The sequence below is a fragment of the Oligoflexia bacterium genome, from assembly GCA_034439615.1.
Taxonomy (GTDB): Bacteria; Bdellovibrionota; Bdellovibrionia; order JABDDW01; family JABDDW01; genus JAWXAT01.
The window spans coordinates 1-54,330 of the sequence record JAWXAT010000046.1; the positions used below are offsets into that span (position 1 = coordinate 1).

At 38.9% G+C, this 54,330-nt stretch carries 57 protein-coding genes, 2 tRNA genes and 2 pseudogenes; 30 read left to right on the forward strand and 31 right to left on the reverse strand.

Annotation, left to right across the window (positions count from 1 at the left end):
* Positions 1 to 64: 64 nt before the first annotated feature.
* A complete protein-coding gene (gene murJ, locus SGI74_10515) occupies positions 65 to 1,675 on the reverse strand; it encodes a murein biosynthesis integral membrane protein MurJ (GenBank protein MDZ4677926.1) in 1,611 nt (536 codons plus the stop codon).
* A 91-nt stretch (positions 1,676 to 1,766) separates the two neighbouring features.
* Between murJ and rpsT the strand changes: the two genes are divergently transcribed.
* Positions 1,767 to 2,033 carry a 30S ribosomal protein S20 gene (rpsT, locus tag SGI74_10520; protein MDZ4677927.1) on the forward strand — a complete coding sequence of 89 codons (267 nt, stop codon included), beginning with the start codon at positions 1,767 to 1,769 and terminating at the stop codon, positions 2,031 to 2,033.
* Here the strand turns inward: rpsT and SGI74_10525 are convergent.
* Entirely contained in the window at positions 2,004 to 2,396 is a 393-nt protein-coding gene (locus SGI74_10525; protein ID MDZ4677928.1) for a PilZ domain-containing protein, read from the reverse strand. The two genes, rpsT and SGI74_10525, sit on opposite strands and share 30 nt — an antisense overlap.
* A 284-nt stretch (positions 2,397 to 2,680) precedes the next feature.
* Here SGI74_10525 and SGI74_10530 point away from each other — a divergent pair, with 284 nt between their 5' ends.
* On the forward strand, positions 2,681 to 3,922 hold the full coding sequence (locus SGI74_10530) for a hypothetical protein (protein MDZ4677929.1): 1,242 nt from the start codon (positions 2,681 to 2,683) through the stop codon (positions 3,920 to 3,922).
* Here the strand turns inward: SGI74_10530 and holA are convergent.
* The 3 genes from holA to leuS are packed head-to-tail and all read right to left on the reverse strand — an operon-like array spanning position 3,919 to position 8,079.
* Entirely contained in the window at positions 3,919 to 4,956 is a 1,038-nt protein-coding gene (holA, locus tag SGI74_10535) for a DNA polymerase III subunit delta (GenBank protein ID MDZ4677930.1), read from the reverse strand. The genes SGI74_10530 and holA overlap by 4 nt on opposite strands.
* Positions 4,956 to 5,579 (reverse strand): LPS assembly lipoprotein LptE, encoded by a 624-nt coding sequence (gene lptE / locus SGI74_10540; GenBank protein ID MDZ4677931.1) that lies wholly within the window; start codon positions 5,577 to 5,579, stop codon positions 4,956 to 4,958. Before lptE ends, holA begins: the two co-directional genes overlap by 1 nt.
* Positions 5,580 to 5,601: 22 nt before the next feature.
* Positions 5,602 to 8,079, reverse strand: coding sequence for a leucine--tRNA ligase (leuS, locus tag SGI74_10545; protein MDZ4677932.1), 2,478 nt, complete (start codon positions 8,077 to 8,079; stop codon positions 5,602 to 5,604).
* Between the two features lie 75 nt (positions 8,080 to 8,154).
* Here leuS and SGI74_10550 point away from each other — a divergent pair, with 75 nt between their 5' ends.
* From SGI74_10550 to SGI74_10600, 11 genes and pseudogenes are all read left to right on the forward strand, one after another.
* Positions 8,155 to 9,282: an alanine--glyoxylate aminotransferase family protein gene (locus SGI74_10550; protein ID MDZ4677933.1), complete on the forward strand. Its 1,128-nt coding sequence runs from the start codon at positions 8,155 to 8,157 to the stop codon at positions 9,280 to 9,282.
* 85 nt (positions 9,283 to 9,367) lie between these two features.
* Positions 9,368 to 10,663 (forward strand): adenylosuccinate synthase, encoded by a 1,296-nt coding sequence (locus tag SGI74_10555; protein MDZ4677934.1) that lies wholly within the window; start codon positions 9,368 to 9,370, stop codon positions 10,661 to 10,663.
* A gap of 107 nt (positions 10,664 to 10,770) precedes the next feature.
* A tRNA-Lys gene (locus SGI74_10560) sits at positions 10,771 to 10,847 on the forward strand.
* A gap of 32 nt (positions 10,848 to 10,879) precedes the next feature.
* On the forward strand, positions 10,880 to 11,164 hold the full coding sequence (locus tag SGI74_10565) for a hypothetical protein (protein ID MDZ4677935.1): 285 nt from the start codon (positions 10,880 to 10,882) through the stop codon (positions 11,162 to 11,164).
* Positions 11,142 to 11,217, forward strand: a tRNA-Glu gene (locus tag SGI74_10570). The genes SGI74_10565 and SGI74_10570 overlap by 23 nt, the downstream gene beginning before the upstream one ends.
* Positions 11,218 to 11,697: 480 nt before the next feature.
* Complete coding sequence (locus SGI74_10575) at positions 11,698 to 11,979, forward strand: helix-turn-helix transcriptional regulator (GenBank protein MDZ4677936.1); 282 nt, start codon at positions 11,698 to 11,700, stop codon at positions 11,977 to 11,979.
* A 69-nt stretch (positions 11,980 to 12,048) separates the two neighbouring features.
* Positions 12,049 to 12,366 (forward strand): type II toxin-antitoxin system RelE/ParE family toxin, encoded by a 318-nt coding sequence (locus tag SGI74_10580; protein MDZ4677937.1) that lies wholly within the window; start codon positions 12,049 to 12,051, stop codon positions 12,364 to 12,366.
* Positions 12,353 to 12,649 (forward strand): hypothetical protein, encoded by a 297-nt coding sequence (locus SGI74_10585; protein MDZ4677938.1) that lies wholly within the window; start codon positions 12,353 to 12,355, stop codon positions 12,647 to 12,649. Before SGI74_10580 ends, SGI74_10585 begins: the two co-directional genes overlap by 14 nt.
* Positions 12,650 to 12,774: 125 nt before the next feature.
* The gene (locus tag SGI74_10590; GenBank protein ID MDZ4677939.1) at positions 12,775 to 13,101 is read left to right on the forward strand and encodes a hypothetical protein; all 327 of its coding nucleotides are present in this window, start codon (positions 12,775 to 12,777) and stop codon (positions 13,099 to 13,101) included.
* Between the two features lie 147 nt (positions 13,102 to 13,248).
* On the forward strand, positions 13,249 to 14,028 hold the full coding sequence (locus SGI74_10595; protein ID MDZ4677940.1) for a hypothetical protein: 780 nt from the start codon (positions 13,249 to 13,251) through the stop codon (positions 14,026 to 14,028).
* Positions 14,029 to 14,109: 81 nt separating this feature from the next.
* Positions 14,110 to 15,437, forward strand: a pseudogene (locus SGI74_10600) (IS1380 family transposase).
* 215 nt (positions 15,438 to 15,652) lie between these two features.
* Here SGI74_10600 and SGI74_10605 read toward each other — a convergent pair.
* Complete coding sequence (locus SGI74_10605) at positions 15,653 to 16,432, reverse strand: hypothetical protein (protein ID MDZ4677941.1); 780 nt, start codon at positions 16,430 to 16,432, stop codon at positions 15,653 to 15,655.
* On the reverse strand, positions 16,375 to 16,953 hold the full coding sequence (locus SGI74_10610; protein MDZ4677942.1) for an SEC-C metal-binding domain-containing protein: 579 nt from the start codon (positions 16,951 to 16,953) through the stop codon (positions 16,375 to 16,377). Before SGI74_10610 ends, SGI74_10605 begins: the two co-directional genes overlap by 58 nt.
* Before the next feature lie 187 nt (positions 16,954 to 17,140).
* On the opposite strand from SGI74_10610, the gene SGI74_10615 reads away from it, so the two are divergent.
* Positions 17,141 to 17,488, forward strand: coding sequence for a hypothetical protein (locus SGI74_10615; GenBank protein MDZ4677943.1), 348 nt, complete (start codon positions 17,141 to 17,143; stop codon positions 17,486 to 17,488).
* A gap of 2 nt (positions 17,489 to 17,490) precedes the next feature.
* Positions 17,491 to 18,075 (forward strand): hypothetical protein, encoded by a 585-nt coding sequence (locus SGI74_10620; GenBank protein MDZ4677944.1) that lies wholly within the window; start codon positions 17,491 to 17,493, stop codon positions 18,073 to 18,075.
* A gap of 48 nt (positions 18,076 to 18,123) precedes the next feature.
* Here SGI74_10620 and SGI74_10625 read toward each other — a convergent pair whose 3' ends face one another.
* Positions 18,124 to 18,306 (reverse strand): hypothetical protein, encoded by a 183-nt coding sequence (locus tag SGI74_10625; protein MDZ4677945.1) that lies wholly within the window; start codon positions 18,304 to 18,306, stop codon positions 18,124 to 18,126.
* A 1,189-nt stretch (positions 18,307 to 19,495) separates the two neighbouring features.
* Here SGI74_10625 and SGI74_10630 point away from each other — a divergent pair.
* Together SGI74_10630 and SGI74_10635 are read left to right on the forward strand one after the other, a co-directional pair.
* Complete coding sequence (locus SGI74_10630; protein MDZ4677946.1) at positions 19,496 to 20,206, forward strand: hypothetical protein; 711 nt, start codon at positions 19,496 to 19,498, stop codon at positions 20,204 to 20,206.
* Positions 20,207 to 20,488: 282 nt separating this feature from the next.
* Positions 20,489 to 20,785, forward strand: coding sequence for an MscL family protein (locus tag SGI74_10635; protein MDZ4677947.1), 297 nt, complete (start codon positions 20,489 to 20,491; stop codon positions 20,783 to 20,785).
* 1 nt (position 20,786) lies between these two features.
* Here the strand turns inward: SGI74_10635 and SGI74_10640 are convergent, their stop codons facing one another.
* Together SGI74_10640 and SGI74_10645 are read right to left on the reverse strand one after the other, a co-directional pair.
* Positions 20,787 to 21,521, reverse strand: coding sequence for an FkbM family methyltransferase (locus SGI74_10640; protein MDZ4677948.1), 735 nt, complete (start codon positions 21,519 to 21,521; stop codon positions 20,787 to 20,789).
* A 72-nt stretch (positions 21,522 to 21,593) separates the two neighbouring features.
* The gene (locus SGI74_10645) at positions 21,594 to 22,157 is read right to left on the reverse strand and encodes a hypothetical protein (protein MDZ4677949.1); all 564 of its coding nucleotides are present in this window, start codon (positions 22,155 to 22,157) and stop codon (positions 21,594 to 21,596) included.
* A gap of 143 nt (positions 22,158 to 22,300) precedes the next feature.
* Here SGI74_10645 and SGI74_10650 point away from each other — a divergent pair, with 143 nt between their 5' ends.
* The 3 genes from SGI74_10650 (at position 22,301) to SGI74_10660 (ending at position 24,920) form a co-directional block, all read left to right on the forward strand.
* The gene (locus tag SGI74_10650; protein ID MDZ4677950.1) at positions 22,301 to 23,734 is read left to right on the forward strand and encodes a lipocalin-like domain-containing protein; all 1,434 of its coding nucleotides are present in this window, start codon (positions 22,301 to 22,303) and stop codon (positions 23,732 to 23,734) included.
* A 24-nt stretch (positions 23,735 to 23,758) separates the two neighbouring features.
* Positions 23,759 to 24,415 carry a carbonic anhydrase gene (locus SGI74_10655; GenBank protein ID MDZ4677951.1) on the forward strand — a complete coding sequence of 219 codons (657 nt, stop codon included), beginning with the start codon at positions 23,759 to 23,761 and terminating at the stop codon, positions 24,413 to 24,415.
* A gap of 61 nt (positions 24,416 to 24,476) precedes the next feature.
* The gene (locus tag SGI74_10660; protein MDZ4677952.1) at positions 24,477 to 24,920 is read left to right on the forward strand and encodes a DoxX family protein; all 444 of its coding nucleotides are present in this window, start codon (positions 24,477 to 24,479) and stop codon (positions 24,918 to 24,920) included.
* A 63-nt stretch (positions 24,921 to 24,983) separates the two neighbouring features.
* Here the strand turns inward: SGI74_10660 and ahpC are convergent, their stop codons facing one another.
* A complete protein-coding gene (gene ahpC, locus SGI74_10665) occupies positions 24,984 to 25,550 on the reverse strand; it encodes an alkyl hydroperoxide reductase subunit C (protein ID MDZ4677953.1) in 567 nt (188 codons plus the stop codon).
* Between the two features lie 12 nt (positions 25,551 to 25,562).
* Positions 25,563 to 26,117 (reverse strand): flagellar protein FlaR, encoded by a 555-nt coding sequence (locus SGI74_10670; GenBank protein MDZ4677954.1) that lies wholly within the window; start codon positions 26,115 to 26,117, stop codon positions 25,563 to 25,565.
* Positions 26,118 to 26,242: 125 nt separating this feature from the next.
* Between SGI74_10670 and SGI74_10675 the strand changes: the two genes are divergently transcribed.
* The 3 genes from SGI74_10675 (at position 26,243) to SGI74_10685 (ending at position 28,432) form a co-directional block, all read left to right on the forward strand.
* Positions 26,243 to 26,962, forward strand: a complete 720-nt coding sequence (locus SGI74_10675; protein ID MDZ4677955.1) for a GNAT family protein — start codon at positions 26,243 to 26,245, stop codon at positions 26,960 to 26,962.
* 70 nt (positions 26,963 to 27,032) lie between these two features.
* Entirely contained in the window at positions 27,033 to 27,956 is a 924-nt protein-coding gene (locus tag SGI74_10680) for a TIGR01212 family radical SAM protein (GenBank protein ID MDZ4677956.1), read from the forward strand.
* 59 nt (positions 27,957 to 28,015) lie between these two features.
* On the forward strand, positions 28,016 to 28,432 hold the full coding sequence (locus SGI74_10685) for a hypothetical protein (GenBank protein ID MDZ4677957.1): 417 nt from the start codon (positions 28,016 to 28,018) through the stop codon (positions 28,430 to 28,432).
* 49 nt (positions 28,433 to 28,481) lie between these two features.
* On the opposite strand, the gene SGI74_10690 is transcribed toward SGI74_10685, so the two are convergent.
* A complete protein-coding gene (locus SGI74_10690; GenBank protein ID MDZ4677958.1) occupies positions 28,482 to 29,522 on the reverse strand; it encodes a bifunctional methionine sulfoxide reductase B/A protein in 1,041 nt (346 codons plus the stop codon).
* 240 nt (positions 29,523 to 29,762) lie between these two features.
* Between SGI74_10690 and SGI74_10695 the strand changes: the two genes are divergently transcribed.
* Positions 29,763 to 30,131 carry a peroxiredoxin-like family protein gene (locus tag SGI74_10695; GenBank protein ID MDZ4677959.1) on the forward strand — a complete coding sequence of 123 codons (369 nt, stop codon included), beginning with the start codon at positions 29,763 to 29,765 and terminating at the stop codon, positions 30,129 to 30,131.
* A gap of 55 nt (positions 30,132 to 30,186) precedes the next feature.
* On the opposite strand, the gene SGI74_10700 is transcribed toward SGI74_10695, so the two are convergent.
* A complete protein-coding gene (locus tag SGI74_10700; GenBank protein MDZ4677960.1) occupies positions 30,187 to 30,945 on the reverse strand; it encodes a hypothetical protein in 759 nt (252 codons plus the stop codon).
* A 180-nt stretch (positions 30,946 to 31,125) separates the two neighbouring features.
* Here SGI74_10700 and SGI74_10705 point away from each other — a divergent pair, with 180 nt between their 5' ends.
* On the forward strand, positions 31,126 to 31,734 hold the full coding sequence (locus SGI74_10705; protein ID MDZ4677961.1) for a hypothetical protein: 609 nt from the start codon (positions 31,126 to 31,128) through the stop codon (positions 31,732 to 31,734).
* The gene (locus SGI74_10710) at positions 31,734 to 33,308 is read left to right on the forward strand and encodes a matrixin family metalloprotease (GenBank protein ID MDZ4677962.1); all 1,575 of its coding nucleotides are present in this window, start codon (positions 31,734 to 31,736) and stop codon (positions 33,306 to 33,308) included. Before SGI74_10705 ends, SGI74_10710 begins: the two co-directional genes overlap by 1 nt.
* A gap of 85 nt (positions 33,309 to 33,393) precedes the next feature.
* Here SGI74_10710 and SGI74_10715 read toward each other — a convergent pair.
* Positions 33,394 to 35,124: pseudogene (locus SGI74_10715) on the reverse strand (rhomboid family intramembrane serine protease).
* A gap of 37 nt (positions 35,125 to 35,161) precedes the next feature.
* On the opposite strand from SGI74_10715, the gene SGI74_10720 reads away from it, so the two are divergent.
* On the forward strand, positions 35,162 to 35,632 hold the full coding sequence (locus SGI74_10720; protein ID MDZ4677963.1) for a response regulator: 471 nt from the start codon (positions 35,162 to 35,164) through the stop codon (positions 35,630 to 35,632).
* A gap of 18 nt (positions 35,633 to 35,650) precedes the next feature.
* Here SGI74_10720 and SGI74_10725 read toward each other — a convergent pair whose 3' ends face one another.
* From SGI74_10725 to SGI74_10740, 4 genes are all read right to left on the reverse strand, one after another.
* Positions 35,651 to 36,883 carry a DNA polymerase gene (locus tag SGI74_10725; GenBank protein ID MDZ4677964.1) on the reverse strand — a complete coding sequence of 411 codons (1,233 nt, stop codon included), beginning with the start codon at positions 36,881 to 36,883 and terminating at the stop codon, positions 35,651 to 35,653.
* Between the two features lie 83 nt (positions 36,884 to 36,966).
* Positions 36,967 to 37,527 carry a tetratricopeptide repeat protein gene (locus SGI74_10730; protein ID MDZ4677965.1) on the reverse strand — a complete coding sequence of 187 codons (561 nt, stop codon included), beginning with the start codon at positions 37,525 to 37,527 and terminating at the stop codon, positions 36,967 to 36,969.
* Positions 37,484 to 37,999, reverse strand: a complete 516-nt coding sequence (locus SGI74_10735) for a hypothetical protein (protein ID MDZ4677966.1) — start codon at positions 37,997 to 37,999, stop codon at positions 37,484 to 37,486. The genes SGI74_10730 and SGI74_10735 overlap by 44 nt, the downstream gene beginning before the upstream one ends.
* The gene (locus SGI74_10740) at positions 37,999 to 38,523 is read right to left on the reverse strand and encodes a hypothetical protein (GenBank protein MDZ4677967.1); all 525 of its coding nucleotides are present in this window, start codon (positions 38,521 to 38,523) and stop codon (positions 37,999 to 38,001) included. Before SGI74_10740 ends, SGI74_10735 begins: the two co-directional genes overlap by 1 nt.
* 233 nt (positions 38,524 to 38,756) lie before the next feature.
* Between SGI74_10740 and SGI74_10745 the strand changes: the two genes are divergently transcribed.
* From SGI74_10745 to SGI74_10755, 3 genes are all read left to right on the forward strand, one after another.
* A complete protein-coding gene (locus tag SGI74_10745) occupies positions 38,757 to 39,128 on the forward strand; it encodes a hypothetical protein (protein MDZ4677968.1) in 372 nt (123 codons plus the stop codon).
* 72 nt (positions 39,129 to 39,200) lie between these two features.
* Positions 39,201 to 41,270, forward strand: coding sequence for a gliding motility protein (locus SGI74_10750; protein ID MDZ4677969.1), 2,070 nt, complete (start codon positions 39,201 to 39,203; stop codon positions 41,268 to 41,270).
* A 148-nt stretch (positions 41,271 to 41,418) separates the two neighbouring features.
* Entirely contained in the window at positions 41,419 to 41,757 is a 339-nt protein-coding gene (locus SGI74_10755) for a hypothetical protein (protein MDZ4677970.1), read from the forward strand.
* A gap of 68 nt (positions 41,758 to 41,825) precedes the next feature.
* Here the strand turns inward: SGI74_10755 and SGI74_10760 are convergent, their stop codons facing one another.
* From SGI74_10760 to SGI74_10815, 12 genes are all read right to left on the reverse strand, one after another.
* Positions 41,826 to 42,449 carry a hypothetical protein gene (locus tag SGI74_10760; protein ID MDZ4677971.1) on the reverse strand — a complete coding sequence of 208 codons (624 nt, stop codon included), beginning with the start codon at positions 42,447 to 42,449 and terminating at the stop codon, positions 41,826 to 41,828.
* Between the two features lie 92 nt (positions 42,450 to 42,541).
* On the reverse strand, positions 42,542 to 43,684 hold the full coding sequence (locus SGI74_10765; protein MDZ4677972.1) for a hypothetical protein: 1,143 nt from the start codon (positions 43,682 to 43,684) through the stop codon (positions 42,542 to 42,544).
* The gene (locus tag SGI74_10770) at positions 43,681 to 45,108 is read right to left on the reverse strand and encodes a hypothetical protein (GenBank protein ID MDZ4677973.1); all 1,428 of its coding nucleotides are present in this window, start codon (positions 45,106 to 45,108) and stop codon (positions 43,681 to 43,683) included. The genes SGI74_10765 and SGI74_10770 overlap by 4 nt, the downstream gene beginning before the upstream one ends.
* Positions 45,105 to 45,815 (reverse strand): outer membrane beta-barrel domain-containing protein, encoded by a 711-nt coding sequence (locus tag SGI74_10775; GenBank protein ID MDZ4677974.1) that lies wholly within the window; start codon positions 45,813 to 45,815, stop codon positions 45,105 to 45,107. The genes SGI74_10770 and SGI74_10775 overlap by 4 nt, the downstream gene beginning before the upstream one ends.
* Entirely contained in the window at positions 45,815 to 47,323 is a 1,509-nt protein-coding gene (locus SGI74_10780; GenBank protein MDZ4677975.1) for a hypothetical protein, read from the reverse strand. Before SGI74_10780 ends, SGI74_10775 begins: the two co-directional genes overlap by 1 nt.
* 16 nt (positions 47,324 to 47,339) lie before the next feature.
* Complete coding sequence (locus SGI74_10785; GenBank protein MDZ4677976.1) at positions 47,340 to 48,509, reverse strand: AgmX/PglI C-terminal domain-containing protein; 1,170 nt, start codon at positions 48,507 to 48,509, stop codon at positions 47,340 to 47,342.
* A 14-nt stretch (positions 48,510 to 48,523) separates the two neighbouring features.
* Complete coding sequence (locus tag SGI74_10790; protein MDZ4677977.1) at positions 48,524 to 48,850, reverse strand: hypothetical protein; 327 nt, start codon at positions 48,848 to 48,850, stop codon at positions 48,524 to 48,526.
* Positions 48,847 to 51,777 (reverse strand): hypothetical protein, encoded by a 2,931-nt coding sequence (locus tag SGI74_10795; GenBank protein ID MDZ4677978.1) that lies wholly within the window; start codon positions 51,775 to 51,777, stop codon positions 48,847 to 48,849. The genes SGI74_10790 and SGI74_10795 overlap by 4 nt, the downstream gene beginning before the upstream one ends.
* The gene (locus SGI74_10800) at positions 51,774 to 52,277 is read right to left on the reverse strand and encodes a biopolymer transporter ExbD (protein ID MDZ4677979.1); all 504 of its coding nucleotides are present in this window, start codon (positions 52,275 to 52,277) and stop codon (positions 51,774 to 51,776) included. Before SGI74_10800 ends, SGI74_10795 begins: the two co-directional genes overlap by 4 nt.
* 10 nt (positions 52,278 to 52,287) lie before the next feature.
* Positions 52,288 to 52,746 carry a biopolymer transporter ExbD gene (locus SGI74_10805; GenBank protein MDZ4677980.1) on the reverse strand — a complete coding sequence of 153 codons (459 nt, stop codon included), beginning with the start codon at positions 52,744 to 52,746 and terminating at the stop codon, positions 52,288 to 52,290.
* Positions 52,747 to 52,772: 26 nt separating this feature from the next.
* Entirely contained in the window at positions 52,773 to 53,456 is a 684-nt protein-coding gene (locus SGI74_10810; GenBank protein MDZ4677981.1) for a MotA/TolQ/ExbB proton channel family protein, read from the reverse strand.
* A gap of 378 nt (positions 53,457 to 53,834) precedes the next feature.
* Positions 53,835 to 54,330: HNH endonuclease (locus SGI74_10815; protein MDZ4677982.1), on the reverse strand; the 496-nt coding region annotated here is incomplete at its 5' end.

Here is a 54,330-nt window from a genome sequence, read left to right on the forward strand (position 1 = left end):
CCTCCCCCCCTACAGAATTAACAAAGCGCCCCGGAGATCCTGATTCTTCTCAGGATCTCCTTTTTTATTTCCGTTTAAATTTTGATTTAATGCGCTTTTGAAATTCGCCTAATGTTTCGGTGAGTTCTGGGACCTTCAACAACCACGAAGTTAGAAAATAAGCTAAAGCCGAAGCAGTTACTGTAACCAAAAGACAAACCACTCGAGCCCAATGATCTGGCCCCAATATTAAAGAAAGTGGTCCATAAATAAGCGAAACACCCATGAGTACAAGGCTTGCGAGAATAAACTTAGAAACTGCAATAGTCAAAGTACGCCAATCAAGTGAAACCACAAGTTTTTGATAAGCGATAATAAGAATCAAAAAATTTATAGCCCCACTTATTGTCGAACTTGCTGCTAAGCCAGTTACGCCATACATCTTCGTAAACACTGACGCAATAAACACATGACAAGTTAAAGCAATCGCCGCAGCTAATGCTGGAAGCCATGTGTTTTTCATGGCGTAAAATGCAGGAGCAAAAACACGCACACATGTGGCAAATATTACTCCGATTCCATAAACTTTAAGAACTGAACCAGTCATAAGTGTGTCGTGTGCCGTAAATTTTCCGTGTTCATAAAGTGAATAAATAATTTCATGGGAAAGCATAAATAGCCCCGCTGCACACGGTATGGCCATGAAAAGACTTAAGCGCACTGCGTGCATGCTGGCTTTTCCCATACCGTCAACATCACCTCGAGACCAAAATGCAGATAGTGCTGGTAGAGTGACAGTTCCAAGGCTTACTGCAAAAATTGAAAGTGGAAGTTCTAAAAGTCTATCAGCATAAAAAATCCAAGAATTACTACCTTCCTCAAGGCTACTGGCAAAATATGTATTAATTAAAACCCCAAGTTGCATTACCGAAAGGCCCAAAATACTTGGACCCATTGCGCGAAGGACTCGATTTACAGCAGGGTTTCCCCACCACTTTCTAAATCGCGGAAAAAACCCTGAGCGCTTGAGTGCTGGTATTAATAAACCAAGTTGTAAAAAACCTCCCACAACAGTTGCCCAAGCAAGAACATCACTTGAAATCTCAAATCGGTCTCGAAAAAATATGACTCCTGTTAAAAGAGAAATATTCCAAAGTGCGGGTGCCACGGCCGGAAGCCAAAAGATCTTAAGTGTGTTTAGAATCCCCATGGCAAACGCGTAAAAACTTACAAGCATGATGTAACAAAACATAATGCGCGCTTGATGAATGGTGAGTTCTAATTTTCCTGGAATTGCTAAGAACTCATCACTACCACTGAGCAATGTCACCGTGGGGCTTGCGAAATAAGTGCCCAAGATTGTAAGGATCGAAAGCACAACAAATAAGAGTGTAAAAACAGAGGAGACGAGCTCTCGCGCACCTTTTTTATCATCATTTTTAAGAAAATCTGTGAGCACAGGAATGAAGCTCACAGTAAGTGCTCCTTCACCAAAAATACGACGAAATAGATTGGGGAGTCTAAAAGCTACAAAAAATGCGTCAGTAGCAGTTCTTGAGAAGTAATGGGCAATTACAAGCTCGCGCATGAGCCCCAACACTCGACTGGTCATGGTTCCCAGGGCTACCCAAAAAGCAGAAACCGCTACTTGTTTTCGCTCACTATCTTGTAAATCCTTCAGAGATTGATCTTGCAAAGCGGCCCCTCTTGACTATGCATGTAATTAATGTAACAACATGTCCGACTCCGAAGTCAAATCCATTGCTTAGCCCAGGAGGCAAAATTACATGGCAACCCATATTTCAGCTGAAAAACGTGCCCGTCAAACCAAACGTCGTACTGTTCGAAATGACACGATTTCATCATCGCTTAAAACCTTTGAGAAAAAAGTAAGAGCCGCTTACGAAGCGAAAGATGGAAAAGCTGCTATTGAAGCACTCAAAAATTTTGCTGCACAATTTGATAAAGCTGCAAGCAAAGGGATTGTTCACGTAAAGAAAGCTGCACGCAAAGTAGGCAGACTTTCAAAGCTCGTCAGCAGTCTCAAGTCTTGAATTTTTGAGCGAAACTTCCTCTGAGGTTTTGTCAGCAATATAATCTCTGATCATTCGCTTGTTTTCGAACGTCAAGTTATTGAATTGCACTCCATAGGCAGGACCTCTTTTTTCATTGGCTGGCTTGATGTAAACAACAACGCCAGTCACTGAAACAAAACCTTTTTTTGGAATATAAAAATTAACTACGATGTGATCCGCATTTTTAATCGGACCATTTGATTCTACGAGCATCCCACCTTCGCCCACTTCAATTCCATGAACAATATTGTACTCAGCATGCGCGAGTAAGCCTACGGAATGTCTAAAAAGGCGCCTTGGAAATCTTCGATGTGGAGTGCCATTGAGTATATCTGCACTCATAAATATCCCCCACAGTTTTGAAAACTGCTGACCAAGATTACAAAAGTAATTAGGTAAATCAGAATGACACTATAACGCTTAAAGCCCTTCATGAAGTACTCCCACCACTTTATCGGTGAAATCACATGAAGACTTGAAATGACCTAAGACTTAAGTCTTGTGCATTTTGAACATCACCTAAAAACGTCACTGGTTCCAATAAAAACAGAACTTTTGTAATGGTCGATTGCTCAGAGCCCATTATTTCTTGATGTGAGCGTGGCACCTAGGTTGCTCTTATTATCATGAGTATGGATGTACGTAGCTGGAATGTAATTTTAATATTGTTGTGTGGCCTATTTTCGTCAGCATCAAATGCTGATAGCAGAAATGCCATTTCAAGTGGATTAGCTTTAGGCTCAGTAATTCAAACCAAATACACTGATACTGACGGAAATCCTGGCCAAATCAACACTTCAATTTCAGAAGTTTCTGAACTCACCTATAAAAGTGATTCAGCACTGAAAGCACTGTTTACTTCAGATAATTCAAATCACCCTTCGACAGAACCAATTATACTCTTAGTACCTCAAGCCCTTCACCAAGACGCAGTAGCACTTCAAGATCGACTCGCATCAATGCAAATAAGAAGTGAGATTGAAGATGTACCAGATTCTTTGCACGATGCATGGATTCGCCGTGAAAATGAAATGGCTCAACATTTTCAGTTAGAACAACAAAGTACAAACCGGAAATTATTAACTAAAGAGCATAACTCAAATTTTAAATTTGAAAACATTATCGTTAAACCTGACAGAAAAACGCGCTGGCTTGCTTCAATTCAAACTTTAAGTACCGCAGGTATTGCATCAGCGGCTGTATATGTGACCATTGGTATTACACAGTGGCAAGCGATTAGTCTTATAATGACTTCGACTCTCATCACTGCTGTATATAAATTTGGATCAGAAACACTTGATCGATTATTCACAGGTGCTTGGAGGCAAGATTCCACTTTAACCAAAACTCAAACATCTAAAAGTCATAAACGTCGACTTGTCTTTAATTTAGTTGTTACTGAATTTGCACGCATAGTATCAGATGTGACATTTGGTACTCATCATGTTCCGTCTTTTGCCGGTCAAATTGATATTGCGACCAACACTGCAAGTGGTGCTATGAGTGGAGTCCCCTTAGAGGCTGCAAAAACCAAACACTTTGCAGATGTTGAAAAACAATACGCAAAAAAATGGATTGGCTTCTTCGCATTTTACTTAAGCATTCCTTATTCGATTTTAAACCAAATGAATATCCATCTTGGATCAGTTCAAGTCAGTCACTACATCACACTACACGGCACCACAGGTGCTGCCGTTGCGACCCTTTTAGCTGCAACTTATTTAATTAAAAAATACCCAGAACGCGTGAACCGCTTAGCTACAGCTGCTGAAAATTTGCTCGATAAGGCAATTGTAAAGTATGACACGCTATTTAATAAGCCTGCTAAATGCCAAGATATACTTCGATCAATTCTTACATCCAATTAATAGCTGACTTTGGGGGAGGTAGATTCTGGCGTCGCTTGACGACAAGCCTGAAGTACAAGATTCTCAAGCCATAGATGACTGGAAAGTGGATTTGATTTAAGCGCGCGATCTGTATCTAAAAGCACATCGTAAATTTGAATAAGCTGTTTAAAATCTTGTTTGCGTGCTTGGTCGATATATTCTTTTACAAAAAAACCATGAACTCCCACACGACTTGCAATTTGAGCCTGACTTAAACCTTCGCGCAGCGCCTCTTGGCAAAGCATTAAAATTCTAAAATGCCTGATGATCATGGCCAAAACACCAACTTCATTTTGACCACTATCGAGGAGATGCGCTAAGTGGGTGAAAGAATTTGCGCAATCACCATTACCCATGCAGTTAACAAGTTCAAACACTGTATGCACACGTATACGACTCACCGTTGCACGAATATCATCCACTTCGATACGACTTCGCTCGCCGACATACTGAGCGGCTTTACATAATTCATTATTGATATCAGTTAAATTTGAGCCAACAGATTCTTTAAGTAGCTCAGCTGCTTCTGGCGATAATTCCTTGGAATATTTTTTTGCAATATAGGTGATCCATGGGTTGAGCTGATTCTCAAATGGCTTTTGAAACTTTACCATTACACCTTTTGATTCAAAAAGTTTAAAAAACTTTTTTCGCATATCAGCTTTTGAAGCCACTAGCACAAGGCAAGTGCTCTCAACCGGTTTTTCAACCAAAACTGTTAATCTTTCGAGTTCTGAAGCAGAGAGATCTTGAGCCTGTTTTACGATGACTAAGCGCCTTTGAGACATCATGGGGAGTGTTTCAACAGCGTCACAAATGCTCTCAACATCTGCATCACTGGCATAAAAAACAGAATAATTAAAATCAGCAGCACCACCTGTTAAAACTTTTTCTTTAATTTTTTCTAATGACTCATCAACCATGAATGTTTCTTCACCATGAAGAAAATAAAGTGAGGCAATCTGACCTCGGTCTAATTGTTGTGCTAAAAGTTTTGAATCAACTGAACTCATTAAAAATTCTCCGTCAATCGATCGTGCGCTTCTGACATCATATCTTTAGCAATACGTGAGACTGTTGATTGCCTTGAATTTTGATTATAAATAGCATCTGAAGCATTTAACCCTGGTGTACCAATCAGTGGCCCTAAATAAGCCCCTTGGCCATTAAAGGTTCCTTCCCATAAAATAGAATTATCAGAAACTTTTTTTGCGACAACTTTTACCGTCACTACAGTAGAATATTCTTTACTCAAGATTGTATTCACAGGCAATGGATTACTTCTGCCTCGCGAATCTTTCGTATCAGGTGCAACAATTGCAGGTTGCTCAGTTTCACGTGATTGAGCAGAAACAGGCAAGCCCGGTGTAAAACTCACACTCATAACTACACCTTCAAGAATAACTTGCGCATCATTTTTTGGGGTAATTTTAGCAATCTTACTACGCTCAAATTCTGTACGTAGACTTTCAGTGAAATAAGATTCAATTCCAACTTCGTGTGTTTTATTTATAAACATTGGTACCGATACACGATCATAACCACCCGGCATGGCACGGCGAGCATTTCCAAATTGGTAGCTTGAGCAAGCAGTCATTGTTATTAAAATTGAAATTAAAAAACTAACATGTTTCAAGCTCACCCTCCATTTGCACATATTAAACTACAATATTAACAAGTTTATTTGGAACAACAATCACACGCTTGGGCTGAGCTCCACTCAGTGCATCTTTGATTTTGGTATTAGCCATCGCTAAGTTTTTAAGCTCATCATCACTTGTACCATCAGCACACTGCATGCGATCTTTTATTTTTCCGTTAATTTGAAATACTATTTCTCGCTCTGATACCTTAGCGAATTCTTCATTGAACCCTGGCCATGATTCATTAAGCGTGAATCCTTTATGCCCCAGTGCTTCCCACAATTCATCACTCATATGTGGAGCAAATGGAGAAATCATCAGTACTAAAGTTTCAATACTCTTTTTAAACACCCCTAAGGTTTGGGTATCAGCCTTAGCCAAATCAATGAGATAAAGATAATTCACAAATTCCATCATAAAACTAATAGCCGTATTGTAACTAAAATCTCTTTCAATATCGCAGCTCACATTTTTTACAGTTTTATGCAAAAGATGTTGAAGCTTTTTTGCCTCTGCACTTGTTACTGAATCTGGATACTTAATACCTTGCAGCTGCTGATTCGAATTTAAAGACAAGCGATAAACTCGACTTAAAAATCTAAAACAGCCCTCTACACCTTGATCATTCCATTCTAAATCTTTTTCAATTGGACCTGCAAAGAGAACAAATAATCTTGCGGTATCGGCTCCTAGTTTTGCCACCAAATCATCAGGGTCAACGACATTGCCTTTTGATTTACTCATTTTAGCGCCGTCTTTATAAACCATGCCTTGGCAGATAAGTTGTTTCACGGGTTCATCGCCCTGAACCCATCCCCAATCACGCATAAGTTTATGAAAAAACCGAATATATATTAAATGAAGTGTTGCATGTTCGACTCCGCCCACATAGTGATCAATGGATAACCACTTATCGCAATCAGCTTTATTTACTGCACTCTCACCGTGTTTTACTGAACAGTAACGTGCATAATACCAGCTTGATTCAATAAATGTCGACATGGTGTCAGCTTCACGTTTTGCATCGCCACCACACTTTGGACATTTAACATTTTGCCATTGAGGATCTTGGGCTAAGGGTGATCCTCCGGTGCCTTTGAATTCAACATTTTCTGGCAATCGAATCGGCAATTCACTTTCGGGCACTTCGACGATTCCATCTTTTGCACAATGAATAATGGGGATAGGTGTGCCCCAATAACGTTGGCGACTAATGCCCCAATCCCTGAGCCTAAAATTTATTTTTGATGTACCTACTTTTTTGGCAGTTAAAATTTGAATGATTTTTTTCTTAGCATCTTTCGTAGTGAGGCCCGAAATTTCATCTGAATTGATCGAAAAACCGTCATCAGTGAATGGCAACTCGGTATCGTCATCTTTTTCTTTTGTTTTTTGTACGACTTTTTTAATGGGCAAATTATACTTTTGAGCAAATGCAAAATCACGAATGTCATGTGCAGGGACAGCCATCAAAGCACCTGTACCGTAATCAGTAAGTACAAAGTTTGCGATCCAGATGGGGATTTTTTCTCCACTCAACGGATGTATTGCATAGCTCCCAGTAAAAACACCTAACTTTTCTGCTGTCTCAGAAGACCGTTCATCTTTATCTGTGTTTTTCATTTTATCGATAAACGCTTTTACATCTTTTTCTTGTACAGTATTTTTTGCAAGCTCACTCACAAGAGCATGTTCAGGAGCCAAAATGATGGATGTCGCTCCCATTAAAGTATCGGGCCTTGTAGTGAACACACGAATTTTTGAAGTCTGTTTTTCAATAGTAAAATCTATTTCAGCGCCTTCTGATTTTCCGATCCAATTGGTTTGCATGATACGCACGCGATCAGGCCATTCATTAAGGCCTTTTATTCCTTCAAGTAATTCGTCAGCATATTTTGTGATTCTTAAAAACCATTGATTCATTTCTTTGATTTCAACTTTTGAATCACAGCGCCAGCATTGACCATCACCCACTTCTTCATTGGCAAGTACAGTTTGACAACTGGGGCACCAATTCAAAGGTCTTTTTTCACGATAAGCGAGTCCCTCGCGCAGCATGCGCAAGAACATCATTTGCTCCCAACGATAATAATCTGAGTCGCACGTTGTTACTTCTCGGCGCCAATCATAGCTAACACCCAAAAGATTAATTTGGGCTTTCATATTGGCAATGTTTTCGTATGTCCATTTACGTGGGTGAACTTTATTTTGAATAGCAGCATTTTCGGCAGGCAAACCAAAAGCATCCCAACCCATGGGATGTAATACATTATACCCCTTCATTCTAAAAAAGCGGGCCATCACATCACCGATTGAATAATTACGAACATGCCCCATGTGAATGCGCCCTGAGGGATAGGGAAACATTTCTAAAACATATTTTTTAGGTAAGTCAGGGTTAAACTCGACATCAAATAGCTTAGCTTCCTGCCATTTTTTTCGCCATTTTGGTTCTATTTCTGTAGGAACATATTCAAAGCCTGTGCGCGTCACATAAATCCTTTTGACGAATGTTGACCTCATAGATCAACACGTTTAATCTTGGTTTCTATGATGAAATATTACTTAATGGCCCCCGGGCCGTCAATGATCCCTGAACGTATTCTTCTTGAGATGGCTCAACCTAGCATCCATCATCGTACAAAGCAGTTTGAATCGATCTTAGATGACGTTAGAAAACAGCTCAAGCTCGTTTTTCAGACCACCCAAGAGGTAATTCCACTTACCTGTTCGGGTACTGGGGGCATGGAGGCCGTAATCGCTAATTGTTTTTCTCCGGGCGATAAAGTTTTAGTCATTCGCGCTGGGAAGTTTGGTGAGCGCTGGTCTGAACAGTGTACTCGCTACGGATTAAACGTCATCAATTACGATGTTCAGTGGGGAGATGTTAGCGATCTCAATATACTTAAAGGTTTGCTTGAAAAAAATACGGATACAAAAGGTGTTTTATGTCAGGCATGTGAAACATCGACTGGAACATTTCAGCCCATTGAAAAAATCGGAAACCTTATAAAAACCATGCCCAACACCCTTTTCATGGTTGATGCCATCACAGCACTAGGCATCACTGATATTAAAACCGATGCATGGGGCATCGATGCCATAGTTACAGGGTCACAAAAAGCATTTATGTTGCCACCAGGACTTGCCATGGTGTGTTTGAGCATAAAAGCATGGGCGTTTGCTGAGAAAGCAAAGCTACCTCGATTTTATTTTGATTTGCGCGAAGAATTAAAAGCTTTAAAGAAAAATCAAACCCATTTTACTCCAGCTGTATCGCTTATTCGAGGGCTTAATGTGGCACTTGAAATGATGCTTACTGAAGGTCTTGATAAACTTTTTGCACGGCATCGAAGACTCGCAGAAGCCACGCGTGAATCAATGAAGGCCATAGGCTTAAGCATTTTATCAAAGGCACCGTCTGATAGCATCACAGCCATAGTTTCGCCTCAAGGTATAGACTCAGATAAAATTGTTCAGCGCCTATCAGATCACTACAATATTTCAATTGTAGGTGGGCAAGACCGCCTTAAAGGCAAAATTTTTAGGCTTGGGCACATGGGATATTGCGGCGATTTTGATGTCATCAGCATGGTTGCCGCCACAGAAATGGCGCTTAAAGATTTAGGCTTAAATATTGATGTGGGCACAGCCACTGCTGTAGCAACAAAAATTCTTCATAAAAATCTCAAATAATTCTTAATCACAATAAATATTGAATTTGACGATCATAACAGATAAACATCCCACTGCTAAACATCTTGGGAGAAGGGATTCATAAGTGTCTGGAATCGTCGTCGTGGGCGCCCAATGGGGCGATGAGGGTAAAGGTAAGGTTGTTGACGTTTTCTCAAGCCAAGCAGATGTTGTTGTACGCTATCAAGGCGGAAACAATGCCGGTCATACTCTCGTTGTAAATGGTCAAAAAACAGTACTTCATCTTATTCCATCAGGAATTTTACATAAACGCTGCACATGTGTAATTGCCAGCGGAGTCGTACTCGATGCCGAAGTATTAATAGGTGAAATCAAAGCTCTTAAAGAAAAAGGAATTTTAAAAGCATCAAAGCAACTTTTGATCTCTGATGGCGCCACCTTGATTATGCCCTATCATAAAATTATTGATCAAAGCCGTGAAGAGCGTTTAGGAAATGAAAAAATTGGAACCACCGGCCGAGGCATTGGCCCCGCCTACGAAGATCGAGCTTCAAGAAAGGCCATCCTTTTTAGAGATCTCTTTGATTCTGATGTCTTACGCCAAAAACTCAATGTTGCGCTTGAAGAGAAAAACTTCCTTATTGAAAACTATTTTAAAAAGCCAGCACTCGATATTGAAGAACTTCACGCTAAGTTCACAGCCCTTGGAAAACAACTTGAAGAACATAGACTCGCTGACCCTAGCCTTCTCACGGCAACAGCTTTAAAAAAGAAGAAAAAAGTCCTCTTTGAAGGTGCTCAAGGTACTCTTTTAGATCTACTTCACGGGACATACCCTTATGTTACATCTAGTAGCACCGTTGCTGGCTCTGCTTGCACGGGCGTTGGCTTAGGCCCCTCCCATATGAGTAAGGTTATTGGAATTACAAAAGCCTACACAACTCGCGTAGGAACAGGGCCATTTCCCACTGAACTTCATGATGAAACAGGTGAATTACTTCAAAAAAAGGGCAATGAATTTGGAGCAACCACAGGGCGAAGACGTCGCTGCGGGTGGCTTGATCTTGTTGCGCTAAAATACGCCATTCGAGTCAATGGCCTGACTTCTTTGGCATTGATGAAAATCGACGTTCTCACAGGCTTTGATGAACTAAACGTTGCGGTGGCGTATAAACTTAATGGCAAAACCATTCATGAGATTCCCACCTCTGCAGCAGAACTTGAGCAGGTGAAACCGGTGTATAAAAAGTTCCCGGGATGGTCGCAAAGCCTTGATGGAGTGAGAAAAAAATCAAAACTTCCAAAGGCTGCACAAAACTATATTAAATTTATCGAAAAGTTTGTAGGTGTAGGTTGCGATATTATTTCAACCGGGCCTGACAGAGCAGAGACAATTTGGGTGAAGCCCCTATTTAAGTAAATGAAGTTAGTTTCGGTAGTTAGCCAAATTCGTTTGAGTTCTATGTTGACACTCATTCGTTCCTACCGGTAAAAAGACGGTTTGAGTTTTCGACAGAGAAAGTTTGTGGGCCGCTAGCTCAGTTGGTTAGAGCATCTCCCTTTTAAGGAGAGGGTCGGTGGTTCGAGTCCACCGCGGCTCACCATTTTTTAAGGCAAGATGCGGATAAAAGGTGTCATGGCAGAAAAGAAAATAAAACTGGATTACTCCGGTTCAAAAGGATGGCTGATTTTTTGGGTCATCGTTTTCTTTCCTGTAGCGTTAGTACTCTTGGTGACGGGTGCTCGCTTTGACCTCGAAGGACACACATATTTTATTCGCTACGAAGGTTCAAAAAACTGGTTATGTTTTTGGACCATCGCATTTTTTCCAATCGTGTTCATGCTGCTTCTTCTCAACGGAGTAACATTGATCGTCGATAATAATAGTTTGTCCACGGGTTCCCATCGTCTAGAGGCCTAGGACACTACCCTTTCACGGTAGATACCGGGGTTCGAATCCCCGTGGGAACGCCAATTTATTTGGGCACTTTTGATCATTAAAATCCTAAGTGCCCGATTTTTCACAACGAGTTTTCAATCACTTAGTTCACATTCTCCGGCTTCTTCATTACTCGAAATGTCGCCACATTACTCTCGTTGGCTATTTCACGGCTACGATTTGGCTACACTTCGAAAAAGAACAAAATTTGGCGAAAAACTGCGTCTAGAGAGCCTAGCCACATGAAACATTTAGCTTTTCGATGTGACGTCTAGAGTGGGCCTAGATTGTGCGATTCCCAGAAGTAAATATGTGTCTAGAGGTCTACGACACCACTTCACTTCAGAAAAACACGGGGTTCGAATTGCAGAAAATGTTTTGCAAGTTTTGTTAGAGGAATTGTAACCAAACTAAATTGTTCATTGAGCGCTTTAATAACATCAAAAGGAGCGACTAAAATGAGCAAGCGTTCAAACATTAAGAAGATTACGAGGCAATCCAAAATTATGAGATTTATGCGTTTATCCCGAAGTGTTTCACAAGAGCGAGCGGCCCTTATGATTGGGTGTTCAGAATCCGCAATCGGTCATTACGAGACAGGAAGAATGGACATCTCTGAACTTCGATTGAAACAATTTTTAAAGACTTACCGATACGGTAAGGACGATTTTGATGAGTATATGAATGGTCGTCCCATACCGATTAGCCTCAAAGATGAATGCGTCGGTTTATTAAATAAACTGGACGAAACGAAACTTAAGGCTGTTCACTCAGTCTTACTAGGATTCACCGCATGAGAAACCAATTAGAGGCATTGAAAAATAACTTGACTAAACCTGTCGTTTTTGACAGTATAGAGGTTAGACATGAGGAAACTTGAGGTCTATATAACTAAAAACGGAAGGGAACCTTTTACCGAATGGTTTGAGCATCAGGATAAGGTTACTAGAGGTAGAATTATTTCCTATCTTGAAAGAGTATCACTTGGCGCGGCAAAGAAAAATATCAAGCCCCTCGGAAATGGCGTTTTTGAAGTTAAGATTGATTACGGTCCCGGTTACCGAGTGTATTTTGGATTAGTAGGAAAAGTGATCGTTTTACTTTTACTTGGCGGTCACAAAGGGAGCCAAAACCGAGACATCGAGCAGGCTAAAATGTACTGGAGGGAATATGAATCGAAGTAGATCTTTTGATCCTGATATCAGCAAAGCACTTCTTGATCCAGAGACGGCCCAATCTTTCCTTTTAGGCTTAATGGAAGGCGAAGAAGGACTGAATTTAGAAAAAGCATTGAAGCATACCATTTCTAAAATGGGAGTAAAAGAGTTTGCGAAATTTGCAAAAGTTGATGCTGACAATGTGGTTCATTTCTTAAAGGGACGACGCAAACCAAAGCCAGAGACCCTAGACACTTATTTAAAACCATTTAGGTTAAAATCAAAACTTGTTGCCGAGAAAGCCTCTTAAGGAAGAGCGACCCGAAGGCCGAAGAGGCTATACCAACATTGCCATTTCCTAAAATCGTCATTTTGGTTGTAGGTGCATTATCTGTGGTATTTGTTGCTCCCTGCGCGGTTGCAGTTTGAAATTGTATGCTCGATGACCCTGTACCGGTCGCAGTACTTGCCGCGATTTTGACCTCTGCCTGTGATAATCAAACTCTTCAAAAACTTGTCGCAAATCGAGACCCTGCAAATCAAAATCCAGTTAATACACCAACCCCAAACCCCACTCCTACGCCTTTGGCCGGAGTTCCAGGGTATGCGATTTCTTCAGGCGGCGATGGTGGTATTCTACAAGGATCAACAGTTAAAATACGGGCTCGTATTGGGAAATGGGAGTCTTCAGTTGTGGGCACAAGCACTACATCAAAGCAAATCAGAACGGGATTTTCACGAGTCAGAAATGACGAAAATTAGATCCTGTTAACATACTGATACCTTTAGATAATTTTAAACAACTAATTGCTTTAAGTCTTTTGGCTAGGATGCCGATAAATAACATAGCTAGAGGTGTTAATTATGTACGTATTCTCAAAACCCGGATTCCTACGCTGTCTCATAGTCTTGGGACTATTGTTCCATTCTCAGTACTCATTTGCCCTCGAAGAATCGCCGCAAACTTTTACTTTTGAAGGACGAGCTTATCAAACCGATGGTACGTCACCACTTTTAGACACAGTTGATTTCAAATTCGAAATTTTAAATAACGCCGGTGACTGCGTACTTTATCAAGAAGCGCAACTCGCTCAAGACCTAATCACGAGTAAAGGCGTATTCGCGATAAATGTAGGTTCCCCAGTTGGTAACGCAAAAAGAACCGCCGGTGGATCAGCGGATTCACTTCTTACGATGGCTCAAATATTTCAAAATAGATCAGCTGTTAGTGTGCCAGTTGGCATTTGTGCAGCGGGAACTTTTACTCCAGCCTCGGGTGAGCAAAGAAAATTGAGAGTCACAATTACACCTGCAAGTACCGGAGTACCCGAAGTTATTGCACTTAATTTTCCAGTAAATAGTGTTCCGCAAGCTCTAGTTGCTGAAACACTTCAAGGAATTGGTCCTGATGGTTTTGTAAAAATAGATACTCCGAGCAACTTAACTCAAGCAAATATTTTAACCCTCGTAAATGGCGGTGACATCGCGGCCGCAAGACATCATCACAACACCGAAAACGACCTTCGTTATGCGAAACTTAGCTCTGCATCCAACCAAAATTTTGGAACTGGAAGTGTGTACACAGCAGGCCGCATCGGTATCGGAATGTCATCCGCACCTACGACAGATCTTATGTTTGGTGGAAACTCAACGAGACAAATCTTAGTCGATAGCCCGAATATTTCATAAAGAATTAAAAAGTAGCTAGCCTTTTTTAAAAAAGAACCCAGATTGTAATTACTTACAAAACAACATGGGAAAAAGGCAGCTATGGCAAACTGTAATCAAGAATCGTTCGAATTTCCAGCATTAAAAACAAGTAAAACAACGCGCAAAATCGAGGTCAATTTTTCCGGTGGCGAGGTCACCAGTGACGGCGGAGTTATGCTGCTGCGAGAAATCGATCGAAAGCTCGGTTTGACACGAGATCTTGCAAAACATCTCAATGACCCACGCAATCCATTTTTGATTGAGCACACAAGCCTCGAGATGCTGCGCCAAAGAGTTTATGGTTTGTGTCTTGGTTACGAAGATTTGAACGACCAACAAACTTTGCGAAATGATACAGCCATTCAAACAGCAATCGAGAAAGAGTCTCAACTTGCGTCGCCACCAACGTTGTGTCGATTTGAAAACCGTGGTGACCGAAGTACAGCGATCGCATTCCATGAAGTCTTGATTGAGAAGTTTATTGGGTCATTCCAATCAGCTCCGACAGAGTTGGTTCTAGATTTTGATGCGACCGATGACATTGTTCATGGCAATCAAGTGGGCAAACATTTTCACGGATATTATGAAAATTACTGTTTTTGCCCTTGTATGTTTTTTGCGGGGATCAGCTTTTAGTGAGTTATCTTCGTCCGTCAAATATTGATGGCGCGAAACATTCGTGGGCAGTTGCTGCTTTACTGGTGAAGCGTTTGCGAAAAGAGTGGCCGGAAGTAAAAATTATTTTTCGTGGTGATAGTGGCTTTTGCAGGCACCGAATGCTCACATGGTTTGAGAAAAACAAAGTTGATTACATCATTGGTTTACCTGGCAACAAGAGGCTTGAAAAAGAATGTAAAGACTTGATTATCAAATCAAAGGAAGAATTCGAAAAAACAAAAATAAAACAAAAGCTTTTTTCTGAGACAACCTATGCTGCGAAAACTTGGAGTAAAGAGCGACGCGTGATTGTGAAAGCTGAGCACACAGAGCTTGGCGCGAACACCAGATATATTGTCACTAATCTCGAGGGCCAAGCTCAGCATCTTTACGAAAATGTCTACTGCGCTCGTGGAGAAATGGAAAACAGAATTAAAGAGCAGCAACTTGATATGTTCGCAGATCGCACGAGTTGCCATAATTGGTGGCCAAATCAATTTAGACTTTTGCTCTCAAGTGTCGCCTATGTGCTTATGGAAACCATTCGACGTCTAGCGCTTAAAACGACAGAACTCGCAGAGGCACAAGTTGGAACAATCAGACTAAAGCTTTTAAAAATTGGCGCCGTTGTTATTCGAAATACACGAAGAATAAAATTATTATTCTCAAGCCACTATCCCTATCAGGATCTTTTCAAAAAAGTAGCTCATCAACTTATAAACACTGCCTGAAAAATAAGTGCTGCCCTCGGCACGAAAAACAATGGGGGTAAGGGGGAAGTGTATCCAAAATCTGAAAACTGCTGAAAAACTCATCAAAAAATTCCAAACTAAAAAACTATCTGAGCAAAAATCAAATGACGCAAACGTTATGAAATATGCGGGTTAGACCCAATTGTAATCTGATATTCTTAAACGTTTCTACGGTAACCCCTGGTTGCGGCCTCTCAATTGCCCAGAGCTGGTACTTTTTCACGAACCCAACGCTTCCAGTGCTCGGCCATAATCTTTTCTAAGTGTGCTTTCACTTCAGGAACTTCAGAAAGATTTTTCTCCTTAGACATTTCGGATTGAGAATTAGCAGATGAGCGATTTTGCCATCGCTTTTCAAGTTCACCTTCAACGGGTTCTATGAGTGTAGCTTTGTAACGCACGCCAATTTTAATTCTAGCCTCAAGTTCTTGTTTAAATTTCTTCGCTCTTTGTTCGGAGTTTGTTGAAACTTTGAGACTACTCCCGTCGATTTCAATCACTCCAAGGACTGTGCGACTCATACCTTTATGCCGCTTATTCCCTTTCTTGAGCCAAGAAAACGTAACAGACTTTAATTCACTGCTCGAATCAAAAACGGCATCTCTTAGTAATTCATTTTCGGACTCAGCAAGGCCTAAGCTCTTGAGCGCATCAAAAACGACTCTTGGCGAATCAATTTCATAAATAAGCTTTTGGGGAACGAGCGGATCGCCGTCAGTATTACAAAGCCGTGGCATCTGTGGGTTCACAACCATTTCGTAAAATTCTTGGTGCAAATCTATGAGTTCAAAGTCATATTCAGAAAGTACTTCATTGGTGATGGGTTTCTTATGACGCTCAATATGTTGCCGTAAACTTATAACCTGGTTCTTATAAACAGGCGGAATCAGAAACTGTGAACATGCTTCCAAGGTGGTTAGGTTACTAAGAGTAACGGGTTGTCCAAAAACAATGTCGCCAATTCTGGCAGGCATTGATCCACTTTTTTCCACAACATTGAGTTTTTCGCCGGTGAAAATATTTTTAGCTCAAATCCATGGCCTGGATTGCAGTTTAGAATTTCAAAAAAACTAAAAGACGAAGCAAAACAGGCTTCTATATATTCGCGCTCCAGAGCGTCAAGATGCCGCCCGTCTTTAGAATCCAGCAAGGATCTTGCGGGCGGAACATCTGGCGCAGCTGAATTCAAATTGGAATCTGGTCTGTCAGGCGTCCAATTATAAAAAAACCAAGGCATGAATATTTGAATGTGATGGGTGTTTTGATTAAACAACTCGTTTTCGGTCAAATTAAATTCATTCCAAGCTTCATTGATCGCGTCTCTTCCGTAAACTGTCGCGACATGCTTCATGATTTTTATAATCAGCTCGTTGCGCATGGAGTGCTGTCGATGCCAAAAGAGATCTTCAGCTTTTGGCTCGTTGTTCATAAAGCAGCACTTTTTGAATTTCTTTTCACTTCCACACGGACATGGATCGTTACGTCCTGGTTGCATACTAACTCCTAAAAAATGGCAATCATAATGACCAGGACTCCTACCACAGATAGGTATCTAAAGTGAAAAAAATGATCTTGTCTCAAGTTGAGACACCTAATATATTGAAAATACTTGGGAAAGTTCACCCTCTTAAAAGATCCCTTTACAATATACGGTGATTAAAGTATATTAAGGAGTGTAGCAATTGTCTTCTGATGACGATTTTAAGAAGAAATATCTTTTAGCTAAGAACCACTTCGAAAAGGTTCAGATCTGCATCAGAGAACAGCGTTATAAGATTTGGGTACGGGCTGACAAACCTAACCTCAGCGGTAATGAGTTTGTAAATCCGATTCTGAATTTGCCAGTGACCTATCCCTGCACCTATCTAAAAAGGAAGTCAGGGGGAGCTGGAGCAAAATTCGTGATTGAGTTCAAATATTCGGTCACGATTTATGGAGCGGTAACGAAACTGTATTTCAAAGGGTTCTTCGCTGAGGATTGGACCCTAAAACTGGAGATACAGTCTCTCCGTGACAATGAAGAGGTATGATTATGGAATTCTGCGTAGCCTGTGAAACTGACTCGGTGGTTTTTGGTAAGACAAAAATCAAAGTGGGTCGTGAAACATTTAAAACCGAAGCTGAACATTGCAGAAAGTGCAAGAAGGTCGCTATCAGCCCCAAGCTCCAAAAAGAGATTGATGAATGGGCTTTACAGTTTACCAAGAGCATTGTTGAACTCCAACCCTACTTCACTGAAGGTATGGCTGATAAAATCGAATTTTTTTCCAACAAATATAACTTAAGCAAATCCGAATTCATGAAGGTCTGCACGACCTTTTACATCCTAGAAATGACCAAAATTAAGAACTTTAAATCTCTCCGTACCGAAGTCCTCGCCGAGGCTAAAAAAAAGTACAAGGGAGAAAGAAAAAAAATATGTGTCCCAATTAAGTATCAACTTTTCAAAAGGATTGACCTCTATGCCAGAGCTTGGGCGCTAGAATATGAAAGTAACGTGATGGAAGAGGCGGCCCAGTTCTGCGTGACTGTTCTGGATAGTCACGTTACCAAAATCGAAGAGTCCAAGAAACAAGAGCTGGTTCATTTTGTTGAGAACCACGCTATGGCCTCTTGATTTCCACTTTGCTCAAAAAAAAGGGCAACCGCAAATTTAAGTGTGGTTTTATTTATCAATTTTCCAAAGCTGAGCATTAATACTCGTCAAACTGACCAATCCCGTTTGAATCGAGCGACCCGCTTTTGCCTGCATATGAATCACAGCTGCCGCCGATATGGCGCCAGTTACAAACAGAACGAAAAGCCTCTTAAATGCATATAAGAATAATTTTATAATTAAGGTCGTCATTTTCTGCTCTCCTTTTTGACTGAACTAATCCAGCCTTTCTAAGGAACCCTTCCTTTCCCACGGAAGTCCAATCGTTTCTCGAATTCCCAATGAATAAGGACCGTGTTTCAGCTGCACTACGATTGAGCCGCCAGTGGGGAACTGAACATATTGTTGAAGTGAATATCCAGATTCAAGACTGTTGGTAGTTCCCATTGTGGTTCCGCACTAGTCGCCCAAAGGCCTGGCCGGGCGGTTCGTGGTTCCCTTGGCGGTTCCGGTCGCACAATGGTGGTTCCCGTTTTTGAGCGGGAACCACCATTTGAACCCGAGGGAACCCCAATGGAACCATTGTTTATGGAGACACTATTTTTGTGGTTCCAGGCACTTTCCCTCAATTACTTTGACACGTTATGCCGATGCGATATGTTCCAATACAGCAGTTCGAAGTTCTGGGATTTGGGCACGCCAACTTTCTCCGAATGTAGAACCTCCCTTCGATGTGCTTTCATGCAACATTTTTAATCGCATTGCCCAGTGTATCTGCTACACTAAATACATGAAAAAATCTGCCGTCCTCATCTTGAGTCTATGCATTCTATCCTCTCTTATAGTCTTTCAGAACTGCAGCGACGCGGGCGGAGGAGGTGGCGGGCGCAATACTGCCGCAGCAATTAGTACTATCACTTTGACTGCAATGGCGACCCTGGCTGTATCTCGACCAATCCCACCAATGGCACATATGGCGACTTGAACCAGGGGCCAGTGTATGCCAATTGTTCAGCTCTGCTCACCTTCGGCAATATCAATTGGGGATCTGCGGCCACTCATTGGTGCGATCACTTAGCGAGCGGCAGTGTTGGCGGTGGAGGCACCGGCGGCCTCAACGCACCGACAGTCTCGAGCATTTCACCCACCAGCGCTGCCCCTGTTGCCACTTTCGGCATTTTCGTCCAAATTTTCGGGACAAATTTTCCGAGCTCACTTTCAGGTTTGACCGCCACCTACTGTGGCCGTTCCCTCAATGTGCAATCTTCGACAAGCACGCAAATCAGCCTTTACATTCCGAAGATGGCGAGCTGCAAATCTCCGATCACACTTACGACCGCGGCCGGCGTGACTTGGACGTCACGCCCGCCGTTTTAAATTCCATTTTGATCTAAGGGACCGATTGAGAATTAATATACCTCGCAGCTACAACAAGAACATAATGATGATTATTATTATCGTCATTTTTTCTCAAAGTCTTTTCGCTCAAGACAATGATGACTATGAAAATGAAAATATTATTGAAGAAGAATATGTCACTGAAGAAGAACCTCCACTTAAGACTTCAAATTCGGGAGCTATTTATTTTGAATTTGGATTAGGAGGCTCAAGTCTTAATCAAGAAATTGTTACGGGCAAAGAAGGGTTCGGGGTGGGGTTTTTCGGTGCCGCCGGATATCACACAGGTCCTCGAGGTTGGAAAAGCCCTCGCTATCACATTGGATTAGCTTATTTAGTACAGGGTTTTCAAAGCAAAAGAGGAGCTAATGCCAATGAAGTCGTAAGCTTTGAACAATTTCAGCTCATAGCATTGCGATTAGGAATCACGCCCATTCGCTGGCTTAGGCTTGATGTTGGTTATGGGCTTGCTCTTTTCGCCCACAACGAAGACTTGCCCAATGCTCTTAGCTCAAACACAACTTCTCGTCGTTATCAAGCATCGGGTCGAGGGTATTTGGTGGGTGGAACAATTATGCCATTACACGCAGGGCTTGTGAGATTTGGAATTGTTTGCTTTTACTTCAACGCTTCTTCTCCAAGTTATTCTTCAGACATTGTGACTAACGGAGCACATGCTCAAGTTTCAGAAATCAAATCAGACGTTCACACCTCGGGTTATTACACGGGGCTTTCTATGTTCGTGGGTTTGTAGCAGTCACCTGAAAAGAAAAAGTGACAAGGAAAAAGAAAAGAAAGACACAAACTTTTTAAGCTTGAGTCCGCTAGCGGACTTTCTTGTCTTAAGACATAATATGCCCCTATGGAGTTAGGCATCTATTAGTTGCCTAACTCCATAGGTGTAATACATAGGTGTAATCTTGCGGTACTCATTTTACTTCGAATTGTGCATCGACAACTGCAGGATTATTACTTATTGATAGTAGCTTTTGTTTTTGTTAAACATTGCCCAATTATTTGAAAAGGAAATTACATAATCAAAGAATTTTTTTTATTTTTAAAAAATTATGGGGTTATCGGGCTAGCCATTGCCGTGGTTATCGGCGGCAAACTTAATGAGTTTGTGACAAGTCTTGTGAGTGATCTGTTGATGCCTGTTATTTTTCAACCAGCACTTAAGGCAGCCAACGTCGACGATATTCGCAAACTCAATTTCAATGGCATTTACTACGGAAAACTCATCAGTTCAGCGATTGATTTTTTAATTGTAGGACTAGTCGTATTTCTATTTGCCAAATATGTTCTAAAAGAAACAAGCGTTGCCAAAAAATAAATTATAAAATCTCAGCAGCAATAAGTGAGGGGCCACATTTTGCTACGACCTCGTAACCTTGACCTTTAAGAAATTGCGCAATCGGATTTAAATGTAAATCAGATATCTTAGCTGCATGTGACTCAAATACAATAAATCTTGGACGGTGTTTCTTCCAATCTATACTTTTAATAATTTTCTCATCTGCACCCTCTAGATCTATATTGAGTATATCAACAACTTGCCCTGGTGGCAGATGCTGTTCTAAAATTTGTGTCACAGTCATGGCCTTAAGACCACGCCGCTCAATAAGTTTTGCTCTTTTGGATTTAATTAGATCTTCAGCGATTTTTTTATCTATCGTATTTAGAGCTGGCTGATCAAAAATATAAAAATCAAGATCCACCTCAGAGTCTGAAACACAAATCTCTAGATTCACATCTTTTGGGCGAATACTACGAAACGCTGACATGCTTCCGGGAAGCGCATCAATATTAACACCTCGCCATCCCTTACAATAAAAATGAAAAGTATTAGAATAATAAATCGGATGATGGGCCCCAATGTCGATATAAAAACCGTCAGTTTTATCGCCAATTAATGAGCGTAAAACCATATCTTCACCAAATTGAGAATGTGAAAGATTAAAACTTGGCAGACGATTTAATTTAAACTTTGCCCAATAAGAAAGTGCTTTAAACCATAGATGTTTTTTTGAAAGCACACGAACATTTGGGAAACTGTTTTTGGTATCCATAGAATTACGTTAAGCTGATTACATGTAAGATTCAAGCGGGTTTCTCAAGTTATTGATTTGTAAAAATATTTTTTAATATCTCCCACGATCACGACGTCGCTGCATTGAACTTCTTTGACGACAATACTTTGGCAATAAGTCATTATCGGTCGCTTGAGTCACACCAAGTTTAACAAATCGCTTTTCATTTATTTTGATAAACTCAGCTCCAAAATAATATTCAGCTAAAAGGCTTGTATCCCAATTTCCAAGTACAGCTGCTGCTACAAAAATGGCTTCAATTGTTGCTAGCCCACCCGTGGGATCAGCATTGTTCACACTTCGACGTGGATAAGCCGTTTCAAAACCATCAGGAATGCGTACAAGCTCAGGCAGTTTACCTGCTATACGCCCCATAAATTGATCAAGTCGTCGCCACACACAGTCAATTGTGGCAATACCATTTATTTGTGGAAGTGTTTTTTGAACAGTTGTTAAGCATTTACCTTTGTGATGAAGGAGTATTGAAGAATTCAATGGGCCAAAAACATCAGGGCCTTTGATTTGTATGAGTCGAAAATCAGAACGATAATAAAGTGGTGCTATTGTGCACTTATTAGCTGTTTCTGATGCTTCGATTGCTACTTCATAAAACATACTAGATATCTATCTTCTGATTCCAATTAAATAAATAATATACGGCATTGTTTAGCAAAAACATCATCAATATCTCTTAGTTCCCGCTTGCTATTAAGCCTTTAAGTCTGGAAAGATTAGGTTGCAAAAACTAGGGGGTGATTGTGGTATCTAAATTTCTTATTGGTGCAGTAATTTATTTTGCAACTTCAGCTCAAGCTGCTGGCCCCATTGGTGGAATCACTGGCCTTAACCCTAAGATCGACACATCGATAGTTTCTATTCCTGCCCCGCCAAGTGATTGGAAAAAGTATCCGTATTATCCTGTCCAATCAAAAATTGAATTTCCAAAAGATGAGGGCCGTCACAAATGGAACTCAGCTCTTGAATGGTGGTACGTCGTTATGCACGTCACCGGAGAAACCACCGGCAACGAATACTCAGTTTTGGTTACACATTTTAGCAATGGTTATCGATTTTTTGATGTCACTAATATCACGAACAAAACTCATGTTAGCGGCACGACCAAAGGTAAATGGAATGCCCATGAGGGTTTTCTAGACGTCACCCAAATAACCCCCTATGGTGCTGACACCATGCGCACAAAGCGCGACGAAAAAGGTCAACTTATTCCCTTTGAATATGAAATGCACACACATCACTCAGAAATGGAATTACGCGCAGAAGTTAAAGCACTTAAAGCTCCCTTTATGGTTGGCGGCGACGGCTTAGTACAAATCGGCACAAGCGGTTGGAGTTGGTATTACTCCCAAACTCGGATGGAAGCTCGTGGTGTTTTAACGTATAAAGGAATCACAGAATCAATCTCAGGGATTGCATGGATGGATCACCAATGGGGACCATTTTTAATTTCACCTGTGCAGTTGGGCGGTGTTTTTGAATCATATGAATGGTTTTGTCTGCAACTTGATAATAACACAGAACTCATGACGAGCAATATCTATGACCGCAGTAATCGCTTGCCCCAAACAAGTGCTTATGGAGGTGTAGGAATAGTAAACCCTGATGGTTCTGTGGATGGCATTGTAAAACGCACGTATATACACAAACGATATTGGCAAGATCCTGTCGAAAAAATTTATATGTCAATGGGCTGGCAACTTATCGTTCCTGAATGGCAAATGGATCTCACTATAACTCCTAAGTTTGAAGATCAAATCGTACGCTTTCCATTTAAAGGTTCATTTTGGGAAGGAGCAGCTTCAGTCACAGGTACTCTTCGCGGAGTTGCCGTTTCAGGAAAAGCTTTTGGCGAACTCATGCATCATTTTCAACTCCCAAAAATAGCAGTTGGCGCCCTCAATAAAACCTATTCTGCTGATGAACTCATTGCTTTAAAATGGAATATAAAAAACCCCGATGATGGCAACCCCCTTCATTACAGACTTGATTTGATCGGAAATGGAACAGTTACGAAATTAGTAGATCGACTTCGTATTCCAGAATGGAAGTTTCGAATGAGAGACTTACTTCCAGCTGATTTAGCTCAAGGCGAGTTTATGGTTAAAATCTCAGCATTTTCAGAAGATAAAGTTATTACCTCAAGTAGGGATTCTGATTTTTTCGTAATTAAATAAAAGGCCTCAAGTTAAAGGATAATAATGAAAAAACTTGTTAATGGTATAGTTGAATTTCGCAAAAAAGTGCTTCCTGGGTATAAAGAAATGTTTGCACGCCTTGCCCTAGGCCATGCACCCGACTCACTTTTCATCGCATGTTCTGATAGCCGTGTTGTGCCAAATCTTTTTGCCTCTACTGACCCCGGCGATCTTTTTGTAATCAGAAATGTTGGCAATCTCATACCAAGTTGCGGTGCTGATGGACATTCAATTGCAGATGAATCCGAAGCTGCAGGAATCGAACACGCTGTATTGAATTTAAATGTTTCTGATATCATCGTGTGCGGACACTCTGAATGTGGCGCAATGCGAGCCCTCATAGATGGGCGCGACAATGTTAAGGCTCCACATTTACGTGCTTGGCTCAGACATGGTGAAGAATCCCTTACAAAATTAAACCAAAACACAACGCAACTGAGCCCCGTCAACCAACTCTCACAACTCAATGTACTCCAACAAATGGAGCATCTAAAGTCATACCCGATTATTAAAGAACGTTTGGCTTCAAAAAAACTAAGTCTGCATGGTTGGTGGTTTGAACTAAGCACTGCAGATGTGTACTCCTATGAAGATGCATTAAATAAGTTCATCTTAATTGACGAAGCAGGAGCTGAGCGAATTTTATCTCGACTCACTTAAAAACACAGATCACACTTTAGATATATTTTATTTTGTAGTTCACACAGTTGAAAGGAATCAAATGAAAAAGACGAAATGTAAGGATTGTTTTAAAGTACCTGCACAGGAAAATTGGGGGTCAACAGCACTTTTAATACTACGCCTCATTGTTGGGGTTGCATTTGTATTACACGGATGGGGAAAAATTCAAAATCCATTCGCATGGATGGGACCTGATGCCCCCGTTCCTGGTTTTTTTCAGTTTTTAGCGGCACTCTCAGAATTTGGTGGAGGCTTAGCATTAATCGTAGGTTTTTTAACAAAACTCGCTGCCCTTGGCCTAACCTTTACGATGATCGCTGCTACCGGTATGCATATGTTTGTAATGAAAGACCCCTTCGTAAATCAAACTGGCGGATCTTCATATGAATTGGCTTTGGTGTACTTAGGAATCTCTCTATTATTTTTAATGATGGGTCCGGGTAAGTTCTCTTTGGATTCAAAAATATTTGGTGAAAAGAAATAAAAAAATGGGCCTTAAGTGTAAATGCTTAAGGCCCATTAATCATATTTAAACCCTAGATGTACCTTAGATTTTTCCTACCAAGTTAATACCAGGCTTAAGTGTTTGCTCACCTGGACGCCATTTAGCGGGACAAACTTCATTTGGGTTTTTAGAAACAAATTGAGCTGCTTGAACTTTTCTTAAAAGCTCATCAGCGTTTCTGCCGATTCCGTTATCGTTTACTTCGGCAAGTTTAATTTTGCCGTCTGGATCTACTAAAAAGGTTCCACGATAAGAAAGCCCTGCTTCTTCAATGTGGACTCCAAAAGCACGTGTTAAAAAACCAGTAGGATCAGCAAGCATGGGGTAGTTGATCTGCTTAATTGTGGGAGATGCGTCATGCCATGCCTTATGAGTAAATTGTGTATCTGTACTTACAGAATAAACCTCAACACCCATTTTTTGAAAAGCTTCATACTTTTCAGCCATGTCACCTAGTTCAGTAGGACAAACAAAAGTGAAGTCAGCTGGGTAAAAGAAGAAAACCGACCATTTTCCTCGAAGATCTTCTTGGGTTACAGTTTTAAAAGCGTCTTTATGATAAGCCTGAGCTTTAAAGTCAGGTACCTTGGTATTAATTAAAGTTGTCATTTAGTTCTCCTTTTATATTTTTCGTTCTGAAATATAGCCTAACCCATTTTTATGTACAAGCTTCCATTGACCCATTGATCGAATATGAATTGTTTTATGCTTTATATTATCTCGACTCATAATCTTTAAAAGCTCAGGTCGCATTTTTGAATGAATACGCCATAGTGTTTTAAATAGCTTTACCGTATGGCTAAGCGTTGCTTCGTTACAGCCCTCGGGCAATTCAATTCTCTTACTCCAAAGGCTTTTAAACTGGCGCTTTAACGCCCATAAATAATTACGCCATATTGGTAGATCTACAAAAATGATCTTATCAGCCAATAAAATGTTCTTTTGTAGTAAATCTAAAGGGCCAAAACCGTCAATAAGCCATTTTTCTTGGCTTGTGATTTCATTAAGAATTTTACGCGTTTCATTAAGGTCACGAATTATCATGCCTGGAAGAAATTGAATAGAATCCACAGGGGTGTGAGGCAAGTCGTAAATTTTTGAGAGACTTTTGCTTAATACAGTTTTTCCACCCGCCGCGTTTCCTATAATTAAAATTTTCAAAATTTTATCTGACATTTAAAAAACCTATCACCGTCAATTCATATTGCATAGCGTAAAGATCGCTACTCCCAAGGTAATTCAGGCCTTAAGTCTTACCTGGATTGTTCATTAGAATTTAATAAAGTGCCGATAAATCTATTGTGAAACACACAGTCATTTTACTCTTATTAGCACTTCAATTACTCAGTGCCTGCACGTCGCCACAAACTAAAGCACCTCAAGATACACGGTGTATCGCTTCAAATGCGGATCTTACAAAATGTAGAGCGTTACTAGAATTTTATGCATTCCCACTCGATGTTCGAATTGATACACGACGATTTTACATTCGACCACTCGCTCCAAGAGACATCAAAAGCTTTTACAGTTTTCAAACTGACCCTCGAATAACAGCAACTCTAGGTGGGAAATTCACTAAGAAAGAAATTGAGAAAACGACCGAAAAATCAATTATTCGCCATCCTGATGGAGATACTTGGCTTACGATTGAGTTTGGAATTTTTTCAAAAACTAGAGATGAATTTGTCGGAAACATTCAATTGACCAGATTAAACGATAGAGAACTTGTAAAACATCTTGGTCTTTCAACCACTCAACTTCGCGAGAAATCACGAGCAACTATCGGCTATGGCATTGTTTATGACCAATGGGGAAATGGCATTGCCACAGAAGCAATAGAGGCGATAATTAACTTTTGTTTTAAAAATCTAGGCCTTACTCATATCTATGCTTCAACAGTTGATTCTAATATACCTTCACAGCGGGTTTTAGAAAAAAATGGATTCGTCAAAGTTGGTAGCAACATTGATGATATTGATGGCGAACCTTATACCGCCATACACTTTGAATTAAAAAAATAAATCAGCCATTTGTATTAAAGCCCTTAAAAGACGTGGAGTTTTTAGCAATAATTATCTAGAATAGCTTTCTATGGCCGATTTCGTGACCCCCTATTACTCCATCAATGATTTTTATCGAAAACGTTTTGGAGAAAAAATAAGAAAAATTCCGGTGACCATCGCCGATGACTGCCCAAATCGTCGTGGTCTAAAAGGAATGGAAACTTGCGTTTTTTGTGATGTTTGGGGATCCGCTGCATATGAAGATCAAAAAGGCCAGAGCCTAAAAGATCAAATTCAAACACACATGCATGGCCTTGCCGCAAAACATAATTGCAAATCATTTCTAATTTATTTTCAATCATACACGAGCACTTTCTTAGGAACCAAAACTCTGCGCAAACATTTTGATGAGGCATTAAGTGTGCCTGAGGTAAAAGGTTTTGTAATTGGAACCAGACCTGATTGTGTATCACAAGCTGTTTTAGAACTATGGAATGAATATGAGGCGAAATGTTTTGTCTCTGTTGAATTAGGTGTTCAAAGTTTTTATGAAGATCAAATACGATTTTTACGCAGAGGGCATTCAGCAAAACAATCAATTGAAGTTATTAAAAAAATAAAAGCTCATTCAAATGTAGATTTAGGTGTTCACCTCATTTTTGGAATACCAGGTGAAACTGATTCTGATATAATTGAAACTGCAAAACTTATTTCCTCACTCCCGATAGACAATGTAAAACTTCACAACCTTCATGTTTTGAAAAATACTCCTCTTGAAAAACTTTATGAGAATGCTGAATTTACACCTATTGAGTTAGATGAATACACCAGGCGTGTAGGTATTTTTTTGCAATATCTTAATCCAGATATTGCGATTCATCGACTTGCAGCTGTTTCTTCTCGCTGGGAAGAACTTGTCGCTCCGCAATGGACTCGCTTTCATTTAAAAACCTATGAATTCATTAAAACCTCCTTACTCACTCAAGGTATTAAACAGGGGCAATTGATCTAGTTTTACTGGACTTCCGCTCTAGGTACACATTTCATAGAATTAATGAGGGGGAAAAATCTATGAACAAAACTATTTTCTTAATTGTTTTAACAGCTGCTTATTTGGGTATGGGCGCCTCCGGTTGCGAGAGCACTCCACCTGATGTTGTTGGCACATGGCTTGTGAAATGCGAATATACAAATCCAGTAAGTAAGGCTGAATATTACTGGCAGTTTTTTAAAGAACCTGAACCCACTCAGTTTAAATCATGGGAAACATTGGCTGACGGGACAGTCAAAGTCATTGATAGCTTTTATATTTATCAGCAATCAGTGATGTCGATTAAAAACCCTGAAGTCGAAAATGGCGATAGATTCTATCAAGTTTCAGCCACAGATGCAGATCATTTAAATTTTAAGGGTGGAGAATATACATGCACTCTTGAACGGGGCACAAATCCCCATGATAAACCTAAAAATGAGCAAATAACGTTATAAGATAAAAATCTACCATCTAACCGGTGGTAGTTTTTTTTATGGTGGAGTTTCAGAATTTATAGTCTCTAACATAATGGCACGTATAACCTTTTGGTTTTTTCTCTAAGTATTTTTGATGAAAATCTTCTGCTCTCCAAAATTGTTTAGCTTTTACAATTTCAGTTAGAACAGGTTTTTTCCAAACTCCTGAAGCTTCAACTCTAATTTTCATTTTTTCTGAGGTCAAACGCTGGTCTTCATTACTATAAAAAATTGAAGAGCGGTATTGAGTGCCAACATCATTACCCTGCCGATTTTTTGTTGTTGGATCATGTAATCTAAAAAATAGTACAAGTAAGTTTTCATAAGATTTTTTTTTCGAATCAAACAGAATTTGCACAGCTTCGACGTGGCCGGTTTGTCCTGACTTTACGGATTTATAATTAGGATTGGTTGATTTACCACCAATATATCCAACTTGTGTTTCTATCACTCCAACTTCTTTTCGAAGTATCTCCTCCACTCCCCAAAAACACCCACCAGAAAGAGTTGCGACTTCCCAATTTTTAATTTTTGCAAAGAGAAATAGATATTGCCCATAACCCTTTTCTTTAAGTTTATTTAACGGAATAAAATTTAGAGCAGCAGAATTCATGCAATAACGTTTTCCACCAGCTTCTTTTGGACCATCATCAAATACATGACCTAAGTGAGAATCACCATACTTTGAACGTACCTCTGTTCTCTCGGCCCCTAATTTAGTATCCGTTTTAAAAGTAAGATGATCTGCCTCAATAGGTTTTGTAAAGCTTGGCCATCCAGATCCAGAGTCATATTTGTCTATTGAACTAAACAACGGTTCTCCACTGACAAGATCGACGTATATGCCGTCAGCTTTGTTATCCCAGTATGCATTTTGAAAAGGTTTTTCAGTTCCTTCTTCTTGTGTGCACGTATACTGCTCTTGAGTGAGTTTGCCTTTAAGTTCTTCTTTGGAAGGTTTTTTATAGTTATTTGGCCCACTCCAAGTGGAACTCAGCGCGTTATTTTCTAATGCGTAACTATTCATAGAAATCAAAATGAATAAAACAGATTTGATGATTAAGTTCATACCTTAACTGTCCCGCTACGAAGAATTAGAGTCAAGGCCATTCAAATTAACTGTTGCCATAAAACAAAGTGCCAATAAAATAGAAATATGGAACTTGATATTAAAAAACTTTCTAAATGTACCGTACTTGATGAAAATTCGAATCATGTGCTTTTAGAAAGTTTCTGGAAATCTTCGCCAGCTATTATGATTTTCTTGCGTCATTTTGGTTGAATAGCTTGCCGAGCGCATGCCGCACAGTTGTGGGGCGAGAAAACTAAACTTGAAAGTAACGGATCCAAGCTGCTCTTTATCGGCAATGGTCCACCTATGATGATCCAAGCTTTCAAAGAAGATCTTGGAATCACACTCCCTGTTTATACTGATCCAGGTTTAAGTGTTTTTGAAATGGCAGGATTCAAACGCAGCATGACTAGCACACTAGGCCCAAAATCAATTATGAAAGCATTAGCATTAAAAAAACAAGGCCACATTCAAAAAGGCGTTCAAGGCGATCCGTGGCAACAGGGCGGCGTATTAGCAATCGATACCAATAGTAATATTTTATTTCATTATGCTAGTCAGAATGTGGGGGATTTCCCTGAGATAAACCAGCTTGTAAATATATAATCTTGCAAACAGGCAGCGCTGAATTCACTGCCCGTTTACCAGATTTTTGTTTTATTTACGGTACACTTGTATATTCAGTAGTATTTCCTACTACAATTTTTCCATCAGGCTTTTTTACAACAAAACCGAGAAATATATTATAGCCCCCACAAAAATTTGCCGTCGATTGCGCAGGCACATCGTTTGTGTATATTTCTACAAGCGTATTACTAACATTACCTAAATTTTGCATTCCGCATGCTAGCCCACCATCAAATTGCATAACTGTTTTGTATGCAGTAACAGTTTTGCCATTTAAAAATTTGAATTTCCCTAAATAAACTTTAGGCAAATCATTTGACGAACCACCTGCTGAGCAATCTTCATATTCACCTGATGTAGCGTCAAACTTCGGATAAACAGGTCTATACCGGCATATGTACTCACCGTCATAGAGTTCACATGATCTAGCGGTTTGAAAATTTTGAGGTAAGCCTGTGACATTATTTTGGGCGATTACTTTTTCAGTAGCTGTCACAATTAAACCGTCGATTTTTGAAATCCCAGTTTTGATCGAGTATGTACGCACGGGGCCATTGCCATTGACAGAAACATTATCTTGCACGTAAGTCATACCCGCTTTTAATCGCTTATCTACTTGAGCTTTACCATAAGGATAACCATTGTAAGAACACCCCGCCTTAAAGCGGCCTTTATCAAAATAGCTCACTTCTTTTTCAACAGTGAAGGTTCCTTGAGGTTGTTCAACATTTGCAGCAAAAACATTTGTGGAAATACAAACTGAAATAATAGCAAAACTCAGAAGCCTAATCATATGATGCATCCTCCCCTTGTTAAATTAGTATTTCATAGTCGCCAATTATGCACAAAGCCGTACTCAGCTTAGGCTGCTGTTCTAGACTAACCTCACACTCAATACTCTCTTTGGTCTGGTCGAATGCATGTGTCTTTCACATACATTGAATTTTATCTGAATCATCAGTAACATTTAACAATGCGTGCAAATTTGTATTTTAAAACCATTGTGTTTGGAATTATTTTTTTTCTCTCATCAGCAGCTTACGCACTCGTAAATAACTCCCTCTACCTAGGTATGGGGGCACTCTCCCACGGATTAAATAAATCTAGCCAAGAAGCAAATGGCGAAACAAATACGCTTGGCACATTCTATTACCCAATCGTTGCAAAGATTCCATTCGAAATAGGCTTTGACTGGCAAATTGCACCATATGCTGGCTATTCCTATTTACTTGCGAATCAAAGTTCTGATGGTGGTTCAAAAACTACATATCTTTTTTTAGGCGTACCACTAGTCTATAATTTTAATGAAGTCTTTAGTGTTGAAGGTGGTCTTACAATACTCTGGTACACCATTGAAGGCCAAGGTGGCCTTAAAACATCACGAAATTCTACTTCAACAACAACTTATGGTTTACCCGCAAGCTATCAACGAACTCGAACCATTGCTCTAGATTTAGGGTTTGGTTGTACCCTTGCAGATTATCACATCGCTTTAAACACGATGGTTGAAAGCCTGTTTTCACCAACTCGCAGAACTTACAGTGCAATGCTTACTTTTACTTATCAACTGTGGGAATTTTAATGAAAATTACAAAATCAAATTTAATTAAGGCCGTGTTTTTCAATATAATTTTCTTTCAAAGCATTCCACATGCTTTTACGTTAGCGTTACCGAACCCTGGAATGTTAGGTTGGGATCGACGCCCACTCTCCATAAATATAAATGCAACAAACTGCCCATCAAATATTAGCTTAGCACCTATTGTCGATTCAGCGGCTCAAACATGGAACACAGTGCCCACGAGTAATATGACAGTTCGAACCGGAGGCCCAGCAACCTCTACTATCGGCCAACTTACATCAGAAGTAACTTATGACACTCCTGTAATTACTTGCTCTTCAAATTTTCAAGCCGACACAGGGCTAGATGCAAATTCCAGTTCTGCCGCAGCATATGTAACTCTTAGTGGGAACAAAATTGTACATGGATATATTTTGCTTAATGTTCAAACTGGTAGCCAAGGTCATATTAGTAATTTAAATCCATCACGACTTGTCATTATTATTGCCCATGAAATTGGTCACATTTTAGGATTAGGACATTCTGACGATTCAAAAGCATTGATGTATTTTGATGTTTCTGCAAAAACAAAATCAACCCTTGCTCGTGATGATATGGATGGCGTTACCTATCTCTATCAAAGAAACGAACCACCAGATGGCATTTTTGGCTGTGGATTAATAAAAAATCAAACACCAAAATTTACACCTCTATGGCTATTACTCATATTGTTTCCACTTTTCGTTAATTTTTATCTCAGGAATATTCAAATAATGAATTTAAATATGCTGTTTTTTATACTCACAATGTTCGCTTTACCAGCACATGGTTTTAACTCTAATGATTTATGGAAGAAGGTAAAAGAAACAAAGTATTCAATTGAAATGAAAAAAATATTTAATGAATGGGAGCTTGGGAAATTAGCATTTAAAAAAAATGAAGAAAGCTTTTTGATACAGCCAATACCAACACCAGGAAACGATACTTACATAGGTCTCTATGCAAAAATTTTAATACCCGCAAAACTAACTACAGTTATCGAAGTATTAAAAGACACTCTCAATTACATTAATGTCTATGAAGACATCCATGATATTAAACTTCTTGAGGCTAAAGACGATGACACTCAATTGCATTGGGCGTTTAAAGGCCCCATGGGCACTAAAACCAAATACCAGACTGTTCAAAGAATCAAACTCATCAATAACACAAAAGCAGTACTTATTTATGGATTCGCAGAAAGCGAGGATCTCTCTGCTGCAGATGGAATAATTCTGCTTCAAGAAAAAAATAATAAAACAGAACTTATTTCTTTTGATTTTTTTGATGCCGACTGGGGAATGTTAGCCAAACTTTTTAAGTCTGAAATTTGGAAAGAAAGTTGTATTAGTAATTCTAAAACAAATTTTACTATTAGAGATTTAAGCGCACACATTGAAAGAGGTGAGAAAAAAACAAATTATATTAAAAAGTTTTCCGCTCCCGATTTGAACAAGGCAAAACAATACTGCCATAAGACTGTCGATCGCGCGAATCAAAAAACTTTTGAAACTTTGATTTTGGATATCCTCGATTCAAATATAAATAAGAAATAATATACCCAAGCAATATTGCAAAAGTGTGATCAATTCCAAGATAGTTTTTTTGAAATGCACAAATTCCAGTAGTAATAAGAGTAGCAAAAAGTAAAATTCTCTTTTTATACTTTATAAACTGTAAAAGTGCTCCAAACGAACCTAAAACTCCAAGTGTAACACCTGTATCAAGCTGGTTAATTGTATTATCCCAGCCCGCCACATCAAATACTGACAAGAATGAAAATAAAAATAATCCAGTAAATAAGTTTGTATTAATACTTACAAGATAAGTTAGAGCAGCTAAAGATGTTCCACCAATCAATTCTAATGTTGCTGAGAAGACAATAAGAAGTATCATGTTAGCTAAAAGATGCCAAAAATCAAAATGCATAAAGTTGGAAGTAACAAGCACATACCATTTATTATTAATGAAATTTGATAAAGTAAAACCATATTGATCTAATATTTGTTTTTCTATTTCACCTGTTCCGCGTGCAACTGTATTCATATACGAATATACATTTAAGAAAAATACAAAACATGTGAACCAACATCTTGCAATAAATTCTCTAAATGTAAATGGTATTGGCCTTGTCAACGTGATGACTTCTGGGTTTAAAATCCCTTGCAAAGGCCTTGGCAAATGACTCCCAGTTCTCCAACGACGCCATTTATAAAGTAAATCACCCAAAATTCCATGGGCACTAAACATGCTTGCAATAGCAATGACAAAACTGAATTTAAAGCGAGGCGGATAATAGAGTAAAAATGAAGGTTCTTCAAAAGTAGGATTAAATTTCTTTTTGAAATGATAAAGACTCTTAAAATTAATGAATGTTTCATGCTTGTCAAAGACGTAACTTAAGAGCTTATTAAGAACAGGGTGATCTTGATTAACCCCAGGTTCATCAGACCCTAAAAGTGGCACAATACCAAGACTTGCAAATTTAACTCCCTCACTCTTAAACTTATCAAGTGCGAAGAGAACTAATGCTTCACTTACTCCATTGAGCGCAGTTTCTCGTCTGATAAGATCATGAATGAAGTATCCTTTTCTCGCAGGTATGGCAGAGCATGTAAGAAAACCCTCAATGCGATTTTCACTCCTTGCGATAAAGTATCTTTTGTACTGAGGTTGTTTAAACGGACTTACCTCTGAGATCAACTGCATTCTCTCGCCCTTGCGAGACAAAAACCATTCTCTTAAGACATCATACAGTTCGTCACTCGTTGCATTTTCGTTTAAAAGTTTAGTGTAAGGGATCTCCTCAAGTACAACACCCTTTCGAATAACCTGCCTTACTGCCGAATGTATTTTGGGTGAAATACCAGTTGAATCGTAATGCTCTAAATCGAAGATTGGCTCTTTACCAATTTGGATGACTCCAAAACCTAACTTTATAGCCTCTGCTGCCGTTGATTCTTTCGCCGCGAAAATCAGAGTATCTTTATTTTGCTTTTGAGTAGCGCGCGCAAAATCTAATAAAATATTACGAACTTGATGGGTTGCACACAGTGGATCTGTGATCATAATGTTTTGTTGATTTAAAGATACATACCCGGCCAGTGGTCTTGATTCACCTTGGATTCTTTGCTCATCATTACGAATATTGAAAAATCTAACATCACCATACAGATGAATAATAGAATTTGTATTAATACCAAAATTTTCAACTGCTCTAGCCACATCTTTTTCACTGACAAGACCATCGTCGATGTATTGGTGACGAGCTCTTCCTCGTGTCATTAAGAATCTAACAAAAAGAAAAGCCAGCCATACGGCTAGGCCGAGAACTCCAATACGTATAATAGGTAATAATGTTTCGGTGATCATCTATAAATGTTTCGGATTTTCTGACGATAAAGATAATATGCCAAAGGCACTAATTAACGTAAAAAAGAAGAATATTGTCATCATCGATGATAGCGAAGCAGTTCGTGATTCTTTAAAGTATTATTTTGAAAGCCATGGCGCCGTTGTTTATACAGCGTCTCAAATCGAACGTGTTCGGACTCTACTCCTAGGGCTTATTACTGAGAACACCCTACCCGACTTAGTTATTGTCGACATCATCTTACCAGAATGTTTTGGTTTGAGTGCCCTACGTGTGATCAATGATATTACAAGAGACTTTCATATACCTATCTTGGTTGTTTCTTCTGGATTTAATAAATTAGCTATTGCTCAAATGAAACTTCATGACGTTGTGGCTTATATTGAAAAACCAGTTTTATTAGAAAAACTTTATAAATTCACTCTTGATTTACTCAGCGATCTTGAAAACGCCAATCCTAAAACCTCTACCAATAATATACAAAATAATTTAAAAGCCGTTTCATAATAAAAACTTGTTCAAAAATTAATCCAGTGAAAAATCAGGAATACTCGTAAAAGCAATACGTGTCGGCGTCGCCATGGTGATATCGTGAAGACTTCCAAAGTAAATAGAGCTAGTTCCGTATTGAGCAATGAGCTTGTCCATTGAACGACTTAAAATAGCGCGTTTGTTATTATCGAAAAATGAAAAATTTCGATCTTGGCTCAAAATCAAATCAGTTAAATTTACAGAAACTTTTATAGGATTTCGCTTTGGTTGTTTTGCCCACAAATGATTAAAAGCCTCTAAAAGAGTAAACGTATCTTGGCATTCTAAAATCTTTGCCTGTTCATCCCACGATGTTCCATCGACATAATGTATGTACAAACTCATTTTGCTCGCCCATGCATCGATTTTTCTTAAACGCATGGCTGCTTTTTGTAATAGCTTTTGCCCCACAACATGCGCCCCTCGTATATTGCGCAATTGTGGCGGCAGCACATGAGAATGCCCCAAAGATTTATTACTATCAGTTGATAACTCAAGATCAATACCACGAAGCCATTGATAAAATCTCTCACCCAAAACACCGCCCCATATTTCTCGCAAAGAATGCATGGGCAGACTCATAAGCTGTGACACTGTTTGAATACCGCGCGCTTGGAGGCGTTTATCCATTTGGCGCCCGATACCAGGAAAATCATTTAACTTTAAAGAGTAAAGCTTATGGGGAAGATCTTCGAGCGTGATAATCGTTAAGCCATCAGGCTTTTGCATGTCAGAAGCAACTTTTGCCAAAAATCTATTTGGGGCTAGTCCTACAGAGCAACCAAGCTCACTTCCTACACGCAAAATATTTTTTTTAATTTCTTGAGCCAACTTAATAGCATTTTCAACCTTCTGATCGCGCCCACCCAAACGACAAGCCATTTCATCAATAGACAAAACGGCTGTTACGGGATGACAGGCTTCAACAGCTTGAATAATTTTATGATGATAATCGACATAGATCTTATGCCTTGCCTCTACAAACTGGATTTCGGGGCAAAGTTTTTTTGCTTCACTAACAGAAGTGCCCGTCTTGATTCCAAAAGCCTTCGCTTCGTAGCTAGCGGCAATACAACACGTACGATCAGTCATCACAGGCAAAACGCCTACAGGTTTTCCCCGCAATTCTGGACGCATTTGCTGTTCAACCGATGCAAAATAAGAATTGAGATCGACAAAAAGCCATCTAACTTCTTGAGATTGACTGATGGTTCCTCCACTCTTCATACTTACACATAACTTACACATGACTTAAAATAAAGAAAATTCGACACACAACACTTTGCATAAATAGCAAACAGTGGTGGGAACTACTTCTTAGAGCTAGACGTTTCTTTTTCGTGAACTGCTTGAAGGGCACTTTGGGCCTGTTTTTCATAGCCCGCAATTGTAGACAAACGCATGAAAAGATTTTTTGCCTCATTGGTACGGCCCAAATTTAAAAAATTAATGACTAAATTATTAAGGGCCGGGGCGTAATCTGGGCGAATTTGCAGAGCTACAAGATAATGTTCATTTGCTTTTTCAACGTTGCCTGTGTTTGTTAAAAACTTTGCAAAGTTTAAATGAAAAAATTCAGAGCGCTCATCAAGAGCCACAGCTTTAGTGTAATGTTCTAAAGCTGCTTCATGCTCGCCATCTCTTTCATGCATGGCGGCTAAGTTATTGTGGCCCATTGCATAGCGAGGGTCTGCAACAACAGATTTATGGTATTCTTCTTTGGCTTCTTTGAAACGATTGCGTATGTAATAAAAGGTTCCCAAATCAGCGTGTGCCTTTGCGGTGCTGGGATATTTCTTTATGACATCTCCCCACAGAGTTTCGTCATTAAACCAAACCCATACTCGGGATAAACAAATAGCGATCGGCAAATTTGAAACCATTTCCAAACCTGATAATTTGAAAAGTTGGAAAGATCGTAATTCCAGCAAAAACTAATCCAAAAATTGCAGCATTACGTTTTGAGCGATCAACAATAACTACTAAAGTGATAATCGTAAAAACTGCTGCCGCAATATATTGAAACTGACTCACATGATAGGTATTTGTTTCGTAGATGACGCTTAAAAAGAGAGGGGCTGCAAAACTTGAAATATAGTGAACAACGGCCTCCCAAAGATAAGTTAGCCAACCAAGCGTATCAAATTTCGGATCCGTAAGATTAACTTCCGCGACATGAATATTTAAATGAATTAAACCAAAGATGCCACTGATCATAAAAAATGGAATTTTATCAACCACCATTTTGAAATTCAGCTTACGCCCAATGTATAAGTCATAAGCGAAAAGAACCAGTGGATAAGTGATAGATGTCGCCTTTGAAAAAAGTGACAAGATAAACATCAAAATCGAAGCACTATACCAATAAACTGCTTTTGTATTTTTCTCTTTGTAAGAGGTATAAAAAAGAAATGAAAGCAGAAAAAAACAGTACAAAGAAGATCTTTTCTTTCAGTAACCCAAGCCACAGATTCTACATGTACGGGATGTGACATAAAAACCATTGCAGCAGCAGCGACAATAAAGAACTCACTTTTAAGTTTTTGTAAAAACAGAATAAAAAGTAGACAAATAATGACGTACAAAACGAGATTATTTAAATGATAATAAAATGGATCTAACCCGAAGAGGCTATATTCTAGAGCATAACTTGCAATGGTAAGTGGGATATAATCAATGCTCTTTTGCCCCCACCCACCATATTTAAATGTTTCAATCAGATTAAAATTTTTAACTGTAGGGTTTTCAAGGAGTATTAATGGATCATCCAACGTGACAAAGCCGCACCATAACGCCGGCACATACAAAATGACGGCAATGAGAGCAACAACAAGATACAAAATTCGTTGACGATAATAAGGAGACATTTCTTATAATTTGAGCATAATTCCAAACCATTTACTTATAAATATTGAAAATTTTATCTCAAATTTTATCTCATAAAAGAGCCAAATCTTGGCACCTGCTACTTGCAGGATTTACTCGCTTTTGATGTTTTACAAGCTCTATGCATGTTTGGAGGTAGTAGAACCCTGGTATAAGGGTTGCTCTAAGTGATGGTCTGACGCCATTTGAGTTGTATTTTGTGGAAAGGCCGATCATGTCTCGTAAAGTAGTTATAATGCTTATCGCTGTCGTTGTGACCTTCAGTGCCATTGGGTTTATGATGTTCGATAAAGTAGCTGTTAGTATTTCTTGTCAAGATCCCAGACTTTTTATGGATGGGATATACTATGCCACCGTTCAAAGTCGAAAGTTGACATCGCATAATTCAGTTACAATTTATAAACGTCATCAAGGAAACAAAGTTAATTTAGGAACAATCAAAGTAAGTTCTTTAAAAGATGGATACCTTGGTGAAGGTCTTAAACTGATGTTCGCTAAAAATTCCCGCTCTCAGTTGCAGGGGTTATTAGAAGCACAAGTCGGGGGCGAAAATATTTCAGCCTCACTTGTGTGCGCTCAACGTTAGAAATACGCTCTCAACGCACTGTATCGTTCACCTTCTACTAGATTTTAACATGAAGCAATGTAAGCTTAACGTATGTTCAAAAAGCTTAAGCACAAACTTCACAAGATTAGATTAGTAATAGACCCCCATGCGCGTAAAAAAGAGCTTTCCTACATTCTTGATAATGCAAAATCTGAAACAACACTTTTAGAACGTATTATTTGGTTAGAATCACTCGTTGATTGGATTCGAGCATCAACTCAACTCCCAACAGAATTTGAAACCAGTACTGGTCAATTTCAAAATGCACGCATTAGATTTTTACTTCAAGTATTAGACAGGCATCATGATTGGAAAAAAACTGTTTCCGAGAATTTTAGAGCCATTTTAGAAGAAACATCCGGCGTTCAATTATTTTGTCAGACAGGGCTCGTTCAAGAAAAAGGTTTTTTTAGCGAAGCAGCAACAAGAATTCTTAAAGTAATTCTCCCCACACCACCACATGATAAAGATTTAGCTGAACTCTTTAATCAAATATTTAAACATAAAGATGACGCCGCGTGGATCACATCTCTTAGCCCCGACGTCCTGAACCAAATCATTGCTCTCATTAATTTTGAAGCACTTCAGAGTGAAGATATTTTCATGAATTTAAAGTACTCCATGACTGAGGCACTTTTAATACTTGGTTCAAATAATGCTTCTCTTGGTTTATCCCACGAGATCAGACAAAGATTGCCTCAATCATTTAGAATTGTTCAATCTCCGTTTATACTTTTGAATCAATCATTAGTTGAGACCGTTAAGAATATGCATACTATGCCTGACGGCCCTGAAATTTTACAACTTGCCGATAGAAGTCATAAACACATCGAAAATTGCAGACAACTTATACTTGGAGTTTTTGATCAGCTTGAAAAATCAGGTGTTAGCGTTCATTTAGTTTATAATCTGGAAACGCTTCTTGATTCACTGAATCGAATTGATAAGCTTTTAAAACTTCTGGTTACAAATAGTACCTCCAATTCAATGAGTCTTGTGATTTCATTTATGGCTGATCTCGCACATCAAAGTGCCATGAATAGAACTTTATCAGATTTGATCTATAGTAATTTGCATTTACTATCGCGAAAAATTATTGAGCGCACAGGTGATTCAGGTGAACATTATATCACTAAAACAAAATCAGAATATTTTCACATGCTACTCTCTGCAATGGGAGGAGGGCTACTCACTGTTGGCACAACTGTTTTTAAATTTGGGATTAATAAACTAAAACTTCCCTTGTTTTTTGAAGGTCTGTTTAGCTGGATTAACTACTCCGGTAGTTTTATCTTAATGCAAACTTTTCAGTTTACACTTGCTACCAAACAACCCTCCATGACGGCTTCTGCTTTAGCAGGCAAACTCACACAACTTCAAGATTCACAAAAAGTAGATGAATTTATCGACGAAGTAGCCCGCATCACACGATCTCAATTCGCTGCGATATTAGGAAATCTAGGCCTTGTTATTCCAGGTGCTATCGCTGTTGATTTTCTCAATGTGCAACTCGCTGGTAATCACATTATAAATTATGAATATGCCAACTATGTGCTTGAATCACTTCACCCATATAAGAGTTTTACGATTCCTTTAGCAGCACTCACCGGAGCACTTTTATGGCTTTCGAGTATGGCCTCAGGTTGGCTTGAGAATTGGATTGTTTATAGACAACTTCCAGCAGCTATATCTAGGCATCGACGACTCACAGAATTGTTTGGAGAAAAAACCTGCCAGAGGCTTTCACACTGGTTTTCGTACAATGTTGCTGCCTTTGGATCAAATGTCTCATTAGGATTTTTACTGGCCTTCACGCCCATCATAGGACGTTTCTTTGGCCTTCCTTTAGATGTCAGACACGTTACTCTTTCTACGGGGGCAATGACTTTTGCGGTTTGCTCACTTTATGATTCAAGACTCCCCTACACCAGTTTAACATGGGCATTAGTTGGAATCTTTTTTGTGGGAATTCTAAATTTCGGCGTGAGCTTTGCTCTAGCGCTTGGAGTCGCTGTACGAGCTCGTAACGTCAATCAGTCTCGATTCAAACAACTTTTAAAAGCATCTTTAAAACGTATTAGACAAAATCCAGGACAGTTTCTACTCCCTCCAAAGTTTTAATAAAAGTTTATTTCTTATAAATACTGCAAGAGTGTTAGCAAACTGACATTCACAATTGCCAAAAAATGTCACGGCGAGGTGTTGTATTTACATTGGTGATGGCATGCAGGTTGCTCTGAGGCCAGTTGGCTTATCGAGAGGTATTTAAATGCGTGCGTTAGTTGGAACATTTTCACTTATACTTTTTTACGTAGCAAATGCAAATGCGAACCCTATTTTTTTAGAACGAAATACTATCAATACACTTACCGGTGATGATGCAAAAAAATTATTTGAACAAAACTCAGTTAATAGCAAAACGGTAACTGATTATCTAGGTAACGCTCGTTTTTATGAAAATGTAGTTAATTTAAACTCAAATCAAAACATTGATCCTGAAAATCTAGACTGTCTAATTCATCACAATGTAATTCAGCACTGCCTACATCAAGGTAAAAACTACGAGTGCACATTCTTAGTTGAAAAAAATAGAGACTGCAAAAAATAATCTGGTCAGAGGAAATAAAAAAGGGGGATTCAATGACTGAATCCCCCTTTTGATGTGCGTTACTTGGATTAATAACATTGTCCGTAATATGAATAAACGCGTTCAGTTGCGGTGTCATTGCCTGACAATTCAGCCAAACGATTTCCTGTTTGAGGATCAATAAATTCAGATTCTGAACTAACAGTACTTACGCGGTCATAATATGAAACTTGTCTATAACCATAACGTGTTTCATAACGATAATAGCGATCGTATCGAATGATCTGACCATATTGATTGTAAACTGGAGCATAATAAACCACTTGTACTCTATAATTACAATTTTCAGTTAAACTTTGCTCTAGTGATTGTGTGATAGATGTACGTACCACACCTTTTAAATTCCAAGCTTGACCAATTTGTGTGCTTTGAAGTGAAAACGATCCGTTGTTCTGAGGAATCGATGAGCCTGCTGGAACTTTAAGTGTAACTTTTAGATCATCACCATTCATGGCATCTCTAATTTTGATCTTTAATTCACGCTTCTCTTGATTAAAAGAAAATTCTGAATTGTAGGATCCTTGTGGCACAGTTACTACTTTTCCGTCTTTATTAACGACGTTCAGTGCTGAAACGACATTAAGTACACCATCTAGATCCCCGCAAGATACCAGGGCAAACGCAACTGCAACTACTGACAATATTCTTTTCATTTAGGTCCCCTTTGTTATTTGAACTTCCTCTTCATATGAAGAGGCTATTCTGTGATTGAAGCCTAAAGAAAGTTTAAGTCAAGTTTTTATGATTACTTAATTTCAGTATTTCCATTATCAGTGTTGATGAGTTTTACTGGTATATAACTGACACCAAATGCTGCACCTGGTTCATCCGTAATTTTAAATTCTTTCATTAATTTTTCGTCTAAATCTCGGTGAAAAATAATGGCGTTAAGATCAGAATCATAACTCCAAATGCGCTCACCTTTAATTGAAACAGGGGGGACTAGTTTTCGTTCATTAAGTGGTGTTGATTCTTTACCGTAGAGTACAACAAGACTATCCGCGTCAGGTATACCCGTTAGTAATTGTTCACGTCGGCTGAGTCGATCATCAAGTTGCACGCCAATTTTTGCAAGGTTTCTACCAAAGCTAGGAGAACAAAGACTAAATGTTAAACCCTGAGACATTTCCATAAAATGTTTAAGTTTTACCGGTGGTCCACTTGGATCAGTCTTACAAACCACACCATCAACTGGAATTGCCAATACACCGAAGGTCATAATTTTTTGACGCTTCTTTGCCTTCGCATTTAAAAGTAAACGATTAAATTCTTCAGGGTTAAAATCACGATTACTAATATCAGCATCAGTAATGAAGATAACCGCTAAGTAAGCATCTGGTCTGTAAAAACCTTGATTAGCTAAAAGTGCGTTAGAATCGGATATTGCAGCAACTACCGGGCTAAACGACTCTTCAAACTCTGGCCCTGTTTTTGGATCCTTAGCACCCATCAAGATAGTATTTTTTAAGGTCTCAACAAGCTTAGGAGTTTTCCGCGTTACAAATGGTACCCCTGGGATTACTTGATCAGGGTTCGGCCCAAATTTTAAAGGCTGAAGATGCCCTACTGGCCCTACTGATTGAGGTTTTGTAGAATCATAAATGCTTGTGACTCCGATATGAAAATCAATTACTTTATTGCGAGCAAAAACTTTTACAAAATTTTCAATATTATCAGCTAAAGTCTGCTGATGTTTTGCCATACTAGCAGATACATCTATTACAAAAAGAATATCTACTTTATTGTTTGCTTCAAGCTTTTCAATTTGAGGTGTTAAACTGAGTTGCTTAAACTCCTCTAGCGGTGGTTGTCGCCGCGGTGAAGTCGGGCTACAAGCAAAGTTTGCCAAAACCAAAACAGACATACTTAACATTAAAATGTTTTTCATAACTTCTTTCCTTCTTTAGCGGGACAACCTTTTGCATTCACTTGATAGTGATCTAACTCGTCCAACCAAATTTCATCTCTATACGGAAATTCAATGACATTATTGTCAGTAATTTTTTGAAATGATTTATCTTCATCTGATTTTTTTGGATTCGCGTGCATTCTTTGAATTGCCTCAACTTCTACAATTTGAAGTTTTTGAAGATTTTTTGAAATTTCAGACATATCAACTTTTGCCATAAGTTTTATTTTTTTAGTAATTTCAGTTTTTGAAATATCTAAATGTGCTTTTGCAGTTTTTATGACTTCAGAAATTTCAAGCTTAGTTGCAACACTTACTTCTTCAGAAAGGTATTTTTCACGTGTTATTTGACGTAATAAGATTTCATCGCGATTAAAAAATCTTGGAAGCTTCTCAACATCAGGGCCCAATGTTGCCAATGACACATAACCATTTTGGAGCTTTGCAAGTGCTTTAGTTACTTCAGGTGAAGTTCCGCTGTGTGCAAGGCGTTCGATTTCAACAACACGGCTTCTATATCGCTTTTTGAATTCAACGATAATCTTAAAAATTGAGTTATAATCACAAATTTTTAGATTATCAAAACTAGCCAAAAAATAAGGTTCAGGGCCTAATTGCGAAGCAAAAAATGGAGTCAAAACTGTTGTCAACTCAGCCAAAGCTTTTTCATATTGTTTTGATCGTGTGTAAATCCAAGCTTTTTCTTCAAGGGCTTCTAGCCAATAGTCAGAATTTTTTGAAATTAAATTATAATAGCGAAGTGATTTATCAAGTTTATTATCTTGATAGAGCATTCGAGCCGCAGCCATGAGTATTTGATCATGGTCAATGAGTTGTTGTTCTGAATCTAATAATTGTTGCAATAAACCTGATGCCTTCGATGTCTGGCCGATAATCCCAAAACCAAGTGCTAATTGCCATCTAAGCCAAGCACTCTCTTCACTGCTTAGATCAACTTTAGCGAGTAATTCTTGTGCATCTTTAATATCTTTTTTATTATCTAAACTGTGTGTATTCCAGGCACGAATTTTAAACTCCGTATTTTTAGAAAAAAATCCATTCCAATGATTATTCCAAGTTAGCGTAATTTTCTTCAACACTGGATGAGATGGTACTAGTTCATTAGCCCACGCTTTTTGAATTCCTGATGGGATGTCTTTTACTTTTTTAATCAAGAATAAATTTTCTAAAGCAAGTACATGGAGTCCATTTCTAAATAATACAAAAGAATAAAGCGCTTGAACACCTGGAACATTCTTTGACTTTTCAGTAGGGTAAAATTCATTCCATTGTGTCAAAGCAGCTTTATATTGGTTTTTATCCAATAAATCTTGGAGCTGTGCTTGTCCGCCGAAAGAAACACTACTTATGAATATAAGCCAAACAAACACAAACGATTTCATAATAAAACACCTACAGAAGCTGTGAATACAACAGAGTCTTGATGACGTTTTTCACCTTGAAGCAGATCAGTATACGGCTGGTAGCGAACTTCGAGTCGTGAAGCAATGTTTTGTGTCCACCAGAAGCCAACACCACCACCTGCTGTATAGGTGTCGGAACTTCCAGAATCTAAAAACATCTTTCCGTAACCGATAAGTGTGTAAATATCAAAATGAGCAACACCTAGATTAAATAAATTAAGTTTTCCATAAATGGGATACCAATTAACTACAAGTAGACCTGTTTCAATTGGATAATCAATTGGTGGAATATTGTATTTATAACCTTGAGAATAGCGTCTATTTGCATCATCGTAAATATTTTGGCCTTCGGCAGTCAATGAGCTATAGGCTTTATAATAACGTGCACCCACTGACCAACTTGGAGTTAAATGAAAATCAAGATTTCCACCTAAATTTTGTGTGCGCATGTAGGTATCACCACCTGAAACCATTGAGTAATTCACACCTAATTCAAAGCGATTATTACGATCAACTGTTCTATTTTGAACAATCTTAACTTGATTTTCAGGGTCCAATGCTTGAGCTCGCCCAACAATTTCTGCGTTGCCCCCTAAAGAATCAAAATCTTTTTTTAGATTTATTTTTTCAGCCGCTTGAGAGTTCAAGCTTAAAACGCCGATAATTAAAACAACTAATGCTTTCATTATTTGCCTCCTTCAGGAGCTATTGTTACGAGAGGTAATTTTGTAGGTACAGGTTTTGGCGTTACAGTTGCTGCAGGAGCTGCCGGCACTACAGGCTTTTGCTTTGGTGTTGGTGATGCGGTTGCAATTGGTGCTGCCCCTACAACTAGAGTTGCAGCTGGCGCAGGTGTTGGCGAAGCTTTCTTTTTAGGCGCAGCTTTTGTTGGTACTGGTACTTCACATTTTTCATTAGAAGGAATAACCTTAAAGCTGTGTGTCAACGTAGTCACAGCAGATTTTGTCTCACCCAATTTATTTTCAGCTTTGAAAGTAATCTGATAAATTGTCACTTTACAGGGGATATTCCAATCCAAATCACATTTCATTTCAGTTGTTTTACCATTAATGGGCGAACATGACATTACAGGCTGACCTTCGATAGTTGTAAGATCAGTCATACTTTCAACAGAAACATTTCCACGTTCTTTTACTTTTACAAAAAATGGAATCTTTGGCCATGTTCCACCACGAACTTCTGTAGTGGACGCATCATTACCCCAAATAAACTCTGGCTTACTGGGAGTAAACATAACGGTGACACAAGGCTCTTTAGGATTTGAAATTCGGTTTGTTGCATTTTTTGCTAAAATTCTAAAACAAACATCAACTCCCGGTGCAGTTAAATCTTTTGTCTTTTGTGAATTTAACGGCGTAGGTACAGCTTCAATGCTTGTATCAAAAACAAAATCATAGCGCCACAATGTTTTATTCACTCTTCGTGGAAATGGTGATTGCGGGTGCTGAGTAATAAACCTTGTTCCATTTGCAGAAAACCGTTCTTTATTATTGGCCATTGCAGATGCACTAAAATCAACAATCGGTGCAGTTTCATAACCAGAGGGATCATTCACTTCGACAGTAAAGGCAACTGTTTGCCCCTCAGTAATTGTTGAAGGCAAATTATTAAATGCAACAATCTCAGGATCCCGTGTGTCTTTTTTTACTGATACTGCGAATGTGTGCTTTTTTGAAATGCGCTGATAGCGTTCAATTTTTGGAAGCGTGATTGCAGCTTCAAGTACAATCGCCTCAGTGGCAGGTAATCCATCTATAACTGTATAATGCCCAGGCGTCCATCTCACCAACCAATACTGAGGAGCAGCAAAACCTGAGTTAGGATTATAACTAGGATCTTTTTCTTTTGTTTGAATAAGCTGGGCTCCGCTTGGGAGTTGAACTGCTCTTACAGTAAAGTCTTTTGCTCCAGGCTCATTACAAACAACACGTACTTTATAAACTTTAGTTTCGCCTTCTGCGATCTCAGGCAAAATTGAAGAACCCAGTGGAGCATCAACAGGTGCAAATGAAAATGAGTTTATGCTATCAATTTTTTGTTTATCTTGAGTTTTTTCATTCGCAGGTTGTTGCGGCAAATGCCTAAAATCTTTAATGGGATCTTGTTTATCCCTACCACAACCGGCTAAGGCAAAACCTAAGATTAAAACAGTACTTAATGCGACAACTTTCATAGAATTCTCCATAATATCAACCTTGGCTCGTTCTCTTGAGTACAAATGGGAAATCAACTTTTACTGTTGCTCCACCTTTTGGCTCAGGAAACTTCCAGGTCTTCAAACGTTCCACAATACAATTTTCAATTTCAACATCGCGCAATGACGAACTTGTCGTATTTGCCGATTTTACTATTCCAGTTCCTGCAATGAAAAATCGAATGGCCAAGCGTCCTGAAACATCAGGATTTGACTGAATTCCTCGTTCATAACAGTAACGAACTTCGCCGAGATGACGATTAATCACAGCAGCAATTTGTTCCATGGTGAGTCCACCTTCAATGGTGGCATCCTTTTCGATGGGTGCGTAAACCGCACTGGAGGATCCGATTAGACTTAATTGTCCATAACCAGCGCGTCCTCCGCCTTTTCCTTTAGTGCCGTAGCCGCCAAGTCCTTGCGCTTTTGCGCCGGGGCCAAGTGCCGCACCAACAAGACCTTTTCCATAAAAAGAAGTCTGCACTCCTCCGCTCCCTGCAGTTCCGCCAAGACCTGCGCCTCGTGAAACCGCGACCGCGTTTAATTGCAATCCACCTTTTTGATTCGATTTATTTAAACTTCCTAAAACCCCAAGTGCGCCCACTGTATTTACTGGAGCTTGAGCCTTTGGAGATGTTTTAACTGCAGCTACTTTTGGTGTTTTTGGTTTTTGTTGTGCTATTGATTTTGGTGTTTCCATTTGTGTCGTCATGGGTTCAACAGCACGTTTTGTACGTGGGGTGATCATTACAATATGTTCTTCCTCTGGTAATTCAGGACCAAAAAAGTAACCAACAACCATAGTTAAACTTAATAACAAAAGTAAAATCAGTGATGTCCATTTAAGTGCTTTTTTGAAATCTTCTACGCTATCGTCTTCTTTAGTTTTAACAGTTGGGCTTAAAACCTGTGATTCAATTGTAGGTACCCAGCGTAGATATCCAACACTGCCAACTTTTACTCCATTTGAAGATTGAACCTGCTCTTTTGTTGAAGAGGTCAACAATGTATAGGGAATACCTTCGTCATCAAGATCGTCTGTGTTCTTAACAGGAACAATTCGACGTGTGTCTTCACGATACACAAGAGACAACGTCTGACTCTTCCAATGAAAAGTTCTTACGACTTGACCTAGTTTATTTTCTAAAACAAATGCGCCTTGCATGGTTCAAATACCTTTCAACGCTTCGTTGACGATTGTTTAAGTCGATCTTTAAAGTCTTTTCTAACTAGTAAAAGATCATCCAATTCTTTTTCATTCTCAACGGTAGCTGCCGCTTCTGCTGGCTGTGCATACTCACCGCGAACTAAAAGATCATTAAAATTAAAATCAGTACTATACTTCTTACTTTTTTCTGAACCTTGTTGTGTTTTTGATGCAGCTTTAGTTGATTTTTTATTTTTAGATTCGGGGGATCCAAATACTTGACTGCTCAAGAACACAAAAGCAACTACTATAAGAGCTTTTAATATAATTACATTTGATTCTTTAATCATCTGTTTCATAAACGCTTCCCTTTTTGCAATTGAGCAAGTCTTGCTTCTAAATAGGCGACTAAAGTTTCATGCCCAATGCGCTCTTCTAAATTTTTTAATTTTTCGACACTTTCTTTATCAAACGGATTTTCTTTAACATCTTGACGTGCTGAATCTAAAGCCCTTTGCGATGGTCTTTCTTGGCTTTCATCAATAATATTTTTAACTACACGCTGCTCTCTAGATGGAGCTACACGAGAGATAAGTTTTAATTCTTCAATTAAAAGATTTTTTAAATCACCCCGAGTAATTTTCAATTCATCAGCTACTAAAGTTGATAATTCTGACTTCTTCCAAAGATCACCCAACTTATGCTCCACAGCTTCTGCTTTGTTTAAATAGGGTTTAGCTTGTTGAGAGATGAGTGTTTTATATTCTTTCTCTTGCTTCCCTTTTAAGCCACCAGGCAATGGCAATGAATGAATATCATCAGCTAAACGTCGATACTCAGTAGCAACAGCGTGTAATGTTATTACTTGAATAACCCAGTCACCTGTTTTGATTCCTTTTTGTGCTGATTGCTCTAAGTTGCTCAGTAACGACAATCTATCTTGCAATGATTTTTTTAACTGTGAATCTGATTTGGCATTAATTTTATGTCGTGTAACGTGATTTGTGTCTTTTTCAAATTTATTTAAAAATAGAAATCTAGAAATAACTTGCCCAGCGGCAGTATCTCTTAATTTACTTGTGTTTAAAAACTGTTCAGCAAAATTAAAATCTTGGTTTTTAGCAAAAATTTCTAAAACCAATCTGGCATAGAGCTCTTTATTTTGCTTGAGCCGTTTTTGATACTTCTTTAAGACGACTTCACCATTTCTTGAACTACGTACAAGCCTTGCCATTACTTTTTGTGCTTGATTTTCATCTTTGGTGATTTTTAAATATTTTTGATAATAGTCCTCAGCATCTTGATTTGCTAATTCAGCGAGTAAAGCTAACTTTAATGTACGCTCTTCTTGTGATAGTTCTGCAAACTTAAGTTTAAGGCTTAGCTTATACGCTAAAGCAAAATTAAGAGTGATCTCTGCAGCCCAGACTTTTCTAGTCAAAGCATACTCACGATCGCTTTCAGATAATTGCTGCACTGAAAGTAACCCATCTGCGGCATAATTTACTTCATCAAGATTATTTGTTTTTTCAGCTAAGATGAGCCTGTTTTTAAAATATGAAATCTTTTCTTCGCTATTGGCGCCATCAAGTTTAACGGTATTAAGTTTAACCAATTGATCTTCATATCGCCGTATTGTTGCAGGTTCATTCATAGCAACAGCTACATTATTAAGCACCGCAGTACGTGATATTTTATGAAACTCTAACTTTCTCTTTGGTAAAACTTCGGCAAATTCATTTGCCCAATGCTCAATAAGATCTTCACGTTTTGCTAAAACAAGAGAATCAAGTGCTAAATCAGCTGCTTTTTCTCTTAATTCAATAGATTTTGAATCTTTGTTTTTAGCAATTGCTCGAAAACCATTAGCTGCATCTGCATACTTATTTTGTTCATATAAAAGTTGAACTTGTTGATAGCGAACTTCAGTACTTTTTTGACCATCAGGCAAAATATTTAAATAATGAGCATAAGCAGACTCTCTAAATTTAACATCTTTTGAAAGTTCAGCTGCTTCAATTTCGCCAAGCAAACAAGCCTCAATTTTAGCTTGGTCATCAGTAATGAGCGCTGCACTTTTATAAAGTGAAATTGATTGTTGCCAAAGTTGGAGCTGCTTTGCTGTTTGAGCTGCCCATAAGGCCATGTCGATATCTTTAAAAAACGCTGTGTAAGCTGAATATGCTTTTACAAGTGGAGTAGAGGGCTCATGTTCTTCACTTTTTGCCCAACCCGTTAAAAGTTTGCGCATTTTCTTTTGCAATAAATTACATTCCTCATCAGGAGTGCAACCGTGGTTTTTCCAAATTTCAATGGCCTTTACGATTTCAACCACTACACCGGGTTTTTTGCCCATATCGTAATTAACGTGAGCTAAACGAATATAACCTTCAATTTTGTCTTTAGGATTTTTTTGCTCTTCACCAACAGCTTGCAAAACAAGCAATGCTGATTGCTTTTTGCCAAGTCGATCAAGTTCTTGGGCCATGTAATTGAGATTTTCTTTACGAGACCCTTCAGGACTTAAATCACTTAATGATTTTATTTCTTGTAGACCCACATCGCCACGAGAATAAAATGTTGCCAAATCTCTTGATAAATCTTCTCGAAATGGAAGATCATCTTTGCCATCACGGGTTAATAAATCTTCATTACTTAAAACAGCTACTAATGATCGTTGTGCTTCTTGGTAATTTTTTTGATGCAGATAACACCAGCCAACTCGCGACATAATGTAACCACGTCTAGGGGTATTTTTAATGCTCAATGCATTCTTATATAATTCAAGGGCTTTTTTATATTTTGCTTTTTTAAAAGCTGCATCACCTAGACTTGCATATGAATGACCAACAAGCTCACTGTGAAAGTTTCCTTTTTTAGATTTAATAATCGAATCAAAAAGATCTAAAGATTTTTTATTTTGGCCTGAAAGGTCATACAACTGAATCATTTGCAGGGCTATTCTAGATTTTAAATCGTAATTACCCTTTGAATACAGAGTTTCATAGAGTTCAAGTGCTCGTAGGCGGTCTTTTTTACTACCTCTACATGCATCACATTTTTGTTCGATTTCTTCCATTGCGGCAAGGCGTGCACGTTCTGCATGAAGATCAGCAAGTCTTTGCATAATTGCAGAACGCGAAGGATTCTCACTATCAGTAAGAGAAAGCACTCTCTCAAGCTTTTCTATCACGAGAGTGTGGGTAGATGAGTCCATTTTTTCAGCCATTAAGACTAAACCAGTACTCATTATTGCAATCAAAGTGAGAACGCTTAAAAATTTCACTTTTTAGTCGCCTCCTGAGTGACTGCAAATTTGAAATGTTGGAAACCTGCTTGTGAACCAGCCATGATTATAGGATTTAGACTGGCAAACTCTGTTTTCTTATCAGCCTTAATGATAATGTTATCTTTACCGTCAGTATTATCTGCTAAAAGCTTTTTACGAATTTCATAGAGTTTACGAGTAATTTGATCTTTAGAAATTTCTTTTTCATCAATAAAATAATGTCCTTTATTAACACTCACGACAGTACCCATTTGAAGTGTATTTACTTGAAGTGCTGTTGGAAGTTGCATTCCTTTATCAAGCTTGATGGTATTATTTGACCCAGTTAAATTGATGAGCAAAAAGATAACCAAGATAGAAAATGCATCAATGAGTGAAGTCAAAGAGAGGTTAAAAAGCATTGATCGAGCTTTTTTGCCATTTTTAGGGCGCAATGCTGATTGCTGCTCCATTGAGTTCTTCAGTATTTGATTTTTTAAAACACTTACTTCTAACACTCTTCACTCCTTAAATGGGCGAAATGCCAATATCTTTGATTGAACCCTTTTTAAGATTATCCATTATCTGGATTATATCTGCGTAGGGAGTACTCTGCGAAGGCAACACAACGGCTGTTTTAATCTCAGGTATTTGCTTCGTAAGGGCAGTTAAATAATTTTGAATTCCCTTTTGATTTGACGCTTGTACTTCAAATTCAACTGGTATGTTGCCGCGTTTTGAAACATTTTGAAGTTTAAAAATAATTTGCCCTGTGGATTTCAATGTCGCCCAAACTGCTGGAGGCTTCGTTTGTTTTTCATCTTGTGGACCAAAAGCTTGTGAGGTATCCATCGAACCTAAATGCACCCACGCAACTGTTACTAATAGAAAACAAATAAGCGTAGATAAAAGGTCGATAAATGGGATTAGATTGAGTTCAAAATTCAACTCTTTCTTTGATTTATTTCCCATTGTTACAAAAGCCATGATCCTACTCCACAATTAGAGATTAATTATTTCGCTTCTTTTGAACGAATACGCTTAGCTGGAACAGATTCGTAATTAAAACTGAGCCAGTTAAACACTTTTAAAGCACCTTGATTAATGTCTTCAGCTAAAGCTTGTGCACGATTTTGAAGAACCGAGTACATAACGATAGCTGGAATAGCCATGAGCAAACCATAAGCTGTTGCATGCATCGCCATTGAGATACCTTGTGAAAGGAGAGCTGCTTTTTCGATGGGGTTTGCATTTCCAACTGATGAGAAAGATTCAATTAAACCAACGATTGTACCCAAGAGACCCAAAAGAGTTCCTACGTTACCGATCATTGCTAAAAATCCAGTGCGCTTTTCTAAACGTGCATTTTCATGAAGAAGGACTTCATCCATTTTTGCTTGAATTTCATCGCGCCCGCCCATATCAATTGCAGCTTGTGCACCGGCTTCAACAACTTGTGCTATAGGATTTGTAAAACGTAGGGCACGTGCACGAGTGAGTACTTTTTCGATATTGCCTTTGCGAATATCATCTTCAAAGCTTGCAGCTAATGCTTTTTGCCCAGTGTTTCTAGTGATGTATAGAGCAAAAACTCGCTCAGCTATAATTGCGATTGAAACAATTTGCGCTGCTAAAATTGCCCACATCCATATGCCGCCTACGCGGAATGCTTCAGTGATGTTTGAGAAAATGAACATATATAGTTACCTCCAGTAGAGTCTTAATAAACACGTATTCGTATCCGTAGGCTCATTGAGCAAGGCAAGTGCCAGCATCTAAATGCATCCTGAACAAGGGGAAGGTAAAATTCGCTGTACTGATTACACACAAGTGACGCAAAACGGCGCCTAGGCGATGAATTTCCTCTTTGGCTCTTATTAAAAGACACCCAAAAATGAAGGTCTAGGTGTGAAGTTATGAGTTTGAGAGCAAAGTATTGCCGTGAATTAGAAGTCACCAAAATTGTCGGTTTAAGGAGAGGTTATAAAGCATTGCCTCAAATTAGAAGACATAAAATTGTAGGTTTCTGTGTGAAGTTATGGGGTTGGAGTATCTGAAAAAGAAATTGACCGCTACTACTCCAAATAGCGATCCATTGTCGATTTGCCAAAGGTGTGAAGTGCTTTGAGTTTATTGTGATTTGAACAAAGTAGCGTCAGGTTATCTAGCGTTGCGGCTCCGCCTAATGCAAATGGAATAATGTGCTCGGTTTGAAGAAAACGCGAAGCAGTACAACGAAGCTTTGATACGGGATCAATAAAAGTACACTGAGATTTGGCTCTCACCCACACTTGGCGTTTAATGTGAGCTGGAATGTAGCGAGAGCGCGGAGAAGCGGGATTGCACTTCTCTGGGAAAGCTTTTTTCAATCCATCAGTATTGGTTAAATTGACATTGGGTAAATCAGCATTGGGTAAATTAGTATTGGCAAATTCAGCTTTGGTTAAATTAACATTCATTTCACAATCTCTACGCAAATCTTGAGCTTTCTTGTTCTTTGCCAAAATCTTCAAAGCTTTAACTTCTGGATCTTTCTTCTCAAGTGCGTCATCAACCAATGATTCAAGAAGA

Bases quoted from the DNA above. Each gene is read 5' to 3' on its own strand.
- rpsT (MDZ4677927.1), top strand. From the start codon at position 1,767: ATGGCAACCCATATTTCAGCTGAAAAACGTGCCCGTCAAACCAAACGT.
- SGI74_10525 (MDZ4677928.1), bottom strand. From the start codon at position 2,396: ATGAGTGCAGATATACTCAATGGCACTCCACATCGAAGATTTCCAAGG.
- SGI74_10530 (MDZ4677929.1), top strand. From the start codon at position 2,681: ATGAGTATGGATGTACGTAGCTGGAATGTAATTTTAATATTGTTGTGT.
- holA (MDZ4677930.1), bottom strand. From the start codon at position 4,956: ATGAGTTCAGTTGATTCAAAACTTTTAGCACAACAATTAGACCGAGGT.
- SGI74_10550 (MDZ4677933.1), top strand. From the start codon at position 8,155: ATGGCCCCCGGGCCGTCAATGATCCCTGAACGTATTCTTCTTGAGATG.
- SGI74_10565 (MDZ4677935.1), top strand. From the start codon at position 10,880: ATGGCAGAAAAGAAAATAAAACTGGATTACTCCGGTTCAAAAGGATGG.
- SGI74_10575 (MDZ4677936.1), top strand. From the start codon at position 11,698: ATGCGTTTATCCCGAAGTGTTTCACAAGAGCGAGCGGCCCTTATGATT.
- SGI74_10580 (MDZ4677937.1), top strand. From the start codon at position 12,049: ATGAGGAAACTTGAGGTCTATATAACTAAAAACGGAAGGGAACCTTTT.
- SGI74_10585 (MDZ4677938.1), top strand. From the start codon at position 12,353: ATGAATCGAAGTAGATCTTTTGATCCTGATATCAGCAAAGCACTTCTT.
- SGI74_10590 (MDZ4677939.1), top strand. From the start codon at position 12,775: ATGCTCGATGACCCTGTACCGGTCGCAGTACTTGCCGCGATTTTGACC.
- SGI74_10605 (MDZ4677941.1), bottom strand. From the start codon at position 16,432: ATGCCTGCCAGAATTGGCGACATTGTTTTTGGACAACCCGTTACTCTT.
- SGI74_10610 (MDZ4677942.1), bottom strand. From the start codon at position 16,953: ATGCAACCAGGACGTAACGATCCATGTCCGTGTGGAAGTGAAAAGAAA.
- SGI74_10620 (MDZ4677944.1), top strand. From the start codon at position 17,491: ATGGAATTCTGCGTAGCCTGTGAAACTGACTCGGTGGTTTTTGGTAAG.
- SGI74_10625 (MDZ4677945.1), bottom strand. From the start codon at position 18,306: ATGACGACCTTAATTATAAAATTATTCTTATATGCATTTAAGAGGCTT.
- SGI74_10630 (MDZ4677946.1), top strand. From the start codon at position 19,496: ATGATGATTATTATTATCGTCATTTTTTCTCAAAGTCTTTTCGCTCAA.
- SGI74_10640 (MDZ4677948.1), bottom strand. From the start codon at position 21,521: ATGGATACCAAAAACAGTTTCCCAAATGTTCGTGTGCTTTCAAAAAAA.
- SGI74_10645 (MDZ4677949.1), bottom strand. From the start codon at position 22,157: ATGTTTTATGAAGTAGCAATCGAAGCATCAGAAACAGCTAATAAGTGC.
- SGI74_10655 (MDZ4677951.1), top strand. From the start codon at position 23,759: ATGAAAAAACTTGTTAATGGTATAGTTGAATTTCGCAAAAAAGTGCTT.
- SGI74_10660 (MDZ4677952.1), top strand. From the start codon at position 24,477: ATGAAAAAGACGAAATGTAAGGATTGTTTTAAAGTACCTGCACAGGAA.
- ahpC (MDZ4677953.1), bottom strand. From the start codon at position 25,550: ATGACAACTTTAATTAATACCAAGGTACCTGACTTTAAAGCTCAGGCT.
- SGI74_10670 (MDZ4677954.1), bottom strand. From the start codon at position 26,117: ATGTCAGATAAAATTTTGAAAATTTTAATTATAGGAAACGCGGCGGGT.
- SGI74_10680 (MDZ4677956.1), top strand. From the start codon at position 27,033: ATGGCCGATTTCGTGACCCCCTATTACTCCATCAATGATTTTTATCGA.
- SGI74_10685 (MDZ4677957.1), top strand. From the start codon at position 28,016: ATGAACAAAACTATTTTCTTAATTGTTTTAACAGCTGCTTATTTGGGT.
- SGI74_10690 (MDZ4677958.1), bottom strand. From the start codon at position 29,522: ATGAACTTAATCATCAAATCTGTTTTATTCATTTTGATTTCTATGAAT.
- SGI74_10700 (MDZ4677960.1), bottom strand. From the start codon at position 30,945: ATGATTAGGCTTCTGAGTTTTGCTATTATTTCAGTTTGTATTTCCACA.
- SGI74_10705 (MDZ4677961.1), top strand. From the start codon at position 31,126: ATGCGTGCAAATTTGTATTTTAAAACCATTGTGTTTGGAATTATTTTT.
- SGI74_10710 (MDZ4677962.1), top strand. From the start codon at position 31,734: ATGAAAATTACAAAATCAAATTTAATTAAGGCCGTGTTTTTCAATATA.
- SGI74_10720 (MDZ4677963.1), top strand. From the start codon at position 35,162: ATGCCAAAGGCACTAATTAACGTAAAAAAGAAGAATATTGTCATCATC.
- SGI74_10725 (MDZ4677964.1), bottom strand. From the start codon at position 36,883: ATGAAGAGTGGAGGAACCATCAGTCAATCTCAAGAAGTTAGATGGCTT.
- SGI74_10735 (MDZ4677966.1), bottom strand. From the start codon at position 37,999: ATGTTTATCTTGTCACTTTTTTCAAAGGCGACATCTATCACTTATCCA.
- SGI74_10740 (MDZ4677967.1), bottom strand. From the start codon at position 38,523: ATGTCTCCTTATTATCGTCAACGAATTTTGTATCTTGTTGTTGCTCTC.
- SGI74_10745 (MDZ4677968.1), top strand. From the start codon at position 38,757: ATGTCTCGTAAAGTAGTTATAATGCTTATCGCTGTCGTTGTGACCTTC.
- SGI74_10750 (MDZ4677969.1), top strand. From the start codon at position 39,201: ATGTTCAAAAAGCTTAAGCACAAACTTCACAAGATTAGATTAGTAATA.
- SGI74_10755 (MDZ4677970.1), top strand. From the start codon at position 41,419: ATGCGTGCGTTAGTTGGAACATTTTCACTTATACTTTTTTACGTAGCA.
- SGI74_10760 (MDZ4677971.1), bottom strand. From the start codon at position 42,449: ATGAAAAGAATATTGTCAGTAGTTGCAGTTGCGTTTGCCCTGGTATCT.
- SGI74_10765 (MDZ4677972.1), bottom strand. From the start codon at position 43,684: ATGAAAAACATTTTAATGTTAAGTATGTCTGTTTTGGTTTTGGCAAAC.
- SGI74_10770 (MDZ4677973.1), bottom strand. From the start codon at position 45,108: ATGAAATCGTTTGTGTTTGTTTGGCTTATATTCATAAGTAGTGTTTCT.
- SGI74_10775 (MDZ4677974.1), bottom strand. From the start codon at position 45,815: ATGAAAGCATTAGTTGTTTTAATTATCGGCGTTTTAAGCTTGAACTCT.
- SGI74_10780 (MDZ4677975.1), bottom strand. From the start codon at position 47,323: ATGAAAGTTGTCGCATTAAGTACTGTTTTAATCTTAGGTTTTGCCTTA.
- SGI74_10785 (MDZ4677976.1), bottom strand. From the start codon at position 48,509: ATGCAAGGCGCATTTGTTTTAGAAAATAAACTAGGTCAAGTCGTAAGA.
- SGI74_10790 (MDZ4677977.1), bottom strand. From the start codon at position 48,850: ATGAAACAGATGATTAAAGAATCAAATGTAATTATATTAAAAGCTCTT.
- SGI74_10805 (MDZ4677980.1), bottom strand. From the start codon at position 52,746: ATGGCTTTTGTAACAATGGGAAATAAATCAAAGAAAGAGTTGAATTTT.
- SGI74_10810 (MDZ4677981.1), bottom strand. From the start codon at position 53,456: ATGTTCATTTTCTCAAACATCACTGAAGCATTCCGCGTAGGCGGCATA.